Below are 57,671 nucleotides of genomic sequence, written 5' to 3' on the forward strand. Positions count from 1 at the left end.
CGGTCACGAGCGCAAATGGCACCTTCCCCGAGCCCAACCCCTTAGCCGGAGCAACCTCCGCGCCGAAGTACGCTCTCACCTCGGCGATGCCAAATCGAAGAAACCGACTCGTTAACCGGACCCCCAGGGGAACCGCAATCAACGCGATGTTTACCGCGAAGAGCAGCCACCTGGGAGAAGGACCCACGGGGATTTGATAGGGAGACCCATCGGGATTCAATCTTACAGGACTCAGCCGCATGAACGCGATGAGCAGCGACGGTATATACATCGTCGCCACGTACGTCAGATACCAAACACCGGGAATAGTCAAATGTCCCATATCAAAAACCCCAATGAACCCGTGCATCAGCCACATTGAGACCACGAGCGTCGCTAAAGATCCGGCTACCGCCAGATACATGGGAACCCCGGCCACCGCCACCAGACCCATAGCGAGAGCCAGACAGATGAACCAACCCGAGAACCACCACGTGCGCGCGGAGTTCACCGCTTCAATCGCCCCAGGCTTGCATGCCACATCACCGTGAACCCCTTTGACACGAATCGTATAAAGCGGACGAGGGGGATCAGGGGAGGCCAGGACACGGAGAGCATCGCCAACGCACGATACAGCGAATACGGGGTGGCGTTCCGCCTCAATCCCCTCTGCGTTAGCACGTGTGTAGCGTCGTACGCGCTAAATGCGTGCGCGAAACCCCCTCCCAGCGTCAGGTTATGTTTGGCCTCCTCCGTCGACCACACATCATCTTCAGTCTGTATGGCATGGACTTGATGAGCGTAATCATGATTTTGATGCACCGCGAGCACGACGCCCGAAAGGTCAATCACTGGAAATCCGTTGGCCCGAGCCCCATAAATGAGCCAGTTATCCCACATCCCCCGTCCCAGCGCAAACGGGGGGATATCTCTCCAGAGTCCTCGAGGAAAGGCAAAACAGTCGATGGCCGTATGGGGTCGTCGCCGACCTTCCCGGACAACACGTGTGCGCATCTCTCGTTCCCAGCCAGGAGAAAAATCCAGCGCCTCGGTCAGCGTCACATCCCACCGTCGGCAAATCATCAGCCCTTGCCCGCTCAGTGCGATGACCCGTTGGACCGCCTGAATGAAGTCGGTCATCAGGATAATGTCTGCGTTCACGTAGCACAGCCACGGGTGACTGGCGAGCCGTCCCGCCGCAGCGAAAATCGAATCAACGAGAGGCGTCCCGTAGGAATTGCGTTGCACCGTTGGGGCATGGCGCACGCGAAACTCTGACGCGACCCGCGCGGTGCCGGTCTCATCCCCGAAAAGAATGATCTCGCACGGTGGCTGGAGACGCTGCCAGCTTTGAATCGCGTTCCGCTGAATGACTCCTATATGGCCACGAAAGGCTTTGGGGATGGCAAAAAAGGTCAACACGCGCAGCCGCTTAAATTGGGAGGGCCGCCGCTGAGCGGTTCAGATGATGCCGGATGATGGTGCATTTAGGGTCCATCCACCCGCTCCCATGCGGAATATGGAACACGGCCAAGCGTCAGCGCGGCCGATCTTCATTCGGGCGTGGTGAATGGCGAGACGGCACCATCCTCCGAAACCCTCGGGCGGCCGTCTTCACCGCCCTCCGCACCCCCGAATGCTCGAGAAGTCTTCCCAACCCCAACGAGTACCACATGAATCGTCCGGTCATGCCAGGCTCCACCGCCGCGGTGAGCCCCGAGCCATTCAACTGCGCCTTGGCTGCCACCAGCATTGTCCGGCGCTTCTTCCGCAGGAACGATGAGCGAAAATCTGGATGATCGGGCATCGGGGACACGCGGTAAACGTAGGGAAACCCAACCCTGTGCAAGACCTTTAGTAACCAAGCCTCAGAAGGAATTTGGGCGATGTAATCGCGACCTTGATCCTCTCCTTCCCTCTCTTCGATTAGCGCGGTCAGCGGCGAAGCAAATGGGGCGATCATAGTTTCGATGATACAGATCTCGCGAGTGAGCGCGGAAAGATTCCGGATCGCGAGAAATGGATTCTCCAAATGGTAGAGTAGACCAAGACAGAGTACCGCATCGAACTGCCCCAGGCTTTCGATCGTGGGGTTCTCGATATCGTTCACTTCGAATCGAATTTCCGGATACCTCGCGCTCGCTTCCGCCACGTTTTCGGGACGCACATCAATCGCCCGAACATTGAATCCCATTTCCCGGAGGAATCCGGAAAAATGACCCAACCCACACCCCACGTCCAACGCCGCCTTCAGCCCGGCCGCCCGCTCCAACTCAGGTAAAAGCTTTCGCAGGCACCTCTCCTTCGCCGCGGCCAAACTCACCGCATGCGCCATGTCAAACACTCGAGAAGTAGCATTCACCGCCGCATTTTTCCCCGCGTCACAGGTTCGCGCGACCGCCGATAAGTCCGACCGCTCCCTGGCTCACGATCCTCCAGGTCCCATTCTACCCCCGGTTTCTCAATCGAACCGCGGCTAGGGAAAAAGATGTTCGCTCGCGATCGTCCAGCGCGTACTTCCAACCACATAGGGCGAATAGCAGGAGACACAGCAGGGTCATGCCACCTTGAACAACTCCTTGACCAGATAAGAACCGGCTCGCTGATGCCGCGAGAGCGAACCCACTATAGACGATGACCCCTCGCAGCAGTCCGTCCCCCGCGAAGGTCGCCGGCCCGATCCGTAAGAGCTTCGCCGCGGTCGCAAGAAACAGCAAGCATTCCAAAGCTCCTCGCAGTGTCCAGGCCAGAGCCGCGCCAACGATGCCGAACCGGGAGATCAGAAACCACAGCAAACCCGCATACACGAGCACATACGAGAGGAAGACCTTCGCCCGCATATCGGGACGGCCGATGCTATCAAGGAGATTTGCCGGGATCTGGGACAACGCATTGAGCAACATCCCGAAGGACAAAATCTGGAAGACCAAGCCGCCCTTCACCGCGAAGTCATTGCCGAGCCACGCGCGAAGGAGATCTCGACCGAACAGAACTCCCACAAAGGCCATCGGTCCCAGCCCCAGTACAATGTATTTCAGGCTCCGAATGTAGAGCCGGACGAGATCTCCTCTGCCCAGCGCCGACAGCGCGCTAAAAGCCGGGAACAACGTTGTGCTCAAGGCAGCGGGGAATATCAGCAGTCTCGACGCCACCTCGTACGGAGCGGTGTAGTAAGTTAGCGCTGCCACTGAAACCAGCACCCCGATGAGGAACCTATCGAGATAAATCAACACGGGGACAAGGAAATTACTCACCGTTACCCAGCCCCCAAACACGATGAGTGGGCGAACCATCGCCCGATCAATTGACGGCGCTTTGGCGATTGCGGGAAAGACGCGAAACCCAAAAGCCAGATAGACCACCGCCGTCGCACCAACCAGCAGGATCAAAAAGAGCACAATCGTCGTCACCCGAAGATGCATGAACGCTCCCGCCATGGGAATCAAAAATGTCAGCATGCCCGATGGAACGCGTACAACATTTACCAAATCGAATCGCTGCGCCGCTTCCAACACACCCCGCAGATTCCGCGCGCACACGATGACGGGAATGGACCCACTCAAGAGGTACAAAACCCCGCGCATTTCCGTGAGGAACTGCGGCGACGTCTTCAGGATCCTCCCGGCCAATATAGGCGTTGCGATTGCAAACGCCGCCCCCACGACCACTCCGAGAATGGCCTGGGTCACCAGGGAAGTCCAAACAATCTTGGAAATTCGCTCGTCCTCACCTCTGATCTTGGCCTCGGCCACAAACTTGGTGGTCGCCCGACCGAGGCCTAAATCGAAGAGACTGAAATACCCCACGAGAACCCACGCGATCGAGAGGATACCAAACCGATCAGGGCCTAGACCGTGAATCGTGTAGGGAAGCGAAAAGACCGCCACCAGCAAGGGGACAGCCTGGCCAATGATATTCAGAACGGTATTCTGTACCAATCCCCTGCCTTCCCGGCTTACTTCATCGCCCATCTAACCCGTGCGCCTCAGATCTTGCGGTTTCGAGTCCTGCACGACGGGATGATCGTAACCGAGACCCTGATGAGCGCATGGGCGAGGGCCATCTCGGTACGGGGAACCCGGATCAGCCCCTTGAACAGCCACTGGATCTCTTGCCGGGGGGGCCGTTTCCAGCAAGTTTTCACTCGCCCGGCTGTGACGCCAGGTTCCACAACCCGGCCAACTTTTCGGCCCATATGTCGTCATCCGTGCTTTGCCCGACGGGCAGGTAACGGACCCCTGAATGTCCGGATAGTTCCTCCTTCAAGGTCCGCCAGCAATCGATCACTGTCACGGGGGCGAGGCGATTGTTGAATTCGGCAGCCTTGACGGCGTGAAAGGCGGGATCAGGGGTTGCGATGACCACCACCTCCGCCTGGGCCAGGCATTCAGAAATCGAGTCCAGGACCACAGCACGGTCGCGGAGTTCGAGTCGAGCCGGAACTCCCGCGAGAGGGTCATAGGCAATAACCCGAGCCCCTGCGCTGGAGAGTGCCTTACATAGGTAGATCCCCTGCGATTCCTCGATGACGTGGGTGAGTGGTTTGTAGGCAAGCCCCAGCACAGCAACGGTTGTGCCACGCCCAATCAATGGGCGAAGGCCCTCGACAATCTTGTCGGCCACGTCCCGATTCATGGCGTCTGTCGTCTCCGCCAGATCGGCCCGTTGGCCCAATGCCTGAGCAATGAAGCTCAGGGCTCTGTTGTCACGAGGAAAACAGGGACCGCCATACCCGAGGGCCCCCGTTAGGTACTTACGGCCGATCCGCGAATCGAGGCCCAACGCATTGGCCACAACGTCCACATCTCCTCCCGGAAGGCGCTCGCAGAGGCTCGCCAGCATGTTGGCGAATGTGATCTTGGTTGTGATGAATGCATTGACGGCAATCTTCGTCAGCTCAGCGTTCTCCAAGCTCATGCGCACGCACGGAGCGTGGTTCTCCACAAAATTCATATAGCACCCTTCGAGCTGCCCTCCGGCGCGTTCGTCAGACTCGCCGATCAGCACAAAATCTGGATTGAGGAGATCATGGATGATGCTGCCGAGGGCAATAAATTCCGGACTGTAGCAGACCCCGAAATCTTTGCCGCAAATCTTCCCCGATTCCCGCTCGAGGATCGGCAGAAGCCCGAACCGAGTGGAACCAGGCAAGACGGTACTGGTGAGGACCACGTTATGGTAGCCATGCTTTTCGGCCAAAGCCCGACCGATTTCGCGAAAGGCCCAGGCTGCATACTGTAATGAAAAAGCCCCTCGCTCATCACTGGGGGTGGGCACAATGACGAAAGTGACATCCGACTCCAAGACAGCTTCGCGATGGCTCATCGTCGCCGACAGGCGCCTCCGATTCGCCGCGATCAGCTCCTCCAAGGCGGTTTCCTGCACCGGCGCGTGGCCCGCATTTACCGCATCGACGGCCGCCTGGTTAATGTCAACTCCAATGGCGCGAAATCCACGGCTCGCAATTACGGCCGCTAGGCTCGCCCCCAACTTGCCCAATCCAACTACTGAATAGGTTATCTTCATGGCTCCGCCGTGCAGTCGTTCAGGCGCGAGGGTCCCGTAGCATCGCATTTCTTGATCCTACTCCCTCACCATCACCCTGTCGGTCGCGCGCACCCGAAACCCCAGAACATCGTCCCGGGCTCTCAACCAGCGCACCCCCGAACATATGCGGGACGAGGGCACACTCACTAGCAGTTCTTTGCACGCAGGTGGGGTTCCTATCCCGTCAGCTTTTCGGCACGAATAACACAGTAGCGAGCGTTCGCGCGATGACCACAGCGTCGGAAAGTAGGTTTTGCCTCTGAATGTACTCCAGGTTAAGCGTTAGTTTGCGGGGCAAGATTTCACGCGTATATTTACGCTCGGCATCCTCCCCTGTGAGCAACTCCGCTTCGTTTCGAAATGCGAGTGTCACGGGATCGACAAGACCAGGTTTTACCGTGAATACCCGCTTTTGCTCCTCCGAGTAATACGCAAGGTACTCGGGCACCTCCGGACGGGGACCGACGAAGCTCATATCCCCCTTTAGGACATTGATGAGCGTTGGAAGCTCGTCTAAATCAAATCGCCTCAGCGTTCGGCCAAGGCGAGTGACGCGAGCGTCATTCTTGACGGTGATCCGCGGTCCCTCCATTTCAGCACCCGGGCTCATCGTCCGGAACTTATATATCTCAAACACGCGCGTACCCAGTCCCAGCCGTCGCTGGCGAAAGAACACAGGTCCACCAGATTCGAGCTTCAGGAGGAGTGCGATCGCCAACAGGATAGGAAAAAGTAACAGAAGGGCGAGCATAGACGCGAAAAGGTCAAACACCCGCTTGACCACCGAAAGCTCACCGCCGAGATGACTCGACGATGTCGCAAACCGCCTGGATGACATCGTCGATGTCGTCATCGGTCATCGCCGGGTACAAGGGCAGGGAAAGTAAACGCAGGTACTCTGCGTACGCCGTTGGAAAATCCGCAGGTTTATAGCCGTACTTCTCCCGATAGTACGGATGGAGATGAATCGGTATGAAGTGTACGCTGGCGCCGATGTTCCGGGCTTTGAGCTGATCGATGAATTCATTCCGCTCAACCGATTGAGCCGCCCCGGCCGTGCCAAATCGCTTCGTGTTGAGGCGGAGAGAGTAAATGTGCCAGGCGTGTTCAACATCATCTCGTTCAGCGGGCGTCTGCAACTCCTCGTACTGTCGGAAGGCCGCGTTGTACCTTTTAACGATCTCTCGGCGTCGCGATTGGAATCGCGGGAGCTTTTGCAACTGATGCAAACCAATTGCCGCCTGGATGTCGGTCATGTTGTACTTAAAGCCGGGCCCGGTCACTTCATAGAACCACGAACCTTCGGATGTATACCGTTTATAGGCGTCCCGACTCATGCCGTGGAGGCTCCAGACGCGTGCCTCATCCAGAAAGGCAGGATTTGCTATGAGCATCCCACCCTCCCCGGTGGTCAAGTTCTTGGTGGCGTAGAAGGAAAAGCAAGTAAACACTGGAGGAGAGGATGGCGAGTTGGATCCGATAATACGCCCCTTGTATCTTGCGGGGAGTGCATGAGCGGCGTCTTCTACAACGGCCAACTCATGTTCGCCGGCGATCTCAAGTATCGGCTCCATATCACAGGGATGGCCGTGGAGATGGACCGGCAGGATCGCTTTGATGCGCCCTCCCAAAACTGCCCCATGTTCTAGAGTCGTTTTTTGTTGCTTCCCGATGGCCTGCCGAATTCTATTCGGATCGATGTTGAGGGTATCTGCTTCCACATCGACCAGCAGGGGGCGAGCCCCCACGTGCTCTATGACGTGAGCACTCGAGCAGAAACTCATCGGGGTTGTGATCACCACATCGCCAGGTCCAATTCCGAGAGTCACCAAAGCCAGGTGGAGCGCCGCAGTCGCAGAACTCAGTGCCAACGCGCCGGGCGCGCCGACGAATGCGGCAAATTCCCTTTCAAAGCGGGCCACTTTCGGCCCCGTAGTGATCCAACCGGACCGCAGCGTATCAACGACTTCACTTATCTCTTCCGCTCCGATCGATGGGGGAGAGAAGTTTAGGAAAGTACTGCGCATCTGGCCGGCATTCATCCTCCTGGTGTTGGTGACCTCGCGGTTTGATTAGATCCCGCATTTAACTCCCGGTCGCCCACCTATTCGCCTTTACTTGCCGTTCCCAACTCCAAAGATCTCACTTTTGCCCGCCTCCCACTCCACCGTACATCCGGGATGAGCACATCACGCTTAGCGGCAATGCGGTCGCGATACTTCAGTAAATCTCGAAGCATGATCCGCATCTCCGCCTCGACATCGTGGGTCGGCTTGTACCCAAGGTCACGTAAATTCTGATGGTCAGGGTTGTAGTGATGTTCTTCTAACTCTATCCGAGGGTTTTCCAGGTTGCGCACGGTCACATCCAATCCTAATTCGTCCCCCACTCGGCGGACCTTCCTTGCCAGTTCGGTGATGTCATACACTTCCTCAAACTGATTCATGACCCGATACTCGCCTTCCCTGGGGGGGTTCTCCAGCACCAGAGTCAGACACTGCATAGAATCCCTGAGTGGAAGAAAGCCTCGCCGTTGATGACCTCTTCCGAAAGGCGTCAGCGGGTGCCCAATAACAGCCTGACAGCAGAAACGGTTGACTGACGTCCCAAACGCCTGGTCAAAATCCAACCTGGTCATTAAGCGTTCGTCTGTTTCGCCCTCGTCGAAACGAGTGCCGAAAACCACACCCTGCATCACGTCCGTCGCCCGTAGGTTCCAAATGTTGCAGGCAAACATAACATTATGCGAGCCGTGCACCTTGCTCCAATGATACCAAGACCCCGCGTTCCGAGGAAACACCATTCGATCCCTTCGCCCCCGATAGTCGATCTCAAAAAACCCTTCAGGAATATCAACGTTCGGGGTGCCGTACTCGCCCATCGTTCCCAACTTCACGAGATGAGCCTTTGGCCGAGTATCACGCATGGCGAAGAGCAAGTTAAAAGTGCTGACAATATTGTTCGTCTGCACGAACACGGCATGGTGAACGTCGATCATTGAGTACGGCGCGGACGGGCACTCTCCAAGGTGCACAATCGCGTCGGGCTGGAACTCCCGGAGAACTCTCTCGACAAAATCGTACTCGCGCAGGTCCCCTTCCCAGAATGAGAGCTCTCCGCCAACCCGCTCTCGGAAGGCCTTGAGCCGATCTCCCATCGGGCTAATGGGAGTGGCGCTCCACGAGCCCATTTCCTCAACCCAATTGCGCCGATAGAAGATGTCTGCCCCTCCGACCTCATGCCCCCGCGCACCCAAGTGCTTGGCCAGCGACCATCCCAGGTAACCATCTACTCCAGCGATGAATACCCGCATTTCGCCTCCCCTTTGGGGCAAACACCAGCGCGCGTCCCAAGAGAATCAAGGGAGCGGCAAATTAGTTGCACCATCCAAGAAAGACGAGAATGGGCTGTCTAACAGGGTGCTACTTGCACTCGCCAAAATGAGCATCCTTTGTTCGCACCCATGATCAAAAGCGTCGCCCCATCAGACCAACCCTGTCTGCATGATCGGGGGAAGTTTCGCCGCACTCCCACTTGGCCCCTCCCCGTAATGATAAGGAGGGGGTGCGCTGTCGTCGGGGAATCTTACCGGTATTCATTCACTCCGAGTTCGGCTGGGAAGCACACAATCGAGCGGTGCCTATGCCCCTGACATACAGCGTCAACCTCGGAATACTCAACCGATTGAAAAATGACCTGGCACTTCGAACACGCCGGGGTATCTTCGAGATTTTCATGCGAGAATGCGCTCCCACACAGAACTCGCGCGTTGCCGACTTCGGTGCCTCCGGACACCGCGAACATCCGGCGCATTATTTCTTCGAGGAGATGTATCCGCACCGCGAGAATCTCACCGTGATCGCCCGAGCAAGCGAAAACGCGGGTTGGTTCCCTGAACAATTCCCAGGGATTCGTTTTCTCGAAGCGGACCTACGTAACATACCGTTGTCGGATCTGCACTTTGACTGCGGGATCTGCAATGCGGTCGTGGAACACGCAGGACAGCGCGACCAGCAGGCAGCACTGGTACGAGAAGTTTGCCGGGTCTGCCGCTGCGTAGTGTTCACTACTCCTAATAAGCGGTTTCCTATCGAGCTGCATACATTTCTGCCTTTGCTACACTGGTTCCCAGACACTATTTACCGATACACACTCGCACACATTGGCTATAAACACTTCGCCAATGTCGAGAACCTTAACCCCCTGAACGCAAAGGCTTTCATGGGTCTATTCCCGGCCGCCCGTCGCAACCGGTTGCTGCAGCTCGGATTCCCCCTGCTGACTACCAATCTTCTCTGCGTTTCCTCCGAACAATCTCTACACCCATACCTCGATCCTACACATATGAGCCGTGAACCCAATCGACCCAATTGACGGCCCTAGATAAGTGGCCAAATTCCAAAAGATGGCCTCAATTTACCCAAAGGCATGAGAGGACAATCGATCACAATACGTTTAAAGCATGAGCAGGTAGTTGGAATTATGTTCGGCTTCCCGTTCGCTACCGCAACAGGCACAGGCGTCCGCGGAATGCGACTATTTTAGCCCCATCCTGGGTGGATGATGGATCTTGCCTCGATTACCGAACAATTACCTTCGGTTCCTTAGATCAAAGAGCACAAACGAACGCCCCTCGCCAGCCACAGGAAGCCCTCCGTTAATCAGTTCTTCCACAACGGCCGGCGGCGTCACGGCCCGAAACAATAACAAATACTCAGGATGGCGATAAATGGGATTAGCGGCGTCACGCTCGCCGAACAATTTGTACTCTGATAGGTCCAGATCCCGACTATTCAGGGTTGGGTGTATTATGTCCAGCGGCAAACTGGCGGAAAAGGCCCGTGTATAACTAGCGACACTAGCCGGGGTGAAGTCAGACACAACCGAGTGGCCTTCGAGCGCCCTCAGGATTTGAGCGTAATCGCCCAAACCCACTGGTCTCGCAACAACATCTGGAGTAATTGCAAGAACCTTCAGGATCACCAGGACCAGCAGCATCCATGCAGGCCATGGACGGCTCTCGAGATGTTTGCGTAGAGCGAACACGAAGGCTGCGACCGTCCAACCAACGACGCAGATGGTATCTAGATTAAATGTAGGAAACCATTGCATGAAGTATCGAGGAAAAACTGCATACATAATAATGCATGCTCCGGCCGATGACAGTACAAAACCAAAGACCCTCGCCTCTGAAGTTGTTAGAATAGGAATGTCTCCAAAAAGTCTAGCCCACGATAAGGAGATCTCGAACAAGACCAGGCCCACGATCGCTAAAGAAAGCGTGCTTACAGGAATCGCGAGCCATGTCGGCGCAAAGCCTCTTCTCGTCCAGGATATGGCAACAGAAAGCGCAAGTGATAGAAAGAAGCCCCCCAAATAAACAACGATGAATGACGCTACTATTCCGCGAATCACCCTTCTCAGTCGAGCGTTCAGCCCACCTAAACTGACCAATGCACCACACAAAATCACCATTCCAAGAAGCATCACACCAATCATCACGCTCCCATATTTGACTGCCCCTTCCCCTGCGACAATGCGATGAATAAACGCGTAACCTAGGTCCGCGGAATAACTATGCATTCTTTCCCACCATCCAACGGGCGGCGCAAACCCCGGATTCAGGATGTGGTGAGAGGAATAAAATTGGGTTGTATCCTGAGACCAATTCCCCCGGAACAACCGCTCCAGGTGAAGCCGATTTAATGCTTGAAATAGGAAATCTGTCGCCCATGTTCTAAGACCAACACCCGCCAAAACCTGGGCTTGTCGGAGTGCAAAAGCCATGATGAATGCAGACGCCACACAGATGAACAGCCGCAGACGGCTACGCCTTGCGATCAGTTCTGAATAAGCGGTGAGTTGCATCAAGCAAACCAGGGCGAAGGTATAGAAGAAAAAAATGTAATCCACAAAAAGAAGTATCAGCGCAATGATTAGCAAGGCAACGCTAGGAATGAGCTTATTGCGCGCGCGGACCAACTTAAAATGCACGAACAGGCACCCGAAAAATGCGGGGTATGAGAACGCGCGATGTATATTAAATCCCCACACGAATAACGCAGAGGAATCTAGGCATCCAAAAATTAAGAATAGTACTCCTCCAAGGCGAGACCCTGATAGATGCGTCCAAAATAGATATGCAACGTACAACCCGATTAGAAACGGGATGACACTCAATGCATTTTGAGCTTCTATCGAGCGAATTCCAATCTCAGATAAGAAGTAACTGAAGTAGATGCCAACGTTGCCGTGATGGATGTAGAGGTATGGATGCGCTGCGGGATTTGGATTTGTCGCTTCATCCTGAAGGCCCGCCCATCGCCATCCAAATCGTTCAAGGTTCATTGCGCCGTGATAAGCTTCGTATGCCTCCCCTATGATGTCACTTGAAAAGCCCATGAAATTGTTGGGAATCCAGATATAAAGCCCCATGAGCAGGAACAGGATCAGATAAAAGGCGGGGGTCTGTGTGGTCCGTCTCAGCAACCTAGTCCCTTGCACACAGTACCCGAGAATAAAGCTGACCAGTCGTGCGTCCTACTTCCCAAGCTCCAAGTCCGCTGGAGGAGAAGTTAGCGTGAGAACACGATAATCTGCAACGATGTTGAGCACCCGGTATACAGCCAGGAAAATCAACACAGTCACTGTCACGCGGCGACCAATACGCGGCCATCCATCCCTTCCTCTCCCCATTCGCGTTATCCATACCATCGCATAGATCACAAATGCGTACGCTAGTAGCACGAAACTAATGATCATTGGGAATCTGTGGTGCATGTAAATCTCAACCGATAGAGGAGCAAAAAAATATAACCCTAGCGTCTCCGCACCTCCCACCAACGCAACCGTCTTGGCCGCCATCATTACCTGATCGAGTTCAGCACTGTCGCCCTTCCCAATCAATCCCAAGAACCCCAACCCAGTAAACCCCGCAGCGACGACACCTCCCACAACTACCACGCCCAAAGTTACAACTCCCAAGTATGGGGTCCAGAAGATCGTGACATATTGAAGAAATCCCCGTGCGATATGTGACAGGCTATCGTCCGGCACCGCAAACGGACGCAGCACGTGATGCTGAAGATACCACTTGTCAATGTCCCGCATTGGTGGCAGAGGGAAATATATCAGATGGCTGTGCAGGAACGATGTCTTGATCACAGCCGAATAGTAGAGGTCCTTAGTCCAGAAATCGAATCCAAGCCCCCCAATGATTTGCAGTTGTCGCAACAGGAAGGGGATTGCGTAAACCAACAAGACAGCGGTGAGGCGCACACGTAGAGAAAATGAAGATTTCGTGGCCAATATCAATAGGGCCGCAAGGAAAAATGCAAAAACTAAGAAATCATAACCCACCATGAAGCCAATTACGGTGCAAAGGAGGAACGCAATAATATGGGGGAGGTGCTTTTTCTGGCCTTCCTCCAACCATCGCAAGAGATGATAGCCTGACCCAAAAAGCGCCAGCCAATGCCAGCCGCGAATGAGATTGACTGCAAAAACCAAATTGAAATAGTACTCTCCTGCCAGCAATGCCAGGAAAATTAACGCGAACAGAGCTGAACCGGATGCCTGACGCACAAATAGATATGCATAGTAGAGGCCCATGCAGAACGCTACAATTGTCATCAATACAGCAGGAACAAACGGGTGCGGAGAAAAACGTGCGAACAGATAATATACTAATGCCCCAATGTTGACGTTGTGCGTGTACAAATAGGGCCCAACTCGCTGTATGAGCCAATGACCGGTGCCATCTTCAATGTAGTTTTCCCCCGCATCCCTGGACGACAGCGTCTCCCCGGGGGCAGGATAGCAAGTTATGTAGGTGACATATTGGCTGCAGTCTGAAGCCCACGGGAGCCACCCAATTCTCTGTCCCCAAAGGATTAGGCCACATAGAACCAAAGCGGAAATCCCCAGCGCCAACCATTCTTCAGTCGCGTGTCCAGCGAAGCGGATCCGTGAAATTCTTCCCTGGATCCCAATCAAAAGGTTCCCCTCGATCGCCCGACAGATATACACCCTACGCTGATCGACCGGTAAAGTTGCGGGTACGCTGCCAGAATTAACCCTTCATCCAACCCACTTAGTCATTAGCTCATTGCCCCCGGCGGAATTTGCCACTCATAGACATAAGCACGAAACGGATATAAGCACCTTGGAAACTGCAATCTGGGCCACGCGAACACAAATGGGAACGTTACCCAAAATGGGCAGTGAAAAACCTTCCGTAACATATGCGTACCGAGAGGTAGGGATCGGAGGGATACCTCGTCCATCGCGTGCGTGGACCAGAAGAACATGTCAAGTTTTGGATAGATACGCCGAATAATGCCCCACACCGCTCGCTGGATCCAGAAGAAAGGGGGCAATGGGCTCACTTCGATCCCATAGATGCACCCACCCGGTCTTAGGACACGCCCGAATTCTCGGAACGTGGCTTCCAGATTAGCATAGTTCTCGCGCACGCAATGTCCCACGAGGTGATGAAGCAAGTAAAAACACACAATCGCGTCCACGGAGCGGTCCCGGAACGGAAGCCGAGATGACGAGCCAAATATCCGCAGGTCGACCTCCCCATTCAGCCGGACGGACTCCAAGGAGGCATCCACCCCAACCAGAAAGTATCGCGTGGAACGCCGGTATGGCAGTCGAGGCCCACAACCTACGTCGACAACCACACGATCCCCTGGCCTGAGGTCGCCGAGGCGCATGTCGACCCATTTCGTCTGCTGCGAGTAACACATGCACCGCGTGCCGCGCTGCTGGGTTGTCATAGACATCTGCGCGTGCGAGTCGTCGAAGAAAGAAGATCGTTGATGCTCTTCCGCCAGAACGACGCCATCAATAACCTTCAGCGCGCGGCCACAGCCGCTGTTCTTGCACCGCAAAACCTCCCCCTCCATCCCAACCGGCGAATGACACCTGGGACAGGCGAGCAGGTTCCCGAGCGCGTATGCAATATTCTCAGCGGTCGGCACAATTGCCACTAAACATCGAAATGCTCATCTCCTCAAGCGGCGCGGATGATCTTTACTCGCCACGCTATTCCGTAATAGTCCAATAATAGTCGCCTGTATAACGAAGTTCATGAAAAAGTCGGCGCCACACCTCAGGGGAAAAATAGGTCAGCGCCGTCAACTGCCACCGCTCGAAATTCTGTCGCTGCTCTTCGGTCAGGAAGGAATCCACTTGCAAGTACTTGTGCGCCCGGCTCACCCGTTCCATTTCCCGGATGGCCTGCTTGCAACGCGCCAGCTCCAAGTTGTGAATAGTGTTTACCGAGATGACAAGGTCGAACGATTTATCGGGAAAGGGGAGCTGATCGGCGGTTCCGATTACCAAAAAGGGTTTGACGCCATCCATCGCATGCTCAATTGCATACGCCGAGACATCCAGCCCCGCAATCCGGACCCCCGGAATGACGCGCTGCAAATCGCTGAGCAAAAACCCTTTGGCGCACCCGACATCGAGGATCCGGTGCTCACGGGTGAGTCCATAGAATTCCTGCATGTGCTTTGCGACGGGGATCCAGCGTCCGTCGTAATGATAACCGCCGTATCCCTGCGTCCGGTCACCATCGAAGTATTCCTGCCCGAAACGGCGAGCAACTTCACGTTGGAGAGGTCTGGACCGCTCGCGCGCCCGTATCGGTCGCTTGATCTTCGGGTAGGAATCAAGAAGGTTCACTTCTCGCATGATTAGGGTCTCGCCGTGGTCGCATACATCTGCTCGAACGTCGCGCGCATGGCGTCTTCGAAGCCCGAAAAGGAAAAAACTCCCACCTGTTGACGTAGGCGCGAAACATCAAATTCCCGGTGAGTCACACCACCGTTTCGATGAAGATGGGACACCGCGAACTCAAACGGTACAGCGCGCCTCAGCACCTCTACGACCTCTGCAAAAGAACGGCTGACCCCGGTGGCCACATTGAGCACGCCTGTCGCCTCGGTCTTGATGAGCCGCCCTACAATGCGAAGCAAATCGTTGATAAAAAGATGATCCCTTCTCTCCTCTCCTTGCCCAAACAGGCGGATGGAACGTTCTCGAATTATCGAACGGATGAAGGCGTTAGGACCATAGGAGTTGTGCGTATCTCCAGGACCAAAAACCGCAGTCGGGCGCAACACGAGCAGGGGGATACCCTTGGCCTGCATCGACTTCCGAATCACACACTCAGCGGTGTATTTCGAGATTGCATAATAGTTCCCCCCCGGCGCCACGGGCGTGTCCTCCGTTATTGCCTGGGTCTGGATCGGGTAAACGGCGTCTGAACTGATGCAAACACACTTTGCGGGAGGGTGCGCCTCAAGAAAAGTACCGAGGTGCCCTGCCATCGCGATGTTGTCCATGAGCGTCCTCAGAGTATCTCCCCTCTCGCGTGTGATCGTCGAGGCGAAGACCACAACCGTCTCACTGTCCACATGCGCTGCCAGTGCTTGCACCCCCTCTTCCAACCGCAAATCCATCGTCCTCGAAGAAAACCCGAGGACATCACAATCCCCCTCACGCTGGAGATGTGCCTGCAGGCCGCTACCAATAAAGCCGGTGTTCCCCAAGATCACGACTCTCGGCATCAGATCTCAAACCCCCGCTCGCCCAGGATTCCCGTTCCATCGAATCCACCGAGGTGCGCGCCGGCGAGGTACTCACACCGTCTAAAATACTTCACGGGGGCAATCCCAAGGAACAAGGCAAGCGGCCGACCGATATCAATCGATCATCCCCCGCCCCATGGAAACGTACCGGATTCCCTTGAATTCCTCCCGGCGCTTTTCGAGAGCGCCCACGCAGTCGATCACTACGGGGTTCCGCATGGCCCGCATGAGGGTAGCCGCATCAACCGTCTCAAACTCGTCCCAACCCGTCATGATCAACAAACAGTCCGCGTGGGCAAGGGCTTCATCCCGGGAAGAGGCCACCGTCGTGCCTTCTGCCAAAACCGGAGACTGCACAACGGGGTCGTACGCCCGAATGGTCGCCCGCGACCGCAGGCTGGAAATCACGCTAAGCGCAGGCGAGTTCTTCAGTGAGTGGGTCCCCTTCTTATACGCCAAACCCCACACGGCAATCGTTGGCACCGGGACATAAGCGAACACCAGGGATTCAAGTTTGTCGAGAACCCACCGCAGTCGCCGGGCGTTGCATGCGACGATTGCTTCTATTAGAGAAGTGTCGGTTCCATACTCTTCCGCAAGAGTTCGTAGCATCACCAGATCTCGTTCCAAGTTGCCACCAGAGATCCCGAGGCCTGGGTGAATGTAGGCCGCCGGACCAATGCGCGCATCCAACCGGAGCGCGGGAATGACCTCCGACCAATCCGCGCCCACTCTCTCACAGAGGTCTGACAGCGTATTTGCGAAAGTCACCCCACAAGCAAGATAGAGATTAATCGCCGCCTTCGTTAGCTCGGCACTTTCATATCGCATGCGCTGTACTGGACAACCGAAAAGTTCGAGTTCCCGTTTCAGTACATCGGGCAGCAGGCAGTCAGGAGCCTCGCACCCCAACATGATCCGCTCCGGATGAAGAACACGATCCACCGCCTGCCCGAACACCAAGGTCTCCACCCAGTAGAACACGGCCAGGTGCTTATCGGGATGGTTCCGCCCGATGCGCTCTACCAGCGAGCGCGTGAAACCGGGCGGAAGTTGACTCATGAGGACCAACGTGGTCAGGGGCTCCAAGTGCGGGATCGCTTCCTCCACGAGCTTACGGATGGCCGACACGTCACCGCGGTTATCCTCAGTGGTCGGGACATCCTGCGAAAGAACAACCAGGGGGCACGCGGCCAAGGTGGCAACGTCCGTGTTGAATGTCATCCTGGGGCGCGCGGATCGTAGGAGCTCGGCAAGTCCCGGCTCATGGACGGGAATTTGTGATCTGGTGAGCGCTGCAATAATACTGTTGTCGCGATCGACCCCAATCACATCATCGCCTCGCGAAGCCCAGGCGATGCTGGTCACAAGGCCGAGATGCGAGAGCCCTAAGAAACCGATCGGCGCAGTCGGGGGCATGTCAGCTCAACGAGGAGGTCGCCAAATGAAGGAGTGTGCGGGACATCCAGAGGTCGTTTTCGAATGAAGTTTTGTTCGCGATCACCATCTGCTCAAAATGTGCAAGGTCTGCAGCCCATGTAGGGTCGGGTGCGGTGACTACCTCCCGGGTTTCATCTGGGACTCCACTCGGAAAACGGCGCCGCTGAATAACCAACTCGCTCGCGCCCCATTTCGTCAAGCCTTCCATTTGAAGTGCGCCTCGCGCCCCGATCACTTCAATCGTCCACCGATTCTTCCAACTCAGGTAGCTACATTCAATCACGATACGGCGATCCGTCGTGGCAAGGATGCAGTGGTCAGCCCCCGTGAGCTCATGTGCACCCCGTTCCCAGATCAGGAAATCCGAACCGGCCCGGCCGAAGACGAAACCAGTCAAATCAACAAGATGGCTCGCCAGATCCTGCAAAACCCCCAGCCGATCATCTCGCCACGTGCCGGCAACGCTTCCAGCGGTCCCGTACCCGTAAAACATCCTGGCTCGATAGACGTCCCCAATTGATCCGGCGGCGATAAGATCTCGAAGTCTTATGACGTGGGGCTCGAACCGAAAGTTGTAGGATGTGTACCAGATCACTCGCCGCCGTTGTGCCGTCTGTTGCAGGTGATGCGCCGTTGCCTCGTCAGGAAATATCAACGGCTTCTCCACAAGCGCATGCTTGCCGCGGTTCAATAGAAAATCCAAAAGTTCGATCTTTACCTGATTCGGAACCGCGAGCACGGCTGCATCATACTGCGCCAGCGGGCACTCCGAAAGGGTCCGATAGTCGGCCGCCGTGTTATAGGGATCCACCGTAGCAATGCATCGCCCACCAAGCAATTGCTTCCGTTTCAACCCAATATTGCCATAGCCGACGACGAGGTATTTCATCGGTATTGCGCCGACTTCTCCAGCGCGTCGAGCTTTTGCGCCACCTCCTGAGGGGTAACCGACATGTTGCCCTGTCGTTCGCACGCGTTCGCAGCTGCCACCGATCCGAGAATCGCGGCAACAACAATATTCTCGGTCACACGCTGGGCCAGCGACGCGTACGCGAGCAATGCGTCACCCGCCCCGATTGGATCAACGATGTGATCGGCGAAGCTGTCGACCGTGAAAAACTCTCGGGGCATGTTCCCGGGAGTCCGGTAGCCAATCAACCCTCGCTCGCCCAGCTTCAAGATCAGTGCCCGGCAACGAGCCGCTTGGAATAGCTTGAGGGCCAGCGGGCGGACGACGGAATCTTGATCCCCCAACGCGAATCGGGCTTCGCGCTCATTGGGGGTCAACAGATCAAACTCCGTGAAATCGAGAATGTTGCCCCACCGGTTGCTGACTTGGCTGTCCGCCACCCGGAGGGCCCCCGCCGGAATATACTCCTTGAGCTGCTTCACCGTATGGTTATTGAAGATCCCGTGCCGGAAGTCACTGAATATAACGACCTCCGCTGGACTGGTGCGCAGGGAATCGCCGAGGGTGTCGAGAGCGTGCTCGGACACCGCGCGGTTGTCTACCCGATCTACCTGAAGCAACCTGTATCCCTCGCTGAAGAAGCGCTCTTTGTACGTTGTCGGCCGAACCTTATCGATCACCGGAGCGAAATGAATGCCCGCGTGAATCATCTCCCGCACAACGAATTCCTTCGGCTCGTCATCTCCGAGCACGGTCGAGAATGTCACCTCAGCCCCGGTAGCCTGCATGTGCTTGGCCACGGCCGCCGCTCCCCCCGCAAAAAGCTCTTTGCGGTCGTAGCGCACGCTCAATGTCGGCGACTTCGCGGTCGCACCGAGCAGGGAACAGTAGCAGTAGCTGTCGACGATCGTATCGCCAAGGACGTGCACGTGCACTCCACGAAAACGCTCCAGCGCCCGCCGCAGGTCGGCGAAGCTGATGCCTTCAGACTCCATCAAGATGAGGAGTTTATCAACAGCGATCTTGGGAGGGTGCTCCTCGATAAGCGCGGAGGACGAGTACACGACATCCCCCGGTGTAAACAGGATCTCGCCACCATATGTTTCCAACGCTGCCATTTCGTCGCGGGTCTTCGACGGGAGGCCATTTGCCAAATATTCATAGCCTTTCGCGAAATAGTCCGGCTCAAGAAACAAAATGTTCTCCGTCGGGGTCGCATTATGATCGATGATCACAAAGTCAACAATCTCAAGTGCCGCGAGATTGGTGGCCCGTAGCTCCTCAGGCACGTACGGCCGGTAATCGGCCTTTGTGATCTGCGCATCCGCGGTGATGCTGGCAATGAGCAGGTGAGCCTTATCCTTCGCATAGGCAAGATGACGCAGGTGCCCGGGGTGAACGATATCAAAAACCCCATGGCACATCACGACCGTCTTGTTTCGCGGACGCTTGCCGATGATTTCAGCCACCACTTCTCGGGTTTTAATCTTCTGGCGGAAATCTGCGCCCACGGGGCTCTCCTCTCGTCAGGATCGCTGCTGTCCGAGAAATCGAAACCACGCTTCCGTGGCCACCTGGATCGACTCCGGGGTCCAAACCGGGGCGGTCGCCCAATTCTCGAGGGTCTCCAGCATGCGGGCGACGCCATTTTCGAATGCCACATGAGGAGTCCACCCGAGATAATTGCGAATCTTCTGGGTATCGGCCCAGGTGCAATCAGGCTCCCCCGGACGCTTCGGCACATGGACAACATCGCCTTCGAGAAGTTCCACCAACCGGTTCACGCTCTGCGGTTGTCCCGCCCCGAGATTAAAGACCTCGCACGTGTAGGGCGACTCGGCCGCCAAGAAAAACGCGCGAGCAACGTCCGTCACATAGACAAAATCACGCGCTTGGGTACCATCTCCAACCACCGTAAACGGGCATCCCTTGCATTTCTGGGCGAGGAAAACCCCAAACACCGCACCATACGCCCCCGCAGTGCGCGCACGGGGCCCGTAGGCATTGAAGATCCGCAGCGAGACGACCGGCAGGCCGTAGACTTTTCCCCAGTGCAACACCGCACACTCTCCCAGATACTTGCTCAACGCATAAGGATACTCTGGGGCGATCGCAGCGGTTTCCGGGGTCGGAACTTCCGGCATCGATCCGTAGCACGAGGAGGATGCCGCGTATATGAACTTCCGGACCCCCGCGTTCCGAGCAGCCTCTAATACCCGCAACGTTCCCATGACGTTGACCTGCATATAGACAAGGGGGTGCTCGATCGATGGGACGATGTCTCCAACGCCGCCAAAATGGAACACATAGTCAACGCCCACAAACCATGCTGAGTCGGCAGGGAGGTCGTTTATATCCTCATGGCAAATGGCAACACGGGGGTTGCCCGAGTGTTGCGCCAGATTTTCCCGCCGTCCCGCAGCCAGGTTGTCGATAACAACGACATCACATCCTCGTTCAACCAGGAGATCCACCATATGGCTGCCGATGAAGCCAGCCCCCCCCGTAACGATGGCTTTCATGCAGAGACCAACCTACTTTCTCCCGACGCTAGCATCCGCGCCCGTTTTGCCGTTAGACAAGATGTGATGCTTTGATCGTTTTGACATTATAATATCTGACATCTTCAAGGGGGTTTGGAATTCTCCCCGCTTGAAACGCCGCGCATAGATCGGCGACTGCATCTTCGACTGTCCGTTTCGGCTCATAGCCCAATTCTCTTCGAATTTTATCGGACGACACATGGTAGGAACGTATGTCATCCGTGGGGGTGGTCTCCATAGCAATGGGCTTTAGATGGGGCATCTCGGTTGTCACGATCGATCGAACGATTTCGCCCAACTCCGCGATGGAGTTATTCTGATACGAAGCATTGAAGATCTTCCCGGCGATTTGGTTCACGGGAAATTCGAGCAGGTCCGCATAGAGATCAGTGACATCTTCGATATGAATATTCGGACGCTTCTGCGACCCACCGAAGATCGTGATCTTGCGCTTATTCACGGCAAGGTTCGTCAATATGTTGACGCTGAGATCCAACCGTAGTCTGGGCGAATACCCACAGACCGTAGCCGGCCTAATAATGACGGTCGTGAACTCTGGAGATTGTTGCTTCAACAGGACTGGCTCGCACAACCCTTTATATTTATTGTAGTCGGTTAAGGGGACGAGTGGGTGTTCCTCCGTTACATTCGGACTATCGCTCACGCCGTAGACGCTCGACGTCGAAGCGTAGACGAAGCGCCGCACGCCACTGTGCTTGGAAATTGTCACGAGGGGGTCGAACGCATCGTAGTTGATCGACTTACTGAGGGTGGGATTCAGTTCGAAGCTCGGATCATTGGAGATACACGCCAAGTGAATCACGGCGTCGCACCCGGGAAGGGCCCGCTTGAGCAACGCCTGGTCACGGATATCCCCCTTGATCTGTTCAAGAGCCGGATTCGTCTCATGGGAAGCCAATACACGATCTCCAAACAGATACAGATCGACGATCTTGACACGATACCCGCGAGCCAGCAATTTCGGTACGAGAATCGCCCCGACGTACCCCGCCCCTCCGGTGACCAGCACAGTCTTCATGGTTTTGCCTTTTCCTTAAGCGAGGCCGTTTTCACCGATCCCAGTCTTCCTCGCCAAACTCTCCCGACGCGGAGCCTCCACCATGTCCCCAAAATTACCGCAAGCGCCATCCGGATGTTGCGGAAAGTGATGGCTTTGGACTTTCCAAACGCTCGCTCCTGATGAATCAGGCCCACTTCAATAAAACTTCGCCCACCATCCAGCGCGTGCACCAACATCTCGGTCAAAAAGAAGAAGCCCGTGCTGCGGCTGGGAAGCGCCATTGCCAGCTGAGTAGGATACACCGTCGGGCCCTGATAGTAGTGAAGATGATGCCCAAACAACGTATTCAGGAGGGTAGTGCACACCCAAGTCATCACTCGACGATGCCACGCGCGCGCTTCGCGATTCGCGTGGTAGGGAATGATGAGGTCAGACGATCCCACGGCATCAAAGATCGCCCGAATTGAATCCGCGTGCACCTCGCGGTCACCGGGGAGGAAGCCGAAATACTCCTTTGTCGCTAGCCCCAATGCCGTCCGATATCCCCGGGCGATGCCCTCCTTGCTTCGGTTGTGAATAACCCGGATCCGCGGGTTGTCACGCGCAAGCCCCTCCGCCACTTCCGCTGTTCCATCGGTGCTACCATCGTCGACCAAAAGGATCTCATAATCGGTCAGCCCAGGCTGAGTTGCAGCGACGATATCGTGAATGGCGCCTTCGAGATTCCTGGCCTCGTTGTGTGCGGGGACGAATATAGAAAGCGACGGTCGGGACGTGGTCATCACAACCTCAGTATGGGCCGGGGAATCTGGCCTGAACGTCAGCCAGCACCTTGCCGGCTGATTCGTGTCGCCCCATAGTGTCCAGGCAAGCCCGCATGATCGTCATGGGCGTGGGATGGAACGCCTGTTCAAGTGGCCTGGAGACTGGCGCAGGACAGTCAGGAAGAGTCACTCGTCGAACGGGAGCTTTCAAATCCGCGTGTGCTTCCTCCGCCGCGAGCGCCGCTATCTCACTAGAGAAGCCACACATGGCCCAACTCGTATCCGCGACCACGAGTCGGCCAGTCTTCCTCAGCGAGCAAAGGATCGCGTCCCTATCGAGCGGTCGGATGCTCCGCGGATCGATCACCTCCGCGCTGACATCATATTCGGCAAGGACATCGGCTGCGCGAGTGGCCTCAAAGGCCATCAGCGACGCCCCGACGATTGTCACATCCGTACCCTCTCGAATCACCCGCGCAGTGCCAAACGGCACCGACACCGGATCTTCTGGGACCTCGCCCTCCAACTCGTATAGTGCCCGGTTCTCCAACAATACAACCGGCGTATCACCCCGGAGAGCAGCACAGAGCAGTCCTTTGGCATCGGCGGGAGATGCCGGAGTTGCCACGTAGAGCCCGGGAAAATGGGCAAAGAGCGCCTGAAGGCTCTGCGAGTGCGTGGCCCCCTGCCCCCAGCCCCGACCAACAATACCTCGAAAAACCACCGGGACCCCGTGCTCAGAGGCGTACATGTACTTCCATTTCGCCGCTAGGTTTAGGATCTGGTCCAGAGCCAGGAACATGAAATCGTTTCTCGGATGGACAACCACGGGCCGTTTACCCATCGCTGCCGCCCCAATCGCAATCCCCGCAAATGCGTTCTCGCAGTTCGGGATATCGATCACTCGAGCCGGTCCAAATCGCTCGTACGCCCCCCGCGTGGTCCCGAATATTCCCTTGAAATCGTCCACACCGATGCCCGCGACGAAAATATTCGGGTCCCTCTCCATACTCTGAACGAGGGCTTGGCTAATCGCCTGCCAGTACTTCAATCGCTGCACAAATACCCCCGTTAAATCACAGGCATCGTAACAAGCTGGGTCGAACGTCGGGACCGAAATTGGGGTGCTCTGTGTCCGTCTCCCAATCCCACCTCATTGATCAGTACGTCCCCTCGAGTAGGCTATCGGGGGAAGGAAACGGACTGCGCTTCGCTACGGTCACGGCGTCAGCGATTTCTTGCTGAAACTCTCGGCGCCAGGATTGCAACTCGTCTCCGGCACAGACGGAGTGTCCCAAGCAATATTCTGAAAGTCGCTTAATCGGACACCGCTCCATCCACTCCTCAACTTCTGCTTTCGAGCGGTATCCTCGATCGAAATCCCACAGTGGTCCCACGTGCTCTCGCCAGCGATACGTCGCGCATTCCAGAAAGGACGGCCCGCCGCCCTCGCGACCTCGCTCCACCGCCTGCTGAGTTTCATGATAAACCGCAACGGCGTCGTTCCCGTCCACATGAGCCGACGGAATCCCATAGGACCGCACCCGCTCGTAGATCGCCCGGTCCGTCGGGTGCCGGACCGCCAATGGAGTATGGGTTGAGTACAGATTGTTCTCACAAACAAATATCACTGGAACCCTGCGAACCGCCGCGAAGTTCAAGCTTTCGTGAAAAATGCCTTCCTCAACGGCGCCGTCGCCAAAGAAGCATACCGCCACCCTAGGCGTGTTGTCCATCTGGAATGCGAATGCCGACCCAACGGCCACCGCGATTGTTTGCCCAAGAATGGCAGAAGAGGCAATGATTCCAACGTCAGGCTGCGTGAGGTGCACGGATCCACCCCTCCCCCTCGCTGCCCCGATCTCCTTCCCGTAGAGTTCCCCCACCATGCCGATCAGGCTACCGCCCTTCGCCAAGTAATGCGCGTGACACCGATGGCCGCTATAGATGACATCTTCTCGCTGAAGTGCGGCGCAAACCCCGACAGCCACAGCCTCTTGGCCGATCGAAAAGTGCGTGGGAGTGCGCATCTCTTGCTCGGCATAGAGTTCGGCGAGCGTTTCTTCGACGCACCGGATGCGCATCATCTGCCGCAGCAAGGTGCGCACAAGGATACCGGGGACTTCCTGAGCGTCCTTTCGAGTAATGGTCATTGAGTGTCTAGCCGTTGGTGGGGTGTTCCAATCACAAAGGCCCCCCGTCACCGCATGTGCCCAGTTTCACCGGAGATATCCGGGGTTCAAGCAGCGTACCCCCCCGTCACGGCAAACCCGTTCTCAGACCAACGTAGAGGGGGCGCCAAATGGGGCATCATGTGGGAGTTCGATTCAAATAACACAATTCCTCCGAAAAGAGTCAGCCCCTCGCAGGTGGCTCATAGGGGGTGGGTCGCCACGAGCGCCGCGGTGGCGCTGGCTTAGGGTTGGCCTCTGCGTTTTTGGAGGGGATTGGCGTTCAGTAGTTCTTGCTTAGCTTTACCGTCCGCCGCTGGCCTTCAATTACTTTGAAAGCTGGTCCGGCAAACGCCAACCGAATGGCCGGGTCCAGCTTGACAATTGCCCACATATCCCACGGACCCCCATCTTCGGCGACGACGGTGTTGTGGAACGGGCCTGTGCCTTCGCGCGCACTACGCACTAGAGGCTCACTTGAGCATTGCGAGAGACGTGCCCCCGGCCGCAGGGACACGAAGGCTCCAGCCATATACAATGTCGGCGTGCGTATGCAAATATAGTATTGAGGGTGCAGGTAATTGGTGTTGGTAGCTCGGTCAGCTTCCCATAATTTGTCCCCGGATATCAACTGAGTGATCCCCCCCGCTCCCTTTTCGTATTTCTCTTCGGAGACGAGGTCGTCCGCATAGGCCCATGCCCCCGTAAAGTAGGCAATGGGCGCGGCGTACACGTCGCTGATGAACGTCGTCCCTCGGTATGGCGGTTGTGCCAACTGACGCATGAACTGATAGTCGGTAGGCGATATCGCCGTGACGTAGACGGTTTGTATCCTCGCCCAGTAGACAACCGCCAACAAGAGCACGACGAGCGAAACCCCCCGCGCGATATGCGGCACAACGACACGTCTCAGATGCTCCCCGGGTCGGCGCCAGGGGGGAGAAGCTGTTCGAGGCTGCGCACCCACCGTACGGTGACTCGCCTGGGCGATTGCAATCAGCATGTAGAGACAGAGGGCTGTCCACACATCCACAATGAAAACGGCCAGCGGTACGTAACGGACTAAGTATCCCTGAGAAAGGTACCCGGGCGAAAGCACGTACAAACACACATACCCCGCCCCAACGGCCACTAGATATCTGAAACCCCCCATGAGGTTGCCATCATCGTGAGGCCGAAAGAGCGGTTGGTCAGCCCACCAGACCACAATCAATCCCAGGAGATAAGCACCGGCCAATCCCGCAAGCAACACAACAAGGGGAAAATAGCGCTGGATCGTCCCCAGCCAGATCGGGGCGAAATCAGCGCCGTAGAGGTGCCGGTAATACAACCCATATCCGGCGGTGGCGAAAAGGACGAAAATCACGAGGCCGAGGCGGTGCCAGACGCGCTCATCGCCCGGGGCCTTTGATGTGGAAATAGCTCCCTTTATGCGAACGCCAGTGCGGACCAGCCATGTGACGGTCACGACCCACATCAGCCAAACGAGATATGGCGTATTGACAAGCACCCCGAATTTACCGAGGGTGTGGAGAAACAACTTGATGCTGAGATATCCGCGAGTATCGGGGTTATCACGCCAGTAGACAATGTGGTGCTGCAGGAAGAACTGCAGCGTATGAATGGCCCCGCTTTCCCCGCCGGATTGGATGTAGAAATTTCGATTCAAGATCGTGCGCTGGAAATCGCTCCAGGTTGTCGCCAACCCGAGAAATGCGACATTCTGCCCGATCAATCCCCCTAACGCAACAATCGCCCCCGCCCCGGCAATTACCGCGGCGCGAAAAATGAGACCTGGCTGCTTCCAGTAAATGAGCAACCCATAGCATACGCAGGTCGCGACCGTAAAGATTGCGAAATTGATCTCGAAATAGAACAATGCCACGCAGGTGAGAAAGAACAAGCCCCCCGCCCGACGAGCGTGCCGGCCACCCAGGGCTAGAACACAGAGCAGGCAGGCGAAGAAGAAAAATCCATGCCACACTCGAAACGAATTCACCTCCCACTGCATAAATGACAAGTAGTCGGTGGCAAGAACAGCGCAGACCAGGAAGGCAAAAAGATTTCCCGCAATGCGCGAGAAAAATGTAAAACACATGTAGATACCAGCCGAACCCACCAAGAGTGCCAGCAGCGCAATCTGCCACTCAACGCGCGTCAGCCCCAAGCGCATCAGGAGCAAAACCGGAAGGCGTGGAAAGTTGCCCTCGTGTGTATACACATAAGGATGCGCGGCTGGATCAAGGGAATACGCTTCGTCCGTGAGCCCTAACGCTCCACCAAAACCGAAATGAAGCAAATTCCGGGCGTGCATATAGGCGGAGAAACTCTCATTGTTGTCCGACCCGTAGGGCAGAAAATGCGACACGGTCAGCACGGCACTGACCAGCACCAAGTACAATCCGAGGGCCAGCCAGAGATACCGTTGCCGATGACCACCCCTCTGCTGTGCAGGCGCGGATTGGCCCATCCCAGTATTATCGTTTAGGGTTGCACTCTCTCGCAAGCTCCGGCCCTCAACTGTTCCCTGCGCTCGAAAGCACCGCTACCCAAGAAACCGTTCTGATTGCTCCCCCGACCATTGACTCCCGAACAGAAGCGAACCAAACTCAACGCCAAGAAGATACTTCGGCCGCCGGCCGAGCAAGCCCTGTGCAGGTTGAAGGAACGGTGGCCTGCACGCATGAGGAATTTAGAGGAAGTTCCTACCACCATGACGCATAAGCAGAGGCGTGATTGTCGACCCCAGTTCTCTTCGAGATCCGAACTGCTGATGTATCGTTGCGCCCGTTCGCGCCAGAGATCGAGAGGGCCAACCGCTTGATTATCACGCGCAGTCCACTACGGGTCTCCCTAGGCGGAGGCGGCACAGACCTGCCGTCATACTATCGCCGACATGGAGGATTCGTCTTGGGCGCCGCCATCGACAAGTACGTCTACATCACGCTGCATCAGACATTCGCCCAAGAACTCATTGTGAAGTACTCGAGAATGGAACGAGTCAAATCTGTGGACGAGGTCCAGCACGAGATCGTTCGAGAGGCCCTGAAGTTGACGGTAGATGGGCCCCCCCATCTCGAAATCACGAGCATGGCCGACATTCCGGCGGGGACTGGATTGGGGTCTTCTGGCAGCTTCACCACCGCCTTGCTCAAAGCGCTCCATGCCCATAGGAAGAATCTGATCCACCCGCAGGAACTCGCTGAGCAAGCGTGCCACATCGAAATTGACGTTTTGGGGAAGCCGGTGGGCAAACAGGATCAGTACATTGCTGCGTACGGAGGCCTAACTTGCCTCCACTTCAAGCCTGACGGCGGTGTCGAAGCCTGGCCGCTCAAGATCCCAACCGATGTCCTGCATAATCTTGAAGACAACCTGCTCTTATTCTTCACCGGTTATTCTAGGTCGGCGCCAGAAATTCTCCATGACCAGGATGAGAAGACCAAGTCAAGTGATGGCGCGATGTTGAACGAGTTGCACGCCGTCAAAGAGATCGCCATGAAGAGCAAGGAGGCGTTGGAGAGCGGGGACCTGGTTCGGTTTGCGGAACTGATGAACACCCATTGGGAGCACAAGCGACAGCGCTCTCAGGGCATTAGTAACACCCAGATCAACGAGTGGTATGACCTCGCCAGGGGCAGTGGCGCGTTGGGAGGGAAGCTCGTCGGGGCCGGTGGAGGAGGGTTCCTCATGTTCTATTCGGAGGATAAGGTACCGCTCCGTCGCGCGATGCGGGATGCCGGGTTAACCGAAATTCGGTTCAGATTTGATTTCGAAGGCACGAGATTGATTGCACAATCATAGGGGTCGCCGCCCCCCACCATGTCGTCCTTGAAGCAGGCAAGCAAGAGTTTATTCATCCTGGGAACGGGGCTGGTCATCTACTGGCAGCCGCTCGGGCGGTGGATCCCGATAAAGCCGAGCGATATCGTCTTCATCTTGGGTCTCTGCGCGTGGATGCTCGTTTCTCTTAAAGAGAAGCGAACGCCGCAACTGTCGGGTGGGAGCATGATGCCCGTCCTCCCCATCCTGGCTCTCCTAGTCTCCGTGCTTGGCGCCACCCTCGCCGGCTATTTGCGCTACCACCTGGCTATGACCCGCGAAGGAGCGATCCTCCTCATCCGGCTGGCCGTCTGCATGGCCCTGTTCCTGGCTGTCGGTCGTTTCGCCCTGATCGATCGAGGGTTCAGACGGCGAACCGGGCTGGCCTTGTTGTCGCCCATCGCGCTTTTCCCGGCGATGCTGGTCCCGGCTGTGGCACTAAGCATGTGGGGGGGGGACGGCCGCTTCCAAGGGCTCACGGTGAACCCAAACACCGCCGACTTGGCATTTATCATTGCCCTGGCGCTTGCCGGTACGCTTGCGATGCACGCCGTGGCGATGAAACACCCCCGGGCTGCGGCCGGCTTTTCAATCGTGGCCATCGGCATGCTCACGCTCATCGTGTGGACTGAATCGAGAGCATATCTCGTAGGAGCGTTCGCGTCTGTCATCGTCGGCGGAGCCCTCACTGCTTCGAGCCTCAAGCTCCCCAAGCTCAGGGTCGCAGCCGCCGCCGCGGGCGTCTGTGCGGTCGCTGCTACGGCGAGCGTGCTGCTGGGCCCTCCCTCACTGGCGCACTCCTACCTCATTAGGATGTCCCTGGAGACATCCGCCGCGCAGCAGACCGAGGCCCTATCGAACTGGGCTCGTATATCCGCCTCCGGGGGGCCGCCGCCTCAGGCATCGGGACGCCGCTCCGCGGTCGACCGTGGGGCCTTTGGTAGGCTGGTGCGGTTCCGTGATGCGATCGGCCGGCGGCTGATCGAGAACCCTCATGTCCAGGCCGCAGCCTATTATGCGCAGCTCCTCTCCACCAACTCCTTGGGCTTCGGAGTCAACTACGGAGAGAAGTTCTTCATCTATTTCCCGTGGATCAACCGGAACCACCAAGGAGCAAACAGCATCCTCGACGTGCCGGTGTACGGAGGCATCGGCGCCGTCCTCAGTGTCGCTTATCTAATGTTTCTCGTGGCAAGGAGGATTAAGGAACACCTAGCAGCGGAGGCTGATGAAACGACCTCCTACGGGCTCGCCGCCGCGGCGGCCTTAGGGGGCCTCTGGGTAGCAGCGATTCTCCTGGGCTCCCCGATCTTCGACTACCAGTTCTGGATCGTGTCGGCAATCGCGCTTTCGTAGCGGGAAGAGGCGCGCTCCCCCACCCCGGGACCTCACAAGCAGTCCCGCATCAACTCACCCCACGCCCGCCCGACCGCCGCGTCCCTCCACGGGGGAAGGCGGAAGCGTTGGCGCAACGTCCACACCGCCCGCGCGGAGACCCGAATCATGCGCGCGGGAATCATCCTAAGGCCGGTGCGAACCGCGCGCGCCACCAGTGGCGGGAACAAATCGGCCAGGAGGCCATCGACCTGAGCGGGATCCTCGCTGGCGAGATAGGCCGCGGCCAACCTGAGCTTGCATCGCCGCAGAATCCCGGCGGCCGCGCATGCCCCTCTCTCCGCCTCGTCCATTTGCGCGAACAAGCGCTCAAACATCTCGAGGGTGTGCCGCTTCAGGATCCACTGAATGTCCATCCGGGTATTGCTGCCCCGCCGAATTTCGACGACGACCAAGGCCTCGTCCAGATGGGCAAACCGGACCCCCGCCCGCGCCAGCCGCAGGCACAGGTCCCATTCCTCTGGATAGTAGCGCTCCTCGCGAAACAGGAACTCTCCCCGCAGGATGTCGCCAACGGCCATGATGGTGTTCGGGTTGATAAAGGACGAACGCAGCAGTTCCGCAAACACGCTGCGCGGGTCGCCGTAGTACCTGCGCCCCCGCAGCCGGTCGGGTCGATTGGGGTAGTAGTGGAGCGCGTCACAGAAGACGACCTGGTAATCCGGGTGTGTCTCCAGGAGTTCCACCTCCCGCTCCACCTTCCGCGGGAAATAGCAATCGTCGGCGTCCAGAAACGTAACGTACTTCCCGCTGCTGATTCGTATCCCGCGATTCCGCGCCGCGCCTTGCCCCCGATTCTCTTGGGCGATGTAGGTGATCCTGGAATCTCGAAATGACCGCACGACTTCGCCGGTATTATCCCTCGACCCATCGTCCACGACGATGATCTCGATGCGCTGATGGGTTTGCGACAGCGCAGTCTTGATCGCCCGGCCCACGTACGCAGATGCGTTGTAGGCGGGGATCACAATGGACACGAGCGGCGGGCCGTTGCTGCTCATGGCTTACCCGGGTTTCCCGCCAACGAGAATTCATCGCCGAGTCGCGCCCAGCGGGTCTCCAGTCGTCGAAGATCCTCTGGTCGATCGATCCAGTAGAGCTTTTCGCGCTTCGACATACGGTACCCGTACAGTCGCGCGTTTCGCGCGATGAGCTCCGGGAACACGTCGCGCCCGAAGTCCACGCTGCGTCTCGATGGGATCATCTCGACGATCTCGGGCTCGAGGACAAGAATCCCGGCGTTGACCCAGTGCGTGAACACCTCTCGCGGCTTCGGCTTCTCTAAGAAGCGCTTCACGCGATGGTCGCGGTCAAGCCCCACGATGCCGCTGTGGACGGCGTCGCGCCGGTGGAACAGTGCGATCGTCCCGATCCCTCCCTTCGTTCGGTGGCAGGCCCACAGGCGGTCCAGGAGGCATGTGCTCAGGTTGTCGCCGTACCAGACGAAGAACGGGGCGTCGAAAAACCGACGCATCCGCCTCACCCCACCGGCGGTGCCCAACGGCTGCTCCTCGACCGAGTATCGAATCCGGACGCCCCACGCCGTCCCGTCCCCAAAATAGTTGGTGACCATTCTCGGTAAATGGTGGAGGTTGATAACGATCTCGGTCACGCCGAACTGCCGCATCCACCTCAGCGTGTATTCCAAAAGGGGCCGCCCGCCGATCGGCATCATGCACTTGGGGGTGGTGTCGGTCAGAGGCCTGAGGCGCGTCCCCAACCCAGCGGCGAGAATCATGGCCCTGGTCGGCAGATCGTTGGGGTTCCGGGAAGGCATCACGTGAGTCCGCGCCTGCGGCTTCCGCTATTGCGGGAGCCGCACGACACCGCCATTCCTGCTGGACTCGTAGACCGCGTAGGCCATCCTTATCGCCTGCCACGCGTCGCTCGCATTCCCCGACGGCTCCCGCCCCTCGCGAATGGCCGCGAGGAACTCTTCCCACTCTGCCCGCCAACAGCTCTCCGGGTCGGAAAAATCGAAATGTTCCTCATCCGGGGACCCCCAGTCTGGATGCCGCCGGCCCCACGTCAGCCGCTCCGCCCCGTAACTCCGGCCCAAACCTTCCACGATCAGATACCCATCCCGCCCGAACACCTCGAACGCGAAGAGGTTCTTCCACTGCGTCCAGCTGGCGTGGAGTGTGGCCACCCGCCCCGAGGTGGTGCGGAAGAGGCCGAACGCGTTGTCCTCGACATCGGCGCCCCGCGGCGCGGCCCCGACGCTCGCTCGCCAGAAGTAGGAGTGGGTGAACCCAACCCCTTCAACGAAATCGCCCAGGAACCAGCGGAACAAATCGATGGCATGAATCCCCTGGTCCAGCAACTCACCGCCGCCGGCGATCTCGACATTGAATCGCCATTCGTCCGCATAGCCGCGGCGACCGCCGTGCCCGTACCGGCAGCGGACAAAATAGGGTTCCCCGATGCTCCCGGCTTCCAAGAGGGTGTGGGCCTTGCTGATGGCTGGATGGAATCGGTGGTTGAAGCCGACCTTGACCACCAACGGTCGGCGGTCGCCAGCCAACCGGCGGTTCCCCTGCGCGTCGCGCAGAGCGCGACACACCAGCGCCGCTTCCGCGGGCGTCCGGGCCATCGGCTTTTCGACCAAGACGTGCTTCCCGTGCTCCGCCGCGGCCCGAGTCGCTCCCGCCAAGGCATCGTGCGTGGTCGACACGATCACCGCGCCGATGTCGTCCCGCCGGATCGCCTCACCCCAATCCACGCTGGCCTGACACCGCCAATCCGTCGCCACGGACTCCGCGCGCGCGAGATCTCGATCAACGGCGAGGACCAGGACCCCTCCCTTTGACTCCCGGAGGGCCTCCGCCCGGCGCCGGCCGATCTTCCCGCACCCAATGAGGGCGATGCGCATTTCCGGGGATCGATCGCCGGACACCGATCTCGGCCTCAGCGCAAATCCCCGGCGTCGGGCGGTGATTCGCGGTGATCGGCGAACTGACCGAGGAGGGGGCGCAGCGTAAAATCGTCGAGGCGTCTTATGGTCAACCACGGAGCGGCCATCAATTCTAAGATCCGTGCCGCGTCCCACGACTGCCAGCCGTCGTAAGGCGCGGCGATCAGCTTGCCGGTGAGTCCATCCGATTTATGCGAAGCGAGAAAGACGGTAAGCTGCGCGGCAAGGTCTGCGGGCACGCCGCCCTCGCCCGCATCACGGAGCTTGCGTATGCGGCGGAGCTCGGTCCCGGCGCGCTCCCCGGCCGCCAACACGTGGTCCTGCATGCGCGTATCCACCATCCCGGGCGCAATGGCATTGACCTGAATGTTGTGGTCCCGGACTTCCTCTGCCAGCGTCTCCGTCAGGCGGACCACCGCGACCTTCGATACCGCGTAGGCCGAAAACCGCGGGAAGGGTGAAGTGGCGCCACGCCCAGAAAAATTGACGATCTTGCCCGCTCGGCGAGCGACCATGTGCGGCAGCACCGCCCGGCAGCACAAGAACGTGCCGTAAAGATTCACCTGAAGCGCCTGAGCCCAATCCCCTTCATCCACTTCCCAAACCCTGCCGACCGGGCCGAGGATGCCGGCCGCGTTGACGAGGGCATCAATACGGCCATACGCATCCAGTGCGGCGCGGGTGACCCGATCCACGTCTTCGGGCCGCGCAACGTCGGCCGGGACAATCCGCACCTCGCCGCCGATCTCCCGGACCTTGACCGCCACCCTTTCCAGCTCCGTCGCCGTGCGGGCGGCTAAGACCACGCGCGCGCCTTCGCGCGCGAACGCGAGGGCAACGGCCTCCCCGATCCCCCGGCCGCCGCCCGTAATGATCGCGGCATTCCCCTGCAACGCCGGTTGGGCTCCGGTAGAGCGGCTAGGATTCATGGCTTCCGAATCACGTAACTGGTCCCCGGTGGCGAACTCACGCCCGAAGCTCGGCGGGACCAGAAGCAGGGGAAGGTGTCCGGTGACTTACCCCAGCCCCAAAAGCCTGCCGGCAACGCGGGGTGTGCCGCCGGAGAGGGGAACCGGCTATCGGTCGATCCGCTGGAGCACGCCGCGCTCGCGCATCGTGCGCTCGGCTTCCTCCAGGTACTTCTGCGTCCCGGACTGTCCTCGAATCCAGTCGACGAACTCGGCCACATTTTGCTCCACCGGAACGACGGGATGCCAGCCCAGCGCTCGCAGCTTCGAGATATCCGAGACCGTGTGTCGGGTATCCCCCAGCCGGAACTCGCCGGGGATCAATGGCTTGAGATCAGACCCAAGAGCCCTCAGCATCATGTTGGCGATTTCCAGAACGGTCACCGCGCGGCCCCCGCCGACATTCAGCACCTGATAATCGGCCCGCTCGTCCTCCATCGCCAAGACGTTGGCGCGAGCCACGTCGCGAACGTTGACGTAATCACGCAGCTGCCGCCCATCCTCGTACACAATCGGCGGGAGCTCGTGCATGATGCGCAGCGCAAACCGTCGGGCCACCCCCGAGTACGCATTGTAGAACGAGTTCCGCGACCCCTGGACGTAGGTGTATCGCATGCACACGGTGGGGATCCCGTAGCGCCGGCCCAACCGGTCGGCCAGGAGTTCGATGGCGTACTTGGAGATGCCGTACGTCGTGCCCGGATTGATCGTGCTCTCCTGAATGAGCAGGGGCTTCATGTTCCCCCCGCACGTCAGACAGCGAATCTCCCACTCCCCCCGCTTGAGCTGATCGACCGGCCGGGGGCCGGGAGTATGAATCGCCGACGCCGGCAGGGACCGGATGGGGGAACAGCCCGAGGCCAGCTGCTCTTGAATGGTGGGCATCCGCCCGTTGCCCGCACAGGCCGGGCAGACGTATATCCCCTCGCCGGACACCGCCTGCGAGGACGCAAAGATCACCTTCCGAACGGGGAAGCGCTTTCGGTCGCCAATCGTCAGCTCCAGCAGCAACGCGCTGCTCTCGGCATTCGTATGGATGAATCGCGAGAAGTCCGGCATGTAATCCTGGTACGCGGCGAGATGGAACACGTACGACACGCCCTGCAGTGCCCGGGTCATGTCCTCTCGCCGCGACACGTCGCCGTGGACGAACTCCGCGTCGGTGGAGACGAAACTCGGCTTCCCCTGCGGATGAACCCGAGGTTGAAGGCTATCGAGAATGCGGACCTCGTATCCCTTCTCCAGCAGCAGGTCGACCGTGTGCGAGCCGATGAACCCCGCGCCGCCCGTCACAAGGCAGAGGGCCATGGCTAGCGGCCCCCTCCCACGACCCCAGCGACGCGGGCGCGCATGCCGTTAGGCCTTCGACCCCGCACGCGCGGGAAGGGTGTAACCGGCCCTCACGGCGTCACTCCTAAACATCATCACGGTGTCCAGCGAGTACTCGTGCAAGTCCCTGCCGACGAGATCAAGTTTCTTCAGGATGTCATTGGTCACCGTGATGATGTGGCATCCGATCGCATCCGCTTGAAAAATGTTCAAGAGTTCCCGCGGGCTCGCCCAGATGAGCTCGGCGTTCGGGGCGCACGCCAGCAGCTCAACGGCGGCCGCCATCAACGGCACGGGGTCCCGCCCCGTGTCCGCCACGCGCCCGGCGAACACGGATACGTAGGCAGGGCTCCCACCGACCAGCGCCGCCACGACGTCACGCACCTGATCAAGCGCCAGCACGGCGGTGACGTTCACCTTGATCCCGGCAACGGTCAGGGCATGGATCAGATCGATCGATGACTCCCGCCGCGTATTGCTCACCGGAATCTTGACGTAGACGTGACCGCCCCACGTGGCGATCTCCCGCGCCTGATAGGCCATCTCCTCAAACTCGTCCGAGAATACCTCAAACGAGATCGGGCGATCCGGAATCGCCTTGAGGGCGTTCATCGCGAACGTTCGGTAGTCGGTGACCCCCGCCTTCCGCATCAGCGTCGGGTTCGTGGTGAACCCTTTGATCCACGGGTGGCGGGACATCTCCATCATGCCCTGGAGATCGGCGCCATCCGCGTAGATCTTCACGCGCAGCTCCGATACCGGCGTCATGTACGTCCTCCTCTGGGGGCGCACTGGCTCATGATCCACGTTGCCGCATCCAGAAGCGATCGCGTACGATAATCGGGAGAAACGGTCGGGCTCTCTTCCGCATGATTCCCCGCCAGGTGGATCGTCAGACATCCGGCCCGCCGGCCGGCCTCGATGTCCCTCCATCGATCCCCGATCATCACGCTGCGGGAAAGATCGATGCAACGTTCCCTGGCCGCCTCGATCAGTAGCCCCGGCTGCGGCTTCCGGCAGGTGCATCGGTCCGCGTCATCATGATAGCAAACGTAGATCCCTTCCAACGGCAACGCCCCGAGTAATACGGCATTGATCGCTTCGACGACCTCGCGCCGCTGGGCCCCCCGCGCCACGTCGGGCTGGTTCGTGACGGCGACGAGGGCGAACCCATGCGCCTTCAACTCGTGTAGCGCGGCCTCCGCCCCGCTCATGATCCGCAGTTCCTCCAGACTAGCCGGGGGCAGGGCCTTGCCCTCTCTGACAACCACCTCGTTGAGCACGCCGTCGCGGTCCAGGAAGACGCCGGCACGCAAGGCCGGAGCGCTCATCGCTGCGATTCCCACTTCGTGGGGGCGCTTTTCAATCGTGGGTGCGACACCATCAGGTGCCAGATGATCGATTGAAAGGCCTCCGCATGGGGCGTCACGCGGTCCGCGTTCACCGACGGGACCAAGATGCACACATCCGCCACCCGTGCGGTAAACCCCTCAGGGCGACCCACGATGCCGACAATCCTCGCCCCCTGTTGCTTGGCATACGTCAAGGCATGGACCAGATTCGCACTGATGTTCCGTTCGAGGTCTCCACCGCCTACCGAAAGGACGAGCACCAGATCGGCCGACCGCAGGCGGCTGACGCGAAGCCAGCCTTCGAACACAGACGCCCACCCGTCATCGTTCGCCCGAGCTGTCAGCTCGGGGACGTTGTCGGTTGGGCAATACGCTTCGAGACCCGCGAGCTTCCGGAAGTCGTTGACGGCATGCGAGGCGTTCGCGGCACTCCCGCCAACGCCCAGCACAAACAGCCGGCCCCCGCGGTCCCGCACCTCCGCCAGGAGCTCTACAGCGTTATCGATGGTGCCGGTGTCGAGTTGCTGGAGAATCCGGGAGACCTCGCTCAGGTACTCCCGAGGAAAGCTCACCGCGCGCCCCGACACGCCATTTAGGGTCCTAGGTTTGCCACGGACGACCACTTTACCTTCTCGCGCCGCCGCGACGGGGACAGCCCCCGCCGGGCCACGCTAATCCGACCAAAAGCGCCCCGTGCGGGACCGCTCGCAGAACCTCCGGAAGAAACCCAGCGCCCACGAGATATGCACGCAGGGAAAAACGGCCGCGAGGCGGGGCCAGAGGTGCCACCGGCGGCGATTCCCCGCCAGGTACCCGGAGACGGCAAGATCGCAGGCGCCGTAGCCGGCCAGCAGCACGCCAAAACCCGGCAGAAATGTCCGGTGCACGAGCGCGACACTCCCCAGGGTGACGACCGCCGCCAGGAATGCCGGGGGAACCGCCTGCCGCCACGAGGTGAGCTTCCCGTGCTTGATCAAGTTGCCCGCGCGCGCTCCTCCGTATCGGAAATACAGCCTGCACAGATCGCCCAGCGTCTCCCGCGGATAATAGTGGACGCAGATATCGATGTTCAGGTAGATTTTGCCTCCGCGTTCGCGTATCCGTTGATTGATATCTGAATCCTCGCTGAGAACCGGGGCGACATCATCGAAAAGCCCGACCCGGTCAAAGACCTCGCGGCGGAAGCTGCCGAGGTACACCGTGTCCACGTACCCGCTCTTCCTGCCGAGCCGGAACTGGGCGTTCCCGATCCCGAACGGATGCGCCATCGCGATCCCAATAGCTTCTTGCATCGGGGCGTCGGCAAGCGGCCGTTGGACCCCTCCCACGTTGTCCGCCCCCGTCTCCAGCAGGGTCCGCACACACTGCCCCACATACGTCCGCGGGATCACGGATCTGGCGTCCACCCGGACCACGACATCACCGGCGGATGCGCGGATCCCGGCGTTCAACGCCGACGCCCTCTGCCGCGTGGGGTTGTCGATCAGCCGAATGACGGGAGCCTCACCCCCCGCCCCCCGCACAGTGGCGGCCCGGACCCGTTCCACCGTCTCCCTCGTGCCGTCCTGGCTCATGCCGTCAACCACGAGAATCTCGATGCGGTCGCGCGGATAATCCTGGTCGAGCAACCGCCCCAAGCAGGCCTCGATGTATCTCACCTCATTGCGCACGGGAACCACCACGGACACTCGGGGCTTCCGGTCGGGCGGTTGAGCCGACGCGCCTCCCCCCGGCCGACTCGGCTCGTCGCGCGTGTGCACGTCGATCCGCTCCCGCTTCAGAGGGCGCTCAACAAACGGCGCACCTGTTGGACACGGTTCGTGGCCAGATGGTCACGCAACGCGCGCGCCGTTCCCCGCACCTGCGTCTGCTTTCGTTCCTCCTCCCGGTCCAGGAAGTAGGCGATCGTCCGCATCCATTCCGCCGCGTCGAGCGGGACCATCACGACCTCGTCCGTGCCGAAATATTTCCGGATCGCTGGCACCTCGTCGCAGATCTCGAACCCGCCGCACGCCGGGATCTTGAACGTTCGCTGGTTCACGATATAGTGCGGCTGCGATCCATCGGGTTCGCGCTCATGAAAATTCAAACAGATCTTGGCCGAAGAGTACAGCAGCCGCTCCTCCTGCGGGGGGATCGCGAGCCGCTGCCGGTCGATCGCCCGGGCCAGGGGAAACGCCCCCGCGGCCCTGCAGGCCCTGCTGCTCGCCCTGAGGATTTGGTCCCGCATCCCCCACCCGGGCCCGAACACTCCAACCCGATAGGCTCTCCGCAAAGGGGCCAGCACGTGCTCCGCGAACCAACGCTTCTTCGTAAGATTGGCGCCGAGGTACACGACGTCATACCGATAACGCCCCACCGGGGCCACCGGGAAATGTTCCTCGGGGTCGGCCGCGTTCGGGATCACATGGTACCTCTTCCCGGTCTCCCGCTCGAAGGCTGCCATCTGCTCGGGTTCTCGCTCGCCAAAGTAAATATCGGCAACGTCCTCTGCTCTGAGGATCTCTCCCCTTCGGGGGTCGACCCGAGCCTCAAGAGGCCAGTGCACCCACAGCAGCACCTTCGTCCCCCGCCGCCGCATGCCCCTGAGTGTTTCACGCTCTCGGTCGATATCCAGGAGGTTCACGGCGGTAAAGAACAGATCGGGCTTGACCTCATTCGCCTTTTCCGCCAGGCGTTCTCCCGCCCTCAGCAGAAAGAACTGGTCCCCGCAGGCAAGGAATCCCGCCCGCCACCCCTGACAGATCCACCGGTCCGCGCCCAGCCCGTCGGGGTACGGAATGTGATAGAGGATTCGCATGTCGCCACCCTAGCTCGAGAACCAGTGCCGGCACCGCCGGTGAATGCGATCGTACGCCCGCTCCCCCAGCAGCGAAATCCCATATTGCACGTAGCCGAGGGGGTGCAGCGGGGACAGCCCGATGGCCTCGAGAATACGGGCTCGCCCCTGCCGCAGGGCGCCCGTGCGGCACAACTTTCCGCCGATCTTCCTTAGGTAGAATCCTCTCAAGCCGCGGCCCATGTGGTGTCCGTATCGCGCCAACACCAGCTCCTCGACCCGGCGGGCCTCGTCGATCCGATCGCCGAGGCGAGCCCCCTGGTGGGTGCGGATCCGGACGACGATCTCGGGCACGAAGTCGACCTCAAACCGCTCGGCCAATCGGAGATAGAGCTCCCAGTCCTCTGAGGTGACGAGGTCCTCATTGAACCCTCCCACTTCGCGCACGGCCGACGTCCGCATCAGCGGATTGGAGGCAGAGCCCGTAAACGCATCCCCCTGCCGCAACAGCCCGTCGAACACGCGCCCGCGCAGCACCGGCCGGTGCGTCCCCGACTCGCGCCCCTCCGAGGTGACGCGCACAAAGCCGCCGTACACCAGCCCGAGGGCGGCCGGGCCCCGCTCGAACACGCGGAGTTGGCGTTCGAGTTTCGGGCGAAGCCACTCGTCATCGTCGTCGAGAAACGCGACGAACTCCCCCCGGGCTTCCCGCAACCCGAGATTCCGCGCGGCCGCGACGGGCTGACGGGGGTGGACGATGAGCCGAATTCGCGGATCGACAAAATCCGCGACGACCGCCCGCGTCTCGTCCGCGGAGGAGTTGTCGAGTACCAGGAGCTCGTAATCCTCAAAGGATTGTGCCAGGACGCTTTGGATGGCGCCGCGCAGGTAGTCCGCCCGGTTGAACGAGGTGATGATCGCGGACACCCGGCACAAGGCTATCGCACCCGATTCGCTTCCACGGTGGCCCGAAGCCCGGCGTCCAACGAGCGCCGTGGGGTCCACCCGAGCTCTCGCGCCGCCTTGGAGTGATCGAGGCAGTATCTCAGTTGCTCGCCGGGGCGATCCGGATGATAGATCGGCGCGGCCGCCACACCCAGCAGCGCCGCAATGCGCCCGTACAGATCGTTCAGGGTCGTCTCGACGCCCGTGCCGATATTGTAGACGGGAACCGGATGGTCGTGGGGGACGGCCAGGGCCAGCAGATTCGCGTCGACCACGTCGTCGATGTGCACATAATCCCGAGTCTTGCTCCCATCCCCCCAGATCTCCGCCTGCCCACCGGAGGAGAGCCGCCGGATGTAATCGGCCATGGCCCCGGTGCGCTGCCCCGGCCCGTAGACCGCCGAATACCGCAGCACCACGTAGGGCACCCCGTACGTCCGGTGGTAGAATCGCAGATACCCCTCGATCGCCTGTTTTGCCACGACGTAGGGTGAGACCGGGTCGATGGGAGAAGTCTCCGCCACCGGCAACGGCGCGGTGTTCCCGTAGAGGAACCCCGAAGAGGCGAACACGATCTTCTGGACGCCAATCTCTTTGGCCTTCTGCAGCAGGCGAATCGACCCGACCACGGCGTCCACGTCCAACAGCGGATCTTGGACCGACTTCGGGACCAGGACGTAGAAGGCAAAGTGATAGATGAGGTCGGGTCGCTCGCGGTCGAGGATCTCGACGAAGCGCTCGTCGGCAATATTCAGCTCATGGCACCTCACCCCCGCAGGCACGTTGGCTCGACTGCCGGTTGAGAGGTTGTCGACGACGACGACGACGGCCCCCGCGCGAAGCAGCGCGCGTGCGGTGTGGGATCCGATGAATCCCGCCCCGCCGGTGATGAGCACCTTCATGCCTCGCACGTCAATGGCCATGCGTCACCTCCGCGGACTCCCCTACCAAGAGGCGACCATCGCGGAGGCCGCGGATTTGCGCAGCCCGACCCACACGCCGGCGAAGATGATCCCCCCTACGGGGACGGCGAGCCAGACGGCATGCCCCACGGCCCACATCCCCCACAATGCCGCCGCCCCCGCAGCTCCCGAGCTGATCACGGCCCACACCAGCGCCCCATTCACCGGCCGCAATGGCGTGCATCGCCCGGCGAGGACGAAGAGCTCCCCCAGGATCACGACGTGCGTGGCGACGGTGGCCCAGGCCGACCCATACAGGCCAAACGGGGGAATGAGCAAGGCATTGAGGATCACGTTGACGACCGCCGCGGACAAGAGGCACCAGAACAGCGTGCGCTGCCGATCGAACACGATCATGGCCTGAAAACTGGGGGTGTAGATGAAGATCAGCACCACCGTGATGGCCAGGATCTTCAGCGCCGTCCCGGCGGGATGGAACGCCGGGCCGAAGACCACCCCGATCACGGGGTCCGCCGTCGCCACGACGGCACAGGCGATGTATCCACCGACGGCCACCATGCCGGCGGACCAGGTGTCCCATCGCCGGCGAAAGGTCGCGTCGACGTTGGTCGATGTCGAGGCAAAGGCCGGAAAGATGACCAAGGAGAGCAGCCCGGTCGGCACCAGCAGGATGCCGGTGATCCGAATCGCGACGTTGTACCATCCCGTGTCGACGATCTTGCCAAAATACCCGAGCATCACGGAATCGACGTTCATATAGACGGTGGTGGCGCCGCTGGCCAGCGCCAGCGGGAGCGCCACGCGCAGAACGCGGGCCCAGACGTCTCGCCGGATGCGGAGGCTGATCCGCCAAGGACCTCTCCGCATCGCGACGAGGACCAGCCCGAGGGTGAGCAGGCCGGAGATGAGGTACGCGTACGTCACATTCAAGACCGACGGCGCCCGCCAGGCGATCCAGCCCACGCCCACAACCAGGAAGACCGCCTGGGCCACCCGCACCATGAACTCGTACTCCATCCGCTGCCAGGCCCGAAACACCGAAAACGAAAGGTTGACCATCTCCAGCACGAAAAATGCGGCGCCAAGCACCAGGATCATCCACCGGGTCGTCGGGTCCGGCGTGATCAAGATCATGCCCAGCGCCAGTCCCGCCATCCCAAGTCCCCCCAAGGCGAGCTTCATCAGGAGGATATCGGGCAGCAGGTGTTCATTCGCCTTGGCGATGGCCAGTTCCCGAGTGGTGGTCAGCGCCAGGCCGGAATCGAAGACGACGTCGAACATCGCGGCGAAGGAATAGGCGAAGGCGAACCGTCCGAATTCCGCGGGCCCAAACACCCGCGCCAAAATCGGCAACAATAGGAACTTCAACCCCCGGACCACCGTCTCGGCCAGGGTGGCCCACACCATATTCTTCAGGACGATCTGCGTCCAATGCAGGTTGACGAACAGGGCCCGGCGGACCAGATCCAAGACTCTTGTCGGGGCGCGCAGCCCTCGGATCATCATCGGGCGGACGGCCGGGTGGTCCGTTCGAAGAGCTCCGTGAAGCGATCGGCCATCACCTCCCACGAGTTCGCGCGCGTCAGGGCGGAAGCTCTCGTTCCCATCTCCACCCGGTCTCCGTCGGGCAGCGCCAGGAATGCGCGCATGGCGTCGGCGAGCGACGATGGGTCCTCCGGGACGCAGACGAAGCCGATGGCGTGGCGCTCCACCAACCCGCCCATTTCCGAAACGTTGCTGGCAATCACGGGCCGCTGATGCGCACAGGCCCCCTTCATCAGCGGGCCGCTGCCCCCGCGGTAGGCCCGAGTATACGGAAGCACCAGGGCGTCCGCGGCGAAGAAATACGCCGAGACGTCGCGGTCGGCGGCGTAGCCCAACCGCAGGATCACCCGGTCGCTCACCCCCGCATCGCGCACCATCTCCGCGATCTGGGCCGCCGCATACTCCATAGGATGTCCCACAATCATGAGTCGGAACTCTTTTTCCCGCAAGAGCGCCGCGGCCCTCACCAGATATTCGATCCCCTTGTCCCGCCGGAGCATGCCGAAAAACAGGAACACGGGCCCCCCGTAGTCGATCCCCAGCGCGGCGCGCGCCGCGGCGTGACTCAGCGCGGCGGCGGGAGGATCCCCGCCGTCCGGGATCACCGCGATCGGGAGCCCGGGGGGAATCCGCAGTTGCGTCCGCAATCGCTCGCGATGCCACTCGCCGAGCACGGCGCACGCCGCGATCTCAGTCCCCAGGGTGGTTCGGAAGATCTCGCGCTGGATCACCTTGTAGCTCTTTGCGAATATCGATCCCGGATAATCGCGGAACGAGAAATTTGCGGCGTTGACCTGCATCACGACAGGGGGCACGAAGTGCCGGTGGGCCCAGAGCAGCAGCGCCGCGACGAGGAATTCCACGTCCGTCATATACACGACGTCGAACGTCCGGCGCCGGCAGAGCTTCAATGCCGCGGACGTGACCGCATAACTGTTCCGATAATACCCCCAGTAGTAGTAGGGCCGGCAGTGGTTCATCGCCCGATCGAACGCCTCGAACGCCAGCCGCCCCCCGCCCACGAGTTCCGTGGAAAATGCCGGCGGCTCGTTCAAATACGACTCCGGGCGGATCAGGTTCGTGCAGAGGGTCACCGTGTGGCCGCGCTTCGCCAGCGCCTGACAGAGCTTCGTGGCCACCAGCCCGTAGTGGCCCATCTTGTCGCCAGTCGGCTGGACCACGAGAACGCGATACCCCGCTGCCGTCGTCACAAGAGCTCCGGGCCCGCCCCCACGATCGACCTCACGGCCCCGGCGAGCCGACGGAAAACCTACCGGCCCTTGAGCGCGAAGGCATGCATGATCGTCTTCAGGATGATCAGCAGGTCGAGCCCCAGCGACTGGTGCTTGATGTAATAGAGATCGTATTGAAGGCGCAGCAACGCGTCCTCGTGGGAGCTGGCATAGCCCTGCCGGACCAGCCCCCACCCTCCCATGCCCGGCTTCGCGATATGCCGGAGGCGATACACGGGGAACTTGGCGACCAGCTCCTCGACAAATTCCGGCCGCTCGGGTCGGGGGCCGACGATACTCATTTCTCCTCTCAGGACGTTGAGAAACTGGGGAAACTCATCGATGTGCGCCGCTCTCAGCACCCGGCCGACCCGAGTAACCCGCGGATCGTGTTCCCGCGCCCAGACCGCGCCGTCTTTCTCGGCATCACTGAACATCGACCGGAACTTGTAGGCGCGGAACACCTCTCCGCCCTTGCCGATCCGTTCTTGAATGTAGAAGATCGGCCCCGGCGAGTCGAGCGCGATCGTCAGGGCAATCAACGGTAACAGCGGAAGGAGGCACGCCAATCCCAGGGTGGCCAGGGCGATGTCCATGATCCGCTTGGCCAGCTGCCACAGGGTGCTGCTGACCTTCGGGTACACTGGGATGGAGGCATACCATTTCTCTCCCACGCGCTCCACGGGGACCCGGCCGGTCAGTTGTTCGTAGATCACCGACATCGGGACCATCTCCACCCCCCCCTCCGCGCAGCCCATCAGGCTGTGGAAAAGGTCGGCGTCGACCTCCCCCGGAATCGCCAGGATCAGGGTGGACACGCGGTGAACGGCGATCAGATCGGCGATCCCTTGGCTGCTCCCGAGCACGGGCACGTCGGCCGGTCCATCGCCGCCGTCGGCGGGGAGGTCTCTGGCCACGGGGATGAGGGTTCCCGCATTCTTCGGATCATCATCGACAAACCCCACGAGGTGATATCCGACGCGGTCGACGGTCATCAGCGCCTCGGCGATCGCCCGCCCCGCCCATCCCGCTCCGATGATAAGGGTCCGGCGCTCGTGCGATGGCATGGGAAGAGCCCAACTGTAGATCCCGCGCCCGAGGAGCACGCCGGCGATCAGGAAGCACGGAAAGCTGGCGAGCGTCCACCGGGACGTAGGGAGTGGTGGGGTGATATACGGAATCACCAAATAGAGCAGGACGGCCAGGACCGCCGCCTTGATCACTTCGGGGACGCTGGCCGCAAACCGCCCGGCGACACGGGGTTCATACACATCAAAGGCATGGCCGGTGATCAGCCAAAGCCCGCTGAGAATGATGAACCAATAAGGGTGGCGAGCCACCAGCATCGGGTCCACCCCAGGGTGCGGCCGAAACCCCAGGGCCAGGATCAACGCGGTGTTCACCGCCACCAAATCGATGCCCATGAGCAGGATTCGCCGCTCCGAGATGTCCAGCGGCATCCGGAATGCACGGCCCACGCTCATCTGGCGCGGAAGGATCAGGCTCCCCTTCGCGTCGCGATCAGGCATCGACGTGATCGGTGTGTCCGGGCACTATCGCCGCACCGGCTCGGAGACCCGTCCCCGCTTGACGAGTTGGTCACGGATCCACCGGTAGGTCTTCGCCAGACCCTCTTCCAAGGTGACGCGTGGCTCCCAGTTCAAGACGCGGCGGAGCGTCGTGTTATCGCTGTTTCGCCCGCGCACCCCCTGCGGTTTGGTCAGATCGTACCGCTTGGTGATTTTCTTTCCCGCGACGCTGGCGACGATGTCGACAAGTTCATTGATGGTCACCATCCGGTCCGATCCCAGGTTGATCGGCTGGTGTTCATCGGTCTGCATCAGGCGGTAAATCCCCTCGACGCAGTCGTCGATGTAGCAATAGGACCGAGTCTGCTTGCCGTCCCCCCACACCTCGATCTCGCCGCCGTCCGGTGCCAGGGCGATCTTCCGACAGATCGCCGCGGGCGATTTCTCCCGCCCGCCATCGTACGTCCCCAGCGGGCCGTAGATGTTGTGGAACCGGACCACGTAGGTGCTCAGGCCGTAGTCCTCATGATAGTGGCGGCACATTCGTTCGGTGAAGAGCTTCTCCCAACCGTATCCATCCTCGGCATCGGCGGGATAGGCGTCCTCCTCCTTGAGGGGGGTGACATCGGTGACGTTTTGCCGGTACCCCGGGTACACACACGCGGAGGAGGTGAACAGGAACTTTCGAATGCCATTGACCCTCGCCGCCTCGATCATGTGCGTGTTGATCAACACGCTGTCGCGCATGATCTCCGCCTTGTACTCGGTGATGAACCCGATCCCACCCATGTTCGCCGCAAGGTTGTAGCACTCGTCGATCCCGCGGGTCGCCTGAAGACAATCCGCCCACCGCCTCAGGTCAAGCACCTCAAACTCATCGCCGGCCGTCGGTTCGTACTCCGGGCGTTTAACATCCACCCCCCGCACCCAACACCCCCGCTGTTTGAGCGCCTTCACCAAATGGTGCCCGATAAACCCTCCGGCACCCGTGACCACGACTTTCGTTTTCACCAAAGTCCCCCCCGTTTCGTTTCATCCCGTTTCACTGTATATCGTGTCGGCGCGGACCGGGCCTATCGGCCGATGCCGGCGTAGTGGAACCCCGCCGCCCGCGCCGCCTGCGGATCGAGAATGTTCCGGCCATCGATGAGCACCGGGCGGCGCATCAGGGACTTGAGACGGGGAAGATCGAGCGTACGAAACTCCTTCCAATCCGTGAGCACCACCACCGCGTCGCTGCCGCGGGCCGCCTCATAGGGATCTGGAAAGTACGTGACGTAGGGCAGAATCTGCCGGGCGTTGGCCTCCGCCGCCGGGTCGTGCGCCCGCAGCACCGCCCCTTCCCGGCGAAGCGCCTCAAGGATCGCGACGGAGGGGGCGCCGCGCATGTCGTCGGTGTTCGGCTTGAATGCCAGGCCGAGGATCGTAACGGTCCGGTTCGCAATCACCCACAAGGCATCCTTGAGGAGACGGAGCAGCACGTCCCGCTGCCCGTCGTTCACCCGGGCGACCTCCTCGAGTAATCGGAAGTCGTACCCGGCCTCACGTGCCAACTGCACGAACGCCGCGACGTCCTTGGGAAAACAGGACCCTCCGTACCCTACCCCGGCGTCGAGGTAGGCCCGGCCGATCCGCGCGTCGTACCCCATACCGTCCGCGACCATGCGCACGTCGGCCCCCACGCGCTCGCACACATTCGCCACGGCGTTGATATACGAGATCTTCATGGCGAGGAAGGCGTTGCTGGCGTGCTTGATCAGTTCCGCGGTGCTGAGATCGGTCACCACGACCGGACAGTCGAACGGTGCGTAGAGTTCCCGCAGCAATCGTTCGCTCCGCTCGCTTTCCACCCCCAACACGATCCGGTCGGGATGCAGGAAGTCATGCACGGCGGAGCCTTCGCGCAGGAACTCCGGGTTGCAGGCGACGTCGAACGGGACCGCCCCTCGAGTCAGCAGGTGGATTTGATCCCGAATTCGGGCGCCGGTCCGGGCGGGCACCGTACTCTTCTCCACGATCAGTCGGTATTCGGTAAGCGCGGGGGCGATGACCTCGGCGACCGCGGCGACCGCGGAGAGATCCGCGTCGCCGGCCTCCCTGGACGGGGTGCCCACGGTAATGAAGATCACTTCCGACCTCCGGACGGCATCGGCCGTGTCGGTGGTAAACGTGATCCGCCCGGACCGGAGGGCGCGCTTCAGCAGGTCCTCGAGCCCCGGCTCATAAAAGGGCACCCGCCCCGCTTCGAGCAGCTTGAGCCGGTCGGCGTCCTGGTCGACGGCGATGACGGTGTGCCCGAGATCGGCGAAGCAGGCCGATGTGACCAGGCCCACGTAGCCGGTGCCGATCACGCTCAGGCTCATCGCACGTCGCTGGCTCACCAGGCGGCTCCCGACTAATGATAACTCCGCTGTCCGGCGGGCGCCGGGGAGTGGTCGGGAATCGGCCTCGCCGCGGACGGCACCATCAGCGTATCATCCGGCCGATCCCCCTGGCAATTCCCGTCGCCGTCGTCGCTCCCCGTCGGAAGCGGCACGACCAGCAGCGCGATGATCAGCCAGAACCCCATCAGCGTGGAGATCGACAACAGCGTATTGTCGCCGAACTGGTCGATCAGGAGCCCGATCCACATCGCGGTCGCCAACGACCGATACGGGTCCCGCAGTTGGCGCCCCATGCGTCCCGCGGCGCGGAAGACGGTGAGAATGACCCACAACACGCTCAGGAACCCCAGCGCGCCCATCTCGACCGCGTAGTTGAGCCAGAGGTTGTGCGCCGACCACTTCACTTCCTCACCGGGAGGCTTGAGCTGGTTGAACAGGACCAGAAACGTGCCGGGCCCGCTGCCGAGCCAAGGATGCCCCCGGAAAATCTGGAACGAGATCTGCCAAATGCGGAGCCGGTCACCGATCAAATCGCCGAACAGGTGCTGCGTGCGCACCGCGATCGCCGGCACCACCATTCCCGCCAGGCCGAGCCCGATCACCAGCGCGACCGCTGTCGAGACGAACGCGGCCGCCATGCGGCGGGGTCGGTCTCGGAACTCGCGCCAGGTGAGGTAGGCTGTGCCCACCACCCAGGCGATCAGGGACGACCTGGATTCGGTGGCCAGGAGGCCGGCCAGCGTCACAAGACCACAGACAATCCAACCCACCCGCTCCCGGCCCCGTGCCCGGTAGGCGAGGCCCAGTGCCACCAGGCTGCCGAGGAACAGCGTCGTCCCGAGCCCATTGGGCCCAAGCCCGATCCGCTCCGGCGGAATCTGCGCCCGGTGGTCGCCGGCGGCGGTGGCCGCGACCATCCCGACGAGAGCCGCGGGGACGGCGCCCAGCGCCCACACTTTCAGGAGGATCGTCCTGGAGCTGGGGTCGTGGTAGACCAGCCAGGTGAACGACCCGAAGACGACCACCGCCGGAATGATGGTGAGGATCACCGGGTGAACGGTGAGCGACGGGTACGCGGATGCGAAGGCAGAAATCACCAAGATGACCCCGAACACGGACAGGGGCAGGTCGAGGGGGGTGGAATGCCACAGCGGCGGCCGGCGCCGCACCAGCCGCCAGACGGCGCCCCCCAGCAGGAGGGGGAACCCAATCGTCGCGTGGCCCGCGGAGTACAGCGCCATCGTGACCATTACCACCCAACGCGTATACGTCAGTTGAGGGTCCCGCCCCCTCACGCACGGGCCCTCCGGGCATCCGTGTGGATCCGCGCCTTCACCTCGCGGACAAGGGCGGCGACAAGCTCATAGCGGCCAAACGACGGCATGAAGTAGGCGCCGTCGATCCGCCCCACGAGCGCCTCCAGCAGCTCCCGGGCGACCCGGAGCCCTTCGTCCCGGCCGGCACTCCCCGCCGCCTCCATCCGGTCGCGCACCCATTGGGGGATGGTAATGCCGGGCACCTCGTTGTGCAGGAACTCGGCGTGACGAGAGCTCTGCAGCGGAAGCACGCCCACCAGCACGGGCACAGGCAGTTTCCCGACCCGCCGCTCGAACAGGTCGAGCGTCTCCGGCTCGTACACCGGCTGGGTCATGAAAAAGTCCGCCCCGGCCTCCAGCTTGCGCTCGAGTTTCGGCAGTTCCCGGTCCAGCGTGCCCGGATTCATGTCCAGGGCGCACCCGGCGAGAAAGCGCGCCGGCCGGCCGATCGATTTTCCGGAAAGGTCGAGCCCCTCGTTGAACCGCTTGATGATCCGCACCAATCCCGGGCTGTCCACGTCGAAGACCGCGGTCACGTTCGGGTAGTCTCCCCTCGGGGGTTCGCCGGTCAGGGCGAGGATGTTGCGAACCCCGAGGGCGTGGGCCCCGATTAGATCGGCCTGCAGCCCCATCAGGTTCCGGTCTCGGGTCGTGAAGTGGATGATCGTCTCGATGCCGACCTGTTGCTGGATCAGGAAGCACATCGCCAGGGCGCCCATCCGGATGCGGCCGATCGGGCTGTCGCCAACGTCGATGACGTCCGCCCCCGCCTCTTTGAGCAGTCGGGCCCCGTCCAGGTCCTTGGTCGCATCCAACCCCTTGGGGGGGTCGACCTCCACGCTGATGACAAATGTCCGTCCAAGTTTCTGGGCGAGCTGGGTCGGCTGATCGCCCGGAAGCGTGATCTCCTCCGGACGCCTGCCGGGCACCACCGTCACCGCCGGCCGAACGGGCGCCGGGCGGAGATCGGCGATCGCGCGGCCGATCGCCGAAATATGCGCCGGGGTGGTGCCGCAACACCCACCGATGATCACGGCTCCGGCCTGAACCATCTTGCGGGCGTAGATCGCCATGTGCTCCGGCGAAGAGAGATAGAGGTACCGCCCCTCCACCAGGGTGGGGAACCCGGCGTTGGGTTGGGCCGACAGCGGCGTCCGGGCCAGCGCGGCCATCTGCTGGATGACCTCCAACATCGGCACGGGCCCCACGCTGCAGTTCGCGCCGATGACGTCGACGCCGGCCTGCTCCAGGGCCGCGACCACCTCAGCCGGTCCATGCCCGTACTTCGTGCGGCCGTCCTCGGCGAAGCTGATCTGCGCAACCAGCGGCAGGTCGCACGCGGCTCGGGCGGCCGAGACCGCCTCCAACAGCTCCGCCAGATCGGTGAAGGTCTCCAGGATCAGAACATCGACGCCCCCCTCGACGAGGGCGTCGATCTGGGCGCGAAACGCCTGACGCGTCTCTTCGGCGCTGATCCGCCCGAACGGCGCGACGGGCTTTCCGAGCGGCCCGATCGATCCGGCGATCCACACGGACTGCCCGATGATGTCGCGGGCCTCCTTCGCAATCTTCGCCCCGTGCCAGTTCACGTCGCGGACGCGCTCGCCGAGCCCGTGCACCCCAAGCTTCACCGGATTGGCCCCGAAGGTGTTCGTCTCGATCATCTCGGCACCGGCGCGGAGGTAATCGAGGTGGACGTTGAGGACGCGCTCCCGATCGGTGAGGTTGAGCGCGTCGAAACATCGATCGAACTCCACCCCCCGCGCGTAGAGGAGGGTCCCCATAGCCCCATCGCACAGCAGGGGCCCGCGCGCCAGGCGCGCGTGAAACGCTTGGAATGCCGACTTCATGGCGCCAGCCGAAGCTCCGGGCCTCCGCAGTCATTGCATGGCTGGGCGAAGTCACGCAGGCTGCTCAAGACGAACCCGTCGGGCGTCGACCGGAGCGAACGGATCTTGAACGCCACCGGCCAGGTGCGGAAATCGACCACGGGATTCATCGACCGCTCCAGGCGGTCGACGACGGCGGTGGGCAGCGGCAGCGAATTCACAAACAGCGATTCGATGTGAAAGTAGATCTCGGGGTCTCCCGATACCTGAAACACCCCCCGCATCCGCACGCGCACGAGAGCCCCACTGAGCAACATGGTCCCCTTGGCATCGATCAGGTCGCTGTCCTGCGTCAGCTTCACGTCCCGCACGGTCCCCTGCGCCTCGAGGAACGCCTCGACGCTGGCCAGGTTGACCTTGCCGTAGAGGCCGCTGTCCAGCACGCGCAGCACCTTAAGCGTGCCCTGGCGGAGCTCGGCCGGATCAACACTCGCGCCCGTCAACCGTATCCACAACTCGTCGACACGCATTCCCCCCACGGCCGCCCGCTGCGCGTACACGCTCACCCGAGCGTATCCGCCCTCGTAGAGATCGGGAACCACATCCATCCGCATCACCGGCGGGTCGCCCAGCATCCGGCCGAAGATGGGGCGAAGCGCCTCGACGGAGGCAACCGGCAGGTCCGCGCGGGCCGGCGCCAACAACCCGACCACGACGGCGAGCACGCCGATCGCCACACACACCCTGGGCATATGCATCAGCTTCTAGGTACCGCGGAAGAGTCCTTTCCAGACGTCAGAACGAAACGCCCGAGCCCGAGAACCCAACGTTGTTCCCCGGGAAGACGTTCAGCCCGACCGTGAACATCAGGCTGTTGCCGCCCGGGTTCTGCGGGAACGACCGGTAGACGAGTCCCACCGTCACGCAATCACACCGGACGTTGACCGCGTAATCGACCTCGGTCAGCTGCTGCGTGGTCAGGTTGTAATATGCAGAGACGTTGAACGCGACGTCCGGGCTGACGCTCATCGCCACGTTCAGCCCGGTACTGGTTTGCTGGGCGAGGAAGTCGTACGTGAGGCTCACCCCGGCGGACTGCACGAAGCCCCCGAACGAATAGCTGTAGCTCAGCGACGTCGTGCTGCTGGGCCCGATCGCGTCGAACGAAAAGGGCGTCGTCCCGGCCACCGCCACCCCGCTGTAGGACAAGGACGCCGAGGACCGGAGGTTGAGCGTATCGGAGAGCGCGGCGGATTCCTCGATGATCGTGCGCTGCTGCCCCGTCCCGTAGGCGTCGAACCGCGCCTGGCCGCCGGCGCTGAAGTACAGGCTCGGCGAGAGCCGGAACGTGTCGCTGCTGACGCTCAGCAGGCCCTCGGCGCGGCTGGTGCTGATGCCGGTGGAGAGTTCATGATAGTACCCACCGTGCGCCTCAAACTGCACGGCGATCGGCGCCCCGGGGATCTGCGCACGATCGTACTCCAGGTCGAGCGAGTACCGGTCGATGTTGACGAGGTTGCCGTTGGTGTCGGTCGTGGGGTGCCGCCCCAGATCCAGGCTCCACGTGTGACCGGCCACCCGATCGAACAGCAGGTTCTCCGCGGAGAGCCCGGTGCCCGTGGCGAGCCGGACCCGGAAATCGTCGTGCGCCTCTCCGACCGGGAACGAATGGAGGTATTCCAGATACAGCCCATCCGACGTGCTGAACCCGAAGGTGGGGCCGCTCCGCCTGCCGAGCGTGCTCGTGTACACCGGGAGCGTGATGATCCGGATGCCCGCGACGTAGATCGAGGCGTCGTAGGCGGTGAAGTGGTCGTTTGGCACGATCACGATCTTCCGGGCGGCGATCTTGAAGATCGGCCGGCTGGGATCGCAGGGGGTGAGCGAGGCGCCCTGCGCGACATCCTGCGCCGGCGCGACGTCGATCACCTGACCGGTAACGTGCCAGGGGGGATACGACCCCTCCATCTGCTCCATGTGGCCGACATGGGTCCCGAAGTTGTACTTGAGGAGCGACCCGGTCGCGCTGTTCCCACTCGACTTGAGCGTGATGTGCCCCGAGGCGACCGCGTCCTGCGTCTCCGTGTTCGCTTCGAGGTGGTCCGCGGTCAGCACCGAACCGCTTCCCTCTGCGCGAACGTGGCCGTCGGCCGTCGCGACCTTGGTCAACGAGTTGTACTCGATCCGGTCGGCGGTGATCGTCAGCTCGCCGGTCGGAACAGAGGGCGGAGCGGGAACCGCCGAATCCCGAAAAGATGCCGAGGATGTCGGGAGACCCCAGGAGACGGCCAGGATCGCGCTGGCGACAAGCGCAAGCCACCGCCTGACCACAAGCGGCGTCCGCGAGAGCCTCCGCATCCTCCGGGCTACCAGCTGAGCGGGGCGGCCTCGGGATACCGGCGGAGCGCCTGCTCCAGGACGGCTTTGATGCGCTCCAGCGCCGCGGGAGTCGTCCCTTCCGCGCGGACGACCAGCACGGGCTGGGTGTTGCTGGCGCGCACGAGGCCCCAGCCGTCGGGAAACAGCACCCGCACCCCGTCGATATCGATCACCTCGTAGCGCTCCTTGAACTCCCGGGTCAGCGCGGCCACCACCGGCTGCTTGCGCCCGTCGGGACAGGCGACCCTCGTCTCGGGGGTAGCGTAGTATCTGGGGATCTCCCCGGCGATCGCCGAGAGCGGGCGGTCCGCGCGGGACAGGATCCGCAGCAGCCGGCCGGCGGCGTAGATCGCATCGTCGAAGCCGTAGTACTCGTCGGCGAAGAACATGTGCCCGGACATCTCCCCGGCGAACACCGCCCCGAGCTCGCGCATTTTGGCCTTGATCAACGAGTGCCCGGTCTGGGTGAACTGCGGCCGGCCCCCCAGCCGGCGGATCTCGTCGACGAGCGCCTGCGAGCACTTAACCTCCACGAGCGCCACCGCGCCGGGATGGGCGGCCAGCACCTCGCGCCAGTAGAGGACCATCAGCAGGTCTCCCCACAGGATCCCGCCTCGGTCGTCCACGACGCCGAGCCGATCGCCGTCGCCGTCGAACCCCAACCCCACGTCCGCCCGGGACTCGGCGACGACGCGAATCAGATCGCCGAGGTTGTGCGGGTCCACCGGATCGGGGTGGTGGTGCGGGAACGACGGGTCGAGATCGCAGTAGAGGGGCACGACGTCGACCTCCCAGGCGCGGAGGATCTCGGGGACGAACGCCCCCGCGGTGCCGTTCCCGCAATCCGCCACCACCCGCAGGCGGCGCGGGCCGAGATGGATTCGCTCGCGCAGCATCCCGGCGTAGGCGGAGAGGATCTCGCGCTCCTCGACGGCCCCGGAGCCCTGCCGGAATCGACCCGCCTCCGCCAGTGCCCGGACCTCCTGGATCTGCGACCCGTAGAGGGTGCCGGGGCCGCAGCACAACTTGAACCCGTTGAACTCCGGGGGGTTGTGCGACGCCGTCACCATGATGCCGCCCTCGACGCCGAGGTGCCGGAGCGCAAAGTACAGCATCGGGGTCACGGCCAGCCCGATCGTGAGCACGTCGCATCCGGTCGCGGTCAGCCCTCGGATCGCGGCCTCGTAGAGCAAGGACGAGCTCGTCCGATTGTCGTGGCCGACCGCCGCTCGCCGAACGCCGGCGGAGGCCAAGTAGGTGCCGAACGCCCGACCGATCGTCTCCGCGGCCTCGGCGTCGAGCTCGCGCCCAACGACGCCGCGGATGTCGTACTCGCGAAAGATCTCGGGCGGTGGTTGCATCTGCGCGTCCTCTCTCCCCGTCCCCGCTAGGAGGTGGTTCTCTGCGACTGCACCTGCCCCTGCCGGAGAGATGATGTATAATAGGCACCATGGCGGAGATCCGACGGCTCGCCGGGTATCTCCGGCCGTACATGGTACAGCTGGTCGGAGGCCTCGTCGCCGCGATCCTCGTTGCCGTGGCGTGGCTGTACGTGCCGCGGTACGTGGGGTATCAGATCGACGCCATCATCAAGACCCACGGGAACTTCGCCGTCCTCAACGGCGCCGCGCTGGTCATCCTCGCCATCTACATCTTCCGCAGCGTCTGTCTGTACATCCAGCTCTCGCTGCTCGCGTTCGTCGGCCACCGCCTCGTGGCGGACCTTCGCCTCGCGGCCTTCCGCCAGGTGCAGCGCTGGTCGCTCGACCGCTTCATCACCTGGCACAGCGGCGAGGTGATCTCCCGGACGATCCAGGACACCCAGCTCGTCGAATCCCGGCTGCTCAACGGCTTGACCGATCTGCTGACGACGGGGCTGCTGGTCGTCGGCGTCGTCGTCGCCTTGTTCCTCATCCAGTGGCGCCTCGCGCTCCTCACCTTCGGCACGATCGGCGCGCTGATCGTCGCGGCGCGGGTCTTCGGGCACGAGGTGCAGCAGGGCTCCACGCGGGCCCAGAGCCGCATCGCCGCCCTAACCGGGGTGATCAAGGAATCGATCACGGGGGCGCGGATCATCCGCGCCTTCGTCCAGGAGACGCGGGAGGAGGGCCGCTTCGGCCTGGAAAACGAGCGCACCTTCGAGGAGAACTACCGGATCCGGCGGCTGATCGCGCTCGAGATCTCGCTCGTCAGCATCCTCAACGCGTTTGGGTTGATCTTTGTCCTGTGGGCCGGGGTGAAGTACGTCTCCGCCGGCCAGATGACCCCCGGCGGCCTGGTGTCGTTCCTGGCGTACCTCGCCCTGGCGATGGACCCGGCGGCCAGCCTGCTCCGGTACTACTCCGAGTCGCGGCAGGCGATGGCGGGGGTCGTCCGGGTCTTCGAGTTGCTGGACGTCCCGGAAACGGTCATCCAGCCCCCCCACGCCGTACGCCTCAAGCGGCTCAGCGGGCGAGTCCGCTTCCGCAACATCTCCCTCGCCTACGAGCCGGACCGGTGGGCGCTGCGGAACATCTCGCTGGACGTCCACCCCGGCGAGCACATCGCCGTGGTCGGGCCGAGCGGGGCGGGCAAGAGCAGCCTGGTGAACCTCATCCCCCGATTCTACGATCCCACCGAGGGGACGATCGAGGTCGATGACCACGACCTGCGCGGGGTGCAGACCGCCTCGCTCCGCCGGCAGATCGGGCTGGTGCCGCAGGAGACCGTGCTGTTCGCCGGCACGGTCGCCGACAACATCGCCTACGGGCGTCCGGACGCCCCGCTAAAGGAGATCGAGGACGCGGCGCGCGTCGCCGCCGCGCACGACTTCATCTCCAGGCTGCCCGACGGGTACCACACCCACCTAGGCGAGGGCGGCACGCAGCTGTCGGGAGGACAGCGGCAGCGGCTGGCGCTGGCGCGGGCGGTGCTGAACGATCCGGCGATCCTCATCCTGGACGAGGCCACCTCCGCGCTGGACGCGGAATCGGAGGAGGCGATCCAGCAGGCGATGGAACGGCTCACCGAGCAGCGGACGACCTTCATCATCGCCCACCGGCTCTCCACCGTGCGCAGCGCGCACCGCATCGTCGTGCTGCTGGACGGTGAAGTGGCTGAGATCGGGCGCCACGACGACCTCGCCGCCCGGGACGGGCCGTACAGCCGGCTGGTGCGGGCGCAACTCATCGAGGAGACCGACCGCACCCCCGCCGCCGCTCCATGACGGTCGAGATCAGCGTCGTCACCCCGACCCGCGACCGCGCGCCGGTGCTGGCCCGCTGCCTCGACACACTCATCCGGCAGTCGCTCGACCCCGCGCGGTACGAGATCCTGATCGTCGACGACGGGTCGACCGACGACACCCCGGCGGTCGTCGAGGCGGCGCGGCGCGCCGCGGCCTGCGAGGTCCGGATGTTCCGGCTCGGGCAGCACGCCGGGATTCCCGCCGCCCGGAACCGGGCGATCCAGGAGGCCCGCGGGGACCTCATCGTCTTCGTGGACAGCGATGAACTCGCCCCGGCATCGTTTCTCGCCGCCCACCGGGACTGCCATCGGCGCGGGCCCAACGTGATCGGCCGCGGCCCGGTGATCATCACGCACGCGCTCGACCGGCCGTTCGAGGCGCGGGGCGGCATCCTGGACCTGTCCACCGCGTACTTCGACACGGACAACGCGTCGGTGCGGCGGAGCGATCTGCTGCGCGCCGGCCTGTTCGACGAGTCCTTCTCGCCCTACGGGTGGGAGGGCCTCGATCTGGGGTTCCGCCTCAGGGCGCTCGGCCTGCGGCGGGTCTTCCGGCGGGACGCCGCCCTGTACCACTACCGCCCCGAGGTGTCGGCGGAGACGCTGTCCGATCTCTTGGCCAAGGAAGAGGAGCGCGCCTGGACCGCGCGGCATTTCTTCGCCAAGCATCGCACGGTGGAGGCGAGGTTCGCGATCTCGCTCACCCCGATGCACTACTGCCTCAACGCCCTGCAGCGGGGGTTCGGCGCCCTCCACGCCGGCAACATCGTGGCGTGGGTGGCGCGGACACGGCGGTGGGGACTCTCCGGGCTCGGCCGCGTCATGT

General features: G+C 61.2%; 48 protein-coding genes (1 of these 48 running past the window's edge). 5 read left to right on the top strand and 43 right to left on the bottom strand.

Features of this window, described 5'->3' with window-relative positions; translation table 11 throughout:
• The 8 genes from VKV57_03710 to VKV57_03745 form a co-directional block, all read right to left on the bottom strand.
• Positions 1 to 490: hypothetical protein (locus VKV57_03710; GenBank protein HLW59013.1), on the bottom strand; the 490-nt coding region annotated here is incomplete at its 3' end.
• The gene (locus tag VKV57_03715; GenBank protein HLW59014.1) at positions 487 to 1,401 is read right to left on the bottom strand and encodes a hypothetical protein; all 915 of its coding nucleotides are present in this window, start codon (positions 1,399 to 1,401) and stop codon (positions 487 to 489) included. The genes VKV57_03710 and VKV57_03715, both read right to left, overlap by 4 nt.
• A 115-nt stretch (positions 1,402 to 1,516) precedes the next feature.
• Entirely contained in the window at positions 1,517 to 2,314 is a 798-nt protein-coding gene (locus tag VKV57_03720) for a methyltransferase domain-containing protein (protein HLW59015.1), read from the bottom strand.
• 112 nt (positions 2,315 to 2,426) lie between these two features.
• Positions 2,427 to 3,950 (bottom strand): flippase, encoded by a 1,524-nt coding sequence (locus VKV57_03725; GenBank protein ID HLW59016.1) that lies wholly within the window; start codon positions 3,948 to 3,950, stop codon positions 2,427 to 2,429.
• A gap of 169 nt (positions 3,951 to 4,119) precedes the next feature.
• Positions 4,120 to 5,505: a nucleotide sugar dehydrogenase gene (locus VKV57_03730; protein HLW59017.1), complete on the bottom strand. Its 1,386-nt coding sequence runs from the start codon at positions 5,503 to 5,505 to the stop codon at positions 4,120 to 4,122.
• Positions 5,506 to 5,710: 205 nt separating this feature from the next.
• Positions 5,711 to 6,310 carry a sugar transferase gene (locus tag VKV57_03735; GenBank protein HLW59018.1) on the bottom strand — a complete coding sequence of 200 codons (600 nt, stop codon included), beginning with the start codon at positions 6,308 to 6,310 and terminating at the stop codon, positions 5,711 to 5,713.
• Positions 6,311 to 6,317: 7 nt separating this feature from the next.
• Positions 6,318 to 7,568 carry a DegT/DnrJ/EryC1/StrS aminotransferase family protein gene (locus VKV57_03740; GenBank protein ID HLW59019.1) on the bottom strand — a complete coding sequence of 417 codons (1,251 nt, stop codon included), beginning with the start codon at positions 7,566 to 7,568 and terminating at the stop codon, positions 6,318 to 6,320.
• 62 nt (positions 7,569 to 7,630) lie between these two features.
• A complete protein-coding gene (locus VKV57_03745; protein ID HLW59020.1) occupies positions 7,631 to 8,839 on the bottom strand; it encodes an NAD-dependent epimerase/dehydratase family protein in 1,209 nt (402 codons plus the stop codon).
• Between the two features lie 329 nt (positions 8,840 to 9,168).
• On the opposite strand from VKV57_03745, the gene VKV57_03750 reads away from it, so the two are divergent.
• Positions 9,169 to 9,900, top strand: coding sequence for a class I SAM-dependent methyltransferase (locus tag VKV57_03750; GenBank protein HLW59021.1), 732 nt, complete (start codon positions 9,169 to 9,171; stop codon positions 9,898 to 9,900).
• A 216-nt stretch (positions 9,901 to 10,116) separates the two neighbouring features.
• On the opposite strand, the gene VKV57_03755 is transcribed toward VKV57_03750, so the two are convergent.
• From VKV57_03755 to VKV57_03815, 13 genes are all read right to left on the bottom strand, one after another.
• The gene (locus tag VKV57_03755; GenBank protein HLW59022.1) at positions 10,117 to 12,015 is read right to left on the bottom strand and encodes a hypothetical protein; all 1,899 of its coding nucleotides are present in this window, start codon (positions 12,013 to 12,015) and stop codon (positions 10,117 to 10,119) included.
• A 51-nt stretch (positions 12,016 to 12,066) separates the two neighbouring features.
• Positions 12,067 to 13,137 carry a hypothetical protein gene (locus VKV57_03760; protein ID HLW59023.1) on the bottom strand — a complete coding sequence of 357 codons (1,071 nt, stop codon included), beginning with the start codon at positions 13,135 to 13,137 and terminating at the stop codon, positions 12,067 to 12,069.
• A gap of 1,440 nt (positions 13,138 to 14,577) precedes the next feature.
• Positions 14,578 to 15,231 carry a class I SAM-dependent methyltransferase gene (locus tag VKV57_03765; protein HLW59024.1) on the bottom strand — a complete coding sequence of 218 codons (654 nt, stop codon included), beginning with the start codon at positions 15,229 to 15,231 and terminating at the stop codon, positions 14,578 to 14,580.
• Positions 15,232 to 15,233: 2 nt separating this feature from the next.
• A complete protein-coding gene (locus tag VKV57_03770) occupies positions 15,234 to 16,109 on the bottom strand; it encodes an NAD(P)-dependent oxidoreductase (protein ID HLW59025.1) in 876 nt (291 codons plus the stop codon).
• A gap of 135 nt (positions 16,110 to 16,244) precedes the next feature.
• Complete coding sequence (locus VKV57_03775) at positions 16,245 to 17,549, bottom strand: nucleotide sugar dehydrogenase (protein HLW59026.1); 1,305 nt, start codon at positions 17,547 to 17,549, stop codon at positions 16,245 to 16,247.
• Between the two features lies 1 nt (position 17,550).
• Positions 17,551 to 18,459 carry a Gfo/Idh/MocA family oxidoreductase gene (locus VKV57_03780; protein ID HLW59027.1) on the bottom strand — a complete coding sequence of 303 codons (909 nt, stop codon included), beginning with the start codon at positions 18,457 to 18,459 and terminating at the stop codon, positions 17,551 to 17,553.
• Positions 18,456 to 19,991, bottom strand: coding sequence for a PfkB family carbohydrate kinase (locus tag VKV57_03785; GenBank protein HLW59028.1), 1,536 nt, complete (start codon positions 19,989 to 19,991; stop codon positions 18,456 to 18,458). The genes VKV57_03780 and VKV57_03785 overlap by 4 nt, the downstream gene beginning before the upstream one ends.
• Positions 19,992 to 20,006: 15 nt before the next feature.
• The gene (locus tag VKV57_03790; GenBank protein HLW59029.1) at positions 20,007 to 21,002 is read right to left on the bottom strand and encodes an SDR family oxidoreductase; all 996 of its coding nucleotides are present in this window, start codon (positions 21,000 to 21,002) and stop codon (positions 20,007 to 20,009) included.
• Between the two features lie 52 nt (positions 21,003 to 21,054).
• Positions 21,055 to 22,062, bottom strand: coding sequence for an NAD-dependent epimerase/dehydratase (locus VKV57_03795; protein HLW59030.1), 1,008 nt, complete (start codon positions 22,060 to 22,062; stop codon positions 21,055 to 21,057).
• The gene (locus tag VKV57_03800; GenBank protein HLW59031.1) at positions 22,059 to 22,826 is read right to left on the bottom strand and encodes a glycosyltransferase family 2 protein; all 768 of its coding nucleotides are present in this window, start codon (positions 22,824 to 22,826) and stop codon (positions 22,059 to 22,061) included. The genes VKV57_03795 and VKV57_03800 overlap by 4 nt, the downstream gene beginning before the upstream one ends.
• Before the next feature lie 7 nt (positions 22,827 to 22,833).
• Positions 22,834 to 23,868 carry a transketolase C-terminal domain-containing protein gene (locus tag VKV57_03805; GenBank protein HLW59032.1) on the bottom strand — a complete coding sequence of 345 codons (1,035 nt, stop codon included), beginning with the start codon at positions 23,866 to 23,868 and terminating at the stop codon, positions 22,834 to 22,836.
• Between the two features lie 100 nt (positions 23,869 to 23,968).
• Entirely contained in the window at positions 23,969 to 24,961 is a 993-nt protein-coding gene (locus VKV57_03810; protein ID HLW59033.1) for a thiamine pyrophosphate-dependent dehydrogenase E1 component subunit alpha, read from the bottom strand.
• Positions 24,962 to 25,262: 301 nt separating this feature from the next.
• The gene (locus VKV57_03815) at positions 25,263 to 27,371 is read right to left on the bottom strand and encodes a hypothetical protein (GenBank protein HLW59034.1); all 2,109 of its coding nucleotides are present in this window, start codon (positions 27,369 to 27,371) and stop codon (positions 25,263 to 25,265) included.
• A gap of 428 nt (positions 27,372 to 27,799) precedes the next feature.
• Here VKV57_03815 and VKV57_03820 point away from each other — a divergent pair, with 428 nt between their 5' ends.
• Together VKV57_03820 and VKV57_03825 are read left to right on the top strand one after the other, a co-directional pair.
• A complete protein-coding gene (locus tag VKV57_03820) occupies positions 27,800 to 28,783 on the top strand; it encodes a galactokinase (protein HLW59035.1) in 984 nt (327 codons plus the stop codon).
• An 18-nt stretch (positions 28,784 to 28,801) separates the two neighbouring features.
• A complete protein-coding gene (locus tag VKV57_03825) occupies positions 28,802 to 30,157 on the top strand; it encodes a hypothetical protein (GenBank protein ID HLW59036.1) in 1,356 nt (451 codons plus the stop codon).
• Between the two features lie 32 nt (positions 30,158 to 30,189).
• Here VKV57_03825 and VKV57_03830 read toward each other — a convergent pair whose 3' ends face one another.
• The 22 genes from VKV57_03830 to VKV57_03935 all read right to left on the bottom strand — a co-directional run bounded on the left by VKV57_03830 (position 30,190) and on the right by VKV57_03935 (position 54,981).
• Positions 30,190 to 31,197, bottom strand: a complete 1,008-nt coding sequence (locus VKV57_03830; protein ID HLW59037.1) for a glycosyltransferase — start codon at positions 31,195 to 31,197, stop codon at positions 30,190 to 30,192.
• Positions 31,194 to 31,973 (bottom strand): nucleotidyltransferase family protein, encoded by a 780-nt coding sequence (locus VKV57_03835; GenBank protein ID HLW59038.1) that lies wholly within the window; start codon positions 31,971 to 31,973, stop codon positions 31,194 to 31,196. Before VKV57_03835 ends, VKV57_03830 begins: the two co-directional genes overlap by 4 nt.
• Before the next feature lie 27 nt (positions 31,974 to 32,000).
• A complete protein-coding gene (locus VKV57_03840) occupies positions 32,001 to 33,092 on the bottom strand; it encodes a Gfo/Idh/MocA family oxidoreductase (GenBank protein HLW59039.1) in 1,092 nt (363 codons plus the stop codon).
• An 11-nt stretch (positions 33,093 to 33,103) separates the two neighbouring features.
• On the bottom strand, positions 33,104 to 34,003 hold the full coding sequence (locus VKV57_03845; protein ID HLW59040.1) for an SDR family oxidoreductase: 900 nt from the start codon (positions 34,001 to 34,003) through the stop codon (positions 33,104 to 33,106).
• 183 nt (positions 34,004 to 34,186) lie between these two features.
• On the bottom strand, positions 34,187 to 35,386 hold the full coding sequence (locus VKV57_03850) for an NAD-dependent epimerase/dehydratase family protein (protein ID HLW59041.1): 1,200 nt from the start codon (positions 35,384 to 35,386) through the stop codon (positions 34,187 to 34,189).
• Between the two features lie 48 nt (positions 35,387 to 35,434).
• Complete coding sequence (locus tag VKV57_03855) at positions 35,435 to 36,175, bottom strand: transaldolase (protein ID HLW59042.1); 741 nt, start codon at positions 36,173 to 36,175, stop codon at positions 35,435 to 35,437.
• The gene (locus tag VKV57_03860) at positions 36,172 to 36,738 is read right to left on the bottom strand and encodes an HAD family hydrolase (protein HLW59043.1); all 567 of its coding nucleotides are present in this window, start codon (positions 36,736 to 36,738) and stop codon (positions 36,172 to 36,174) included. Before VKV57_03860 ends, VKV57_03855 begins: the two co-directional genes overlap by 4 nt.
• A complete protein-coding gene (locus tag VKV57_03865) occupies positions 36,735 to 37,331 on the bottom strand; it encodes an SIS domain-containing protein (protein HLW59044.1) in 597 nt (198 codons plus the stop codon). The genes VKV57_03860 and VKV57_03865 overlap by 4 nt, the downstream gene beginning before the upstream one ends.
• Positions 37,332 to 37,430: 99 nt before the next feature.
• Positions 37,431 to 38,519: a glycosyltransferase family 2 protein gene (locus VKV57_03870; GenBank protein ID HLW59045.1), complete on the bottom strand. Its 1,089-nt coding sequence runs from the start codon at positions 38,517 to 38,519 to the stop codon at positions 37,431 to 37,433.
• A 17-nt stretch (positions 38,520 to 38,536) separates the two neighbouring features.
• Positions 38,537 to 39,559, bottom strand: coding sequence for a glycosyltransferase (locus VKV57_03875; protein HLW59046.1), 1,023 nt, complete (start codon positions 39,557 to 39,559; stop codon positions 38,537 to 38,539).
• Positions 39,560 to 39,568: 9 nt separating this feature from the next.
• Positions 39,569 to 40,465, bottom strand: a complete 897-nt coding sequence (locus VKV57_03880) for a glycosyltransferase family 2 protein (protein ID HLW59047.1) — start codon at positions 40,463 to 40,465, stop codon at positions 39,569 to 39,571.
• Positions 40,466 to 40,476: 11 nt separating this feature from the next.
• A complete protein-coding gene (locus VKV57_03885) occupies positions 40,477 to 41,406 on the bottom strand; it encodes an NAD-dependent epimerase/dehydratase family protein (GenBank protein ID HLW59048.1) in 930 nt (309 codons plus the stop codon).
• Positions 41,407 to 41,427: 21 nt separating this feature from the next.
• Positions 41,428 to 42,912, bottom strand: coding sequence for a flippase (locus VKV57_03890; GenBank protein HLW59049.1), 1,485 nt, complete (start codon positions 42,910 to 42,912; stop codon positions 41,428 to 41,430).
• Positions 42,909 to 44,162 (bottom strand): glycosyltransferase family 4 protein, encoded by a 1,254-nt coding sequence (locus VKV57_03895; GenBank protein ID HLW59050.1) that lies wholly within the window; start codon positions 44,160 to 44,162, stop codon positions 42,909 to 42,911. The genes VKV57_03890 and VKV57_03895 overlap by 4 nt, the downstream gene beginning before the upstream one ends.
• A gap of 59 nt (positions 44,163 to 44,221) precedes the next feature.
• Positions 44,222 to 45,712: a sugar transferase gene (locus tag VKV57_03900; protein HLW59051.1), complete on the bottom strand. Its 1,491-nt coding sequence runs from the start codon at positions 45,710 to 45,712 to the stop codon at positions 44,222 to 44,224.
• A gap of 24 nt (positions 45,713 to 45,736) precedes the next feature.
• Positions 45,737 to 46,723 carry an NAD-dependent epimerase/dehydratase family protein gene (locus tag VKV57_03905; protein ID HLW59052.1) on the bottom strand — a complete coding sequence of 329 codons (987 nt, stop codon included), beginning with the start codon at positions 46,721 to 46,723 and terminating at the stop codon, positions 45,737 to 45,739.
• 62 nt (positions 46,724 to 46,785) lie between these two features.
• Positions 46,786 to 48,093 (bottom strand): UDP-glucose/GDP-mannose dehydrogenase family protein, encoded by a 1,308-nt coding sequence (locus VKV57_03910; protein HLW59053.1) that lies wholly within the window; start codon positions 48,091 to 48,093, stop codon positions 46,786 to 46,788.
• 14 nt (positions 48,094 to 48,107) lie between these two features.
• Complete coding sequence (locus tag VKV57_03915) at positions 48,108 to 49,391, bottom strand: O-antigen ligase family protein (GenBank protein ID HLW59054.1); 1,284 nt, start codon at positions 49,389 to 49,391, stop codon at positions 48,108 to 48,110.
• Positions 49,388 to 51,262 carry a bifunctional homocysteine S-methyltransferase/methylenetetrahydrofolate reductase gene (locus VKV57_03920; GenBank protein HLW59055.1) on the bottom strand — a complete coding sequence of 625 codons (1,875 nt, stop codon included), beginning with the start codon at positions 51,260 to 51,262 and terminating at the stop codon, positions 49,388 to 49,390. Before VKV57_03920 ends, VKV57_03915 begins: the two co-directional genes overlap by 4 nt.
• A complete protein-coding gene (locus tag VKV57_03925) occupies positions 51,259 to 51,999 on the bottom strand; it encodes an LmeA family phospholipid-binding protein (protein HLW59056.1) in 741 nt (246 codons plus the stop codon). The genes VKV57_03920 and VKV57_03925 overlap by 4 nt, the downstream gene beginning before the upstream one ends.
• 37 nt (positions 52,000 to 52,036) lie before the next feature.
• On the bottom strand, positions 52,037 to 53,599 hold the full coding sequence (locus VKV57_03930; protein ID HLW59057.1) for an LptA/OstA family protein: 1,563 nt from the start codon (positions 53,597 to 53,599) through the stop codon (positions 52,037 to 52,039).
• Positions 53,600 to 53,607: 8 nt separating this feature from the next.
• Positions 53,608 to 54,981 (bottom strand): phosphomannomutase/phosphoglucomutase, encoded by a 1,374-nt coding sequence (locus VKV57_03935; protein HLW59058.1) that lies wholly within the window; start codon positions 54,979 to 54,981, stop codon positions 53,608 to 53,610.
• 89 nt (positions 54,982 to 55,070) lie between these two features.
• Here VKV57_03935 and VKV57_03940 point away from each other — a divergent pair, with 89 nt between their 5' ends.
• Both VKV57_03940 and VKV57_03945 read left to right on the top strand, forming a co-directional pair.
• Complete coding sequence (locus VKV57_03940) at positions 55,071 to 56,825, top strand: ABC transporter ATP-binding protein (GenBank protein ID HLW59059.1); 1,755 nt, start codon at positions 55,071 to 55,073, stop codon at positions 56,823 to 56,825.
• Positions 56,822 to 57,671, top strand: partial view of a glycosyltransferase family A protein gene (locus VKV57_03945; protein ID HLW59060.1) — the 5' portion only. 98 nt of this gene lie beyond the right edge of the window; 850 of the gene's 948 nt are visible here — the first part of the coding sequence; its start codon is at positions 56,822 to 56,824; its stop codon lies beyond the right edge, outside the window. The genes VKV57_03940 and VKV57_03945 overlap by 4 nt, the downstream gene beginning before the upstream one ends.

The organism is bacterium (assembly GCA_035307765.1).
GTDB lineage: Bacteria > Sysuimicrobiota > Sysuimicrobiia > Sysuimicrobiales > Segetimicrobiaceae > Segetimicrobium.

What these genes read in the sequence shown, in the direction of transcription:
- VKV57_03920 (HLW59055.1), bottom strand. Translation starts at nt 51,262, where the DNA reads ATGAAGTCGGCATTCCAAGCGTTTCACGCGCGCCTGGCGCGCGGGCCC.
- VKV57_03800 (HLW59031.1), bottom strand. Translation starts at nt 22,826, where the DNA reads ATGACCACGTCCCGACCGTCGCTTTCTATATTCGTCCCCGCACACAAC.
- VKV57_03740 (HLW59019.1), bottom strand. Translation starts at nt 7,568, where the DNA reads ATGAATGCCGGCCAGATGCGCAGTACTTTCCTAAACTTCTCTCCCCCA.
- VKV57_03890 (HLW59049.1), bottom strand. Translation starts at nt 42,912, where the DNA reads ATGATGATCCGAGGGCTGCGCGCCCCGACAAGAGTCTTGGATCTGGTC.
- VKV57_03775 (HLW59026.1), bottom strand. Translation starts at nt 17,549, where the DNA reads ATGCCCCCGACTGCGCCGATCGGTTTCTTAGGGCTCTCGCATCTCGGC.
- VKV57_03810 (HLW59033.1), bottom strand. Translation starts at nt 24,961, where the DNA reads ATGACCATTACTCGAAAGGACGCTCAGGAAGTCCCCGGTATCCTTGTG.
- VKV57_03930 (HLW59057.1), bottom strand. Translation starts at nt 53,599, where the DNA reads ATGCGGAGGCTCTCGCGGACGCCGCTTGTGGTCAGGCGGTGGCTTGCG.
- VKV57_03720 (HLW59015.1), bottom strand. Translation starts at nt 2,314, where the DNA reads ATGGCGCATGCGGTGAGTTTGGCCGCGGCGAAGGAGAGGTGCCTGCGA.
- VKV57_03860 (HLW59043.1), bottom strand. Translation starts at nt 36,738, where the DNA reads ATGAGCGCTCCGGCCTTGCGTGCCGGCGTCTTCCTGGACCGCGACGGC.
- VKV57_03830 (HLW59037.1), bottom strand. Translation starts at nt 31,197, where the DNA reads ATGAGCAGCAACGGCCCGCCGCTCGTGTCCATTGTGATCCCCGCCTAC.
- VKV57_03765 (HLW59024.1), bottom strand. Translation starts at nt 15,231, where the DNA reads ATGCGAGAAGTGAACCTTCTTGATTCCTACCCGAAGATCAAGCGACCG.
- VKV57_03940 (HLW59059.1), top strand. Translation starts at nt 55,071, where the DNA reads ATGGCGGAGATCCGACGGCTCGCCGGGTATCTCCGGCCGTACATGGTA.
- VKV57_03935 (HLW59058.1), bottom strand. Translation starts at nt 54,981, where the DNA reads ATGCAACCACCGCCCGAGATCTTTCGCGAGTACGACATCCGCGGCGTC.
- VKV57_03730 (HLW59017.1), bottom strand. Translation starts at nt 5,505, where the DNA reads ATGAAGATAACCTATTCAGTAGTTGGATTGGGCAAGTTGGGGGCGAGC.
- VKV57_03795 (HLW59030.1), bottom strand. Translation starts at nt 22,062, where the DNA reads ATGAAGACTGTGCTGGTCACCGGAGGGGCGGGGTACGTCGGGGCGATT.
- VKV57_03835 (HLW59038.1), bottom strand. Translation starts at nt 31,973, where the DNA reads ATGCCTTCCCGGAACCCCAACGATCTGCCGACCAGGGCCATGATTCTC.
- VKV57_03925 (HLW59056.1), bottom strand. Translation starts at nt 51,999, where the DNA reads ATGCATATGCCCAGGGTGTGTGTGGCGATCGGCGTGCTCGCCGTCGTG.
- VKV57_03790 (HLW59029.1), bottom strand. Translation starts at nt 21,002, where the DNA reads ATGAAAGCCATCGTTACGGGGGGGGCTGGCTTCATCGGCAGCCATATG.
- VKV57_03875 (HLW59046.1), bottom strand. Translation starts at nt 39,559, where the DNA reads ATGCGAATCCTCTATCACATTCCGTACCCCGACGGGCTGGGCGCGGAC.
- VKV57_03745 (HLW59020.1), bottom strand. Translation starts at nt 8,839, where the DNA reads ATGCGGGTATTCATCGCTGGAGTAGATGGTTACCTGGGATGGTCGCTG.
- VKV57_03885 (HLW59048.1), bottom strand. Translation starts at nt 41,406, where the DNA reads ATGGCCATTGACGTGCGAGGCATGAAGGTGCTCATCACCGGCGGGGCG.
- VKV57_03770 (HLW59025.1), bottom strand. Translation starts at nt 16,109, where the DNA reads ATGCCGAGAGTCGTGATCTTGGGGAACACCGGCTTTATTGGTAGCGGC.
- VKV57_03825 (HLW59036.1), top strand. Translation starts at nt 28,802, where the DNA reads ATGTCGTCCTTGAAGCAGGCAAGCAAGAGTTTATTCATCCTGGGAACG.
- VKV57_03750 (HLW59021.1), top strand. Translation starts at nt 9,169, where the DNA reads ATGCCCCTGACATACAGCGTCAACCTCGGAATACTCAACCGATTGAAA.
- VKV57_03760 (HLW59023.1), bottom strand. Translation starts at nt 13,137, where the DNA reads ATGGGCCTCTACTATGCATATCTATTTGTGCGTCAGGCATCCGGTTCA.
- VKV57_03780 (HLW59027.1), bottom strand. Translation starts at nt 18,459, where the DNA reads ATGAAATACCTCGTCGTCGGCTATGGCAATATTGGGTTGAAACGGAAG.
- VKV57_03855 (HLW59042.1), bottom strand. Translation starts at nt 36,175, where the DNA reads ATGACGCCGGTATCGGAGCTGCGCGTGAAGATCTACGCGGATGGCGCC.
- VKV57_03725 (HLW59016.1), bottom strand. Translation starts at nt 3,950, where the DNA reads ATGGGCGATGAAGTAAGCCGGGAAGGCAGGGGATTGGTACAGAATACC.
- VKV57_03900 (HLW59051.1), bottom strand. Translation starts at nt 45,712, where the DNA reads ATGCCTGATCGCGACGCGAAGGGGAGCCTGATCCTTCCGCGCCAGATG.
- VKV57_03850 (HLW59041.1), bottom strand. Translation starts at nt 35,386, where the DNA reads ATGGCCCTCTGCCTTGTGACGGGCGGCGCGGGGTTCATCGGCTCGCAC.